The organism is Stenotrophomonas sp. STEN240 (assembly GCF_056756175.1).
Genome location: NZ_JBRRBO010000010.1, coordinates 57,672 through 115,342, shown reverse-complemented (window position 1 = coordinate 115,342; position 57,671 = coordinate 57,672). Strand labels below are relative to the sequence as shown.

The window sequence follows — 57,671 nt, the reverse complement described above, 5'->3', positions numbered from 1 at the left end:
AAGATCAGCTCCGGCGCCGAGCAGCACGTATTGCGCCGCTGGAAGCACAAACACCCGCAGACCTTCATGGATACCGCCGGCAGCCTGGCCAGCATTGGCGGCGATGAGGTGATCAGCGCCGAGCGGCTGCCGTTCGAGTACATGCTCAACCTGCTGCGCCTGCACGAGGGTTTCAGCCTGCGCGATTTTGAATCGCGTACCGGTTTGGCACGAAGCGTGCTTCTATCATCCCTGACCGTGGCAGCGGAACGTGGCTGGATAACCAACAGCGGCGACCAATGGGTCCCCACCGAGCTTGGCCGCCGCTTCACCAACGATGTTGTGGAGTTGTTCCTGGCCTGAAACGTGCCGTAAGTGACACTTACATCACATAAATGATAGAAAACCCCCATTCAGGGGAAGGAAAACCGGATGTCAGGCACCGCACCACGCTCGTCCAGCCAGGCCATGGCACGGATCGCCGCCACGCAGGCACCTGCCCGCGTACGTCACTTGTTGGAAATTTCCTTCCTGGCCACGGATGAAGTCCTGCGCACGCCGCTGCAGCTGACCGCCATCGACCTGGAGCGCGCCCTGTTCAAGCAGGCGGAAATGGCCCACAACAGCCAGATCCAGTCCGACATCTACGCCCAGCTGCGGGTCCTGCGTGAACACACCGAGCAGCTCCCGGACTTTTTCCTGGACGCGCTTGCCGCACAGGTAGCGGCGTTCAAAGACCCGCCCAAAGCCAGCCCGGAAGCGCATGCAGCGGCATTCAAGGCGATGACGCTGGTTGAAGACACCGACATCGACCGCGACATCGTGCTGCACGAAATGGCCCGACGCGAGGCCTTCCGTGCAACCAGCCCGCTGCTGCTGTTGGGCCAGCGCTTTGCGGTACTGGCGGCGCAGCCGGCGTTTGATCCCGAGCGGCTGCCAGTTGGCCCGTACGCCCTGTGCCGCGCATTGCGCGACTGCGGCGAGCAGATGCAGCTCAACCTCGACACCCAGCTGGTGCTGTACCAGGTATTCGACCGCATGGTGATGCCGCGCCATGGCGAACTGGTGGACAGGCTCAACATCCTGCTGGAGCGCGAGGGCGTGCTGCCTGGGCTGGTGTATCGCCCGCACCTCCCCCGCCCCTCCGCACCGCGTGGCAGCGGTGCTGTCAGCGGCCAAGCCGATGCCGCCAGTGCCGGTCCGCGCGCGGCAGGCAATGCCCCGCTGACCAGCTGGCAAGGCCAGGCGCCGGCGGCATCGTGGGCCAGTATTTCCAATGAACTGCAGACCAGTGCAGCGGCTGCACCGCTTCATGCCACCGGCGCCCCGACGCATTCGCCGGGTGCCGCAGCTGCCATGGCACCAATGGAAAGCCTGCACAGCCTGCTGGATGCCGCCCGCCAAGCACTTACGATGAGCGCTGGCGCTGCTGGCGCTGCTGGCGGTTCTGGTGGTGCCGGTGGTGCTGGCAGCGCTGCGCCGGCAGGCGGCAGCGCAATGCCCGCAGGCCGCGCCGGCGGCACCAGCGCAGGCATGGGCGCCATGCCCGACTTCGCCGCCCTGCAGGCAGCACAGGCCCAGCACGGCGGCGCAGCTGGCGCGCCACTGGCCGCACAGCCTGCAGGCAACCCTGCCGCCCAACCGGTCTCCACCCAGACCGCGATGGACGTGTTGGGCAAGCTGCAGGCCGCCGCAGCATCCTCCGGCAGCCGTCACAGCATGGCGGACATCCGCACTGCACTGCTCGCCCAGGTCAAGGCCGAACACGGCGCGGCCGCAACGCTGTCGGTACAGGACGGCGACACCATGGACCTGCTCGGCATGCTCTATTCCGAGCTGCACCGGGAAGTCCGCAGCGAAGGACCGGCCGCCGACCTGCTGCGGCGCCTGCAGGTGCCCTTGGCGCGTGCCGCCATCAGCGACCAGGAATTCTTCCTGCGTGACCAGCACCCGGCCCGCGAACTGCTCAATGCGGTGGCCGAGTCCGGCGCGGTCTGGCTCAGCGATGACGACAGCGATCCAGTGCTGCTGCTCAAGCTCAAGGACGCGGTCAACAAGGTCGTCACCGATTACCAGGGCGACGAGACGGTCTTCGTCGAAGCAAACAACATCATCCAGGGCCACCTGCGCTCGGCAGCCCGTCGCGCGGAGATGGCCGAGCGCCGCCAGGTCGACGCCGCGCGTGGCAAGGAACGCCTGGAGGCCGCCAAGCAGCTGGCCAACCGCACCATCGACACGCTGTGCCAGAACAGCGAACCGCCGAAGTTCGTGCAGACCCTGCTGCGCAAAGCCTGGGCCGACGTGCTGACGCTCACCCTGCTGCGCCAGGGCGAAGGTTCGGACGAATGGCAGCAGCGCGAGCAGGCTACCCGGCGCATCGGCGAGATCACCGGGCTGGCACCCGGCGGCGCGGCCGATACCAGCTTCGGCGAGGAAATCGAACAATCGCTGCTGCAGGTGGGTTACCACCAGGACGAAGCGGCCGCCATCTCACGCCGGCTGTCCACGCCAGGCGGCGAAGACGACATCACCTCACGCACCGAGCTGGCCGCCAAACTCAAGATGCGCGCGCGCCTGGGCGAGTCCGGCGAGCCGGAAGAAGAAGAACGTCGCAAGAAAGTCGAGCCAGCACGCACCGAACAGGAAGAGGCGCATTACCGCCAGCTGCGCACGCTGCCGTTCGGCACCTGGTTCGAATTCACCGTCAACCAGCAGGGCGACAACCGCCGCCAGCGCCTGTCCTGGTACAGCCTGATCACCGGCAATGCCTTGTTCGTTAACCAGCGTGGCCAGAAGGTATCGGAACATTCGCTGGACACGATGTCGCGGCTGATGGCCAAAGGCCAGCTGCGCATCGTCACCGAAGACCGCGGCCGCCTGATCGACCGCGCCTGGCAGGCCACCGTGCGCGCACTGCGCTCGATTGCCGGCCAGCCCACCAATACCGGGGAGTCCGCATGATCACCAATACCCGCCGCGCACCGCGCCTGCAGGTACCCGAGCTGGTGCCGGTACGCGACCAGATGACCGGTGCCCAGATCGGCCGGCTTGGCAACATATCCGAAACCGGCATGTTGCTGATCGCCTCCGTGGCATTGCAGGACGACGCCCTGTACCAGCTGCAGTTCCCCATTGCCGATGGCCGTGGCGGGCAGTTGCAGATCGACGTCGGCGCGCACCTGCTGTGGTTCGAGCCCACCCACGCACCCGAGCAGTCGTGGGCCGGGTTCCGCTTCCTGACCCTGGACAAGGGCCAGCAGGCGCACCTGCAGCGCTGGATCGAGGACCGACTTCCCCCAGCCTGAGTGCCGAAAACGGCACAGCAGCGTTCAGCCGATTGCGGCAAAATTGGGGCCTGCAACTCCGCATGCCCCAGCGAGCCACCGCGATGAACCAATACGATCCAGCCAGCCTGTACGCCCAACACCTTGGCGAAATGATCCGCCGTGCCGATGCGGCACTGGCGCGCGGTGGTTTCGATCACCTGGTGGTTCCCAGTGGCACCCAGCACTACCAGGTATTTGACGACCGCGATTACCCGTACGCGGTCAACCCGCAGTTCAAGACCTGGCTGCCGCTGACCAAGCTGCCCTACAGCTGGCTGATCCACACCCCGGGCAGCCGCCCGACCCTGGTGTTCTACCAGCCTTTCGACTATTGGCACGTGGTACCGGACGCGCCGAGCGGCTGGTGGGTGGAGCACTTCAACATCCACATCATCCGCAAGCCTGAAGAAGCGCTGGCGCTGTTGCCGGCAGACCCGAGCCGCTGCGCCATCCTCGGTGAAGCGCAGAGCGCGCTGGGCGGCTTCGCCCCCAACAACCCGGCTAAGGTGATCAATCATCTTGAATGGCACCGCGGCTACAAGACGCCTTACGAGATCGCGCTGATGCGGCAGGCGCAGGTACTGGCCGTACGCGGCCACCGCGCCGCCGAAGCTGCGTTCCGCACCGGCGCCAGCGAGTTCGAGATCCACATGGCCTATTGCAGCGCCGTGGGCCAGGACGCCAATGAGCTGCCCTACGGCAACATCATCGGTTTGAACGAACACGCTGCCGTGCTGCATTACACCGATCTCGGCAAGCAGGCACCGCAGCCGCTGCGCAGCTTCCTGATCGACGCCGGCGCTTCGGCATACGGTTATGCCAGCGACATTACCCGTACCTATGCGGCGGCTGGTCACAGTGAATTCCAGTCCTTCATTGAAGCGGTGGATGCAGCGCAGCTCAAGATGTGCACTGCGGTGCGTGCAGGCTTCGATTACAAGCAGTTGCATGTGGATGCCCACCTGTCGCTGATGGGCATCCTCAAGGACTTCGGGGTGATCAATGTCTCCCCGGAAGCTGCGTTGGCCACGGGTGTGAGCGCTGCATTCTTCCCGCACGGCATCGGCCATCTGATCGGCGCACAGGTGCACGATGTGGCCGGCTTTGCCGCTGGCGAAGACGGCGGCCGCATCGAGCGCCCGGCCGGTCATCCGTATCTGCGCATGACCCGCGTATTGGAGCCGGGCATGGTGGTGACCATTGAACCGGGCCTGTACTTCATCGACATGTTGCTGGACGAAGTAAAGAAGGCCGGCAACGCCGCCAGCGTGAACTGGGACCGCGTGGACTTCTTCCGTCCTTATGGCGGCGTACGCATCGAAGACGAAGTGCTGTGCACTGACGGCGAAGCGGACAACCTGACCCGCCCGGAATTTGCCGCACAAGCATGATCGTTTGCCTGGGTGGCAGGTAGCTGTCGCCCGGGCTGTTGGCGTGCGCATCGGATGTTTTGTGGTCGGGCGAAAGCCGGGCAGCATTCGGCTGCGCTGCGTCCCCTGCCCCGTTTGACGTCCAGGGCTTCCCGGGTGCGCTGACGCTTACCCGGGCTACGTGATCTCGCCAGCCCTTCACTTCCGCTGACCTCGGCTCAGCAAACAAGGCATTCCCCATTACCAAGGTAATGACTGCCGGAGCTGCCTCTGCAGTTACTAGGCTGTGCACTGGCCATTGCCCTCCCTTGCGCGCAGCGCAGGGGAGGGTATGGGAGGGGTGCTCTGCAGTTGCCCTTGCAGTTGCCCTTGCAGTTGCCCTTGCAGTTGCCCTTGCAGTTGCCTTTGCAGTTGCCTTTGCAGTTGCTTTTGCAGTTGCCTTTGCAGTTGCTTTTGCAGTTGCCTTTGCAGTTGCTTTTGCAGTTGCTTTTGCAGTTGCCTTTGCAGTTGCCTTTGCAGTTGCCTTTGCAGTGCCTTTGCAGTGCCTTTGCAGTTGCTTTTGCAGTTGCCTTTGCAGTTGCTCCAACGCTTTTGATCCACCGGGTCCCCTTCCGCAGCGACGGAGCTGGCAGACAAGACCCCGCACGGGGCGACGCACACGGATGTGCGTCGTTTTTCGACGATACAAGGATGTATCGTCGAAAAATCCTGCCAGCGGAGTGGACCCGCGTCGCATAGCGACGTGGGCGCGCAGGCAGGGTGTGCTTTCTTTGGGCCACCTTTCTTTGCACAAGCAAAGAAAGGTGTGCTCGCACGCCGCAGGCGGGCGAAAGCCCTTGATCTTGATTGCGGTTGCGGTTGCGGTTGGAGCGAAAGTCGAAAGCAAAGGCAAAGGCTTTCACTCCCCTTCGGGGAGCGAGTCACTTTTCTTTGCTTGTGCAAAGAAAAAGTAACCAAAAGAAAGCACACCCTGCCTCCGCGCCCACGCCGCTGCGCGACGCGGGTCCACTCCGCCGCCGGGATTTTTCGACGATACATCCTTGTATCGTCGAAAAACGACGTGCGTCCTGCACGTCGCCCCTTTCGGGGTCTTATCCGTCGGCTGCGTCGCTGCGGAAGGGGACCCGGTGGATCAAAAGCGTTGGAGCAACTGCAAAGGCACATGCAACTGCAACTGCCGGAGCCAAAGCAGAGCACCCCTCCCATACCCTCCCCTACGCTTTGCGTAAGGGAGGGCAAGTGCAGGAGCAACGGCAACAACAGCAACAGCAACAGCAACAGCAAGTGCAAGTGCGAGTGCGAGTGCGGGTGCGGATGCGGATGCGGGTGCGGGTGCGAGTTCGCACACTACCGCCAAACACCTCGCGCCTCAGCGCTTGGCCATGAAAGCCTCGATCTCGTCGGCACTGCGCTCCAGCGCAGCCGTCAGCACCCGGTGACCATCCTCGGTGATCAACACATCGTCCTCGATGCGGATGCCGATACCGCGCCAACGCGCCTCCACACCCCGATCTTCCGGCGAGATGTACAGACCCGGCTCGATCGTGAATACCATCCCCGGCTCCAGCAGACGCGACTCACCCGCCACCCGGTAATCACCGACATCGTGCACGTCCAGGCCCAGCCAATGCCCGGTCTTGTGCCGGTAGAAACGCTGGTAATGGCCCTCGATGATGTTCTCTTCCAGGTCCCCCTTCAGCAGCCCGAGTCGCAGCAGACCCTCGGTCAAGACCTCGACCGCCGCAAGATGACCCTCTTCATAGGCGATGCCCGGCTGCGCCTGCTCCAGCGCGGCCGCCTGCGCCGCCAGCACAAGATCGTGCAAGGCACGCTGTTCCGGGCTGAACCGACCGTTCACCGGAAAAGTCCGGGTGATGTCACTGGCATAGCCGCGATATTCGGCGCCGGCATCAATCAACACCAGGTCACCATCGGCACTGCCATGGTTGTTGTCGCGGTAATGCAGCACACAGGCATTGGCGCCAGCGCCAACAATGCTGTTGTACGCCGGCCAACCATCCGCCGCGCGGAACTCGCATTCCAACGCCGCCTGCAATTCGTATTCGTGGATACCCGGCCGCGCCGCACGCATCGCCGCGCGGTGCGCACGCACGCTGATATCGGCCGCCACCTGCATCAGCGCGATCTCGTCGGCGCTCTTGTACAGCCGCTGCTCATGCAGCAGATGTCCCAGCTCAAGGAATTCGTGTGGCGACTGCGCACCTTCGCGCACCTGCGAACGGACCCGGTTCACCCAGCCGATCAGCTTCAGATCGAAGTCCGCATCGCGGCCGAAGTGGTAGTACACCCGCGACCGCCCTTCCAGCAGCCCGGGCAGGATTTCATCCAGATCATCGATCGGATACGCATCGTCCATGCCATAGCGCGACACCGCGCCATCCTGACCTTCGCGCGGACCATCCCAGGCTTCCCGCTCAGGATCACGCTCACGGCAGAACAGGATGACCTCGCCGTGCTTGCGCCCCGGGATCAGCACCAGCACCGCTTCCGGCTCCTGAAAACCGCTCAGGTACCAGAAGTCCGAATCCTGCCGGTAGGGGTAGAACGTGTCGTTGCTGCGCACCCGCTCAGGGGCGGCGGGCAGCACCAGGATGGCGTCATCGCCAGCCGCTTCCATCAACTGGCGGCGGCGGCGGGCGTACTCGGCAGGGGTTATCCCGGACAGACGCTTCATCGCCAACCTCAGTTCAGGCTTTGCCGATGGCGCGAGCCCATCACGCAGTCGCCGTGCAACAGCAGCGCCGCAACCCGCACGAACTCTTCGATTTCCGACAAGGCGTCCTCGTCTTCATCGGCGCTGTCGAACTCATCGCTCGATGCCTGCGCCAGACGCGCCAGGTCCTGCAGCGCCTCTTCGCCCTCCTCGCTCAGCGCCGGGCGCTTGCCCGAGGCCAAGCCGAAACCGCCGAGGAAGGCGCGGCACCACTCGAACAGCGCATCGGTACGCGCCTGCAGTGGCTCGGCAGCGTCCACCAACACCAGCTCGAAGGCGAAGTCGCGGTCTTCCAGCTGCGCAACCGTGGCCTGCCGCAGCAGGTCCAGGGCAGAGCCCGGCTCGGGGGTTGGCAGGCCGTCATCGGCCAATACCTTGGCCGGCCACGCGGGCACATCGGCGCCACCGGCGGCCAACCAGCCGCACAGTCCGCCGTGGAGTTCGGCCGGGGAAGCACCCAGGCCCAGCGACTGGCTGGCCTGGAGGATGTCGTTGACGGCAGGAAGATCGGTCATGTCACTGGTCTGTAAAGCGGAGAGGATCACCGGCACACTGATATGACGGCGGCCGTACAGTGTATCAACCGCGCCGCAAACTCCTTCTTGACCGGCCCTCATCGCCATGCCTATCGTGCCGCCCATGGACTCCTTCGACCCCGCTGGCCAGCTGCAGGCCCTTGTCTCCCGCATCGAGCTGCTGCTCGAGCGCAACCAGCGGCTGAGCGATGAAAACCGCAGCCTGCGCCAACAGCAGGAACAGCTGATCAGCGAGCGCTCGCAGCTGCTGACCAAGAACGAACAGGCCCGCTCCCGGGTGGAAGCCATGATCACCCGCCTCAAGTCGCTGGAGCAGCACACGTGAGCCAAACCGAACCGGTCAGCGTCCACATCCTCGACCGCGAGTACACCGTTGGCGTGGAGCCGGCCGAGCGCGAAAGCCTCACCGCCGCCGCCCGTGTGCTCGACGGCAAGATGCGCGAAATCCGCGGCAGCAACCGGATGGCGGCGGTGGACCGCATCGCAGTGCTGGCCGCGCTCAATCTGGCGCACGAGCTGCAGCAGCTGCGCGATGAGCAGGTCGCCCAGCAGCAGCGTTTTCAAGCGGCCATGAACGAATTGAACCGGCGCCTGGACCTGGCCATCGACAACGCGCGTTGATCCAGCTGAGCAGCTCAGACAGATGAATCCGCAATTAGTGAAATACGGCTGCACGCAGCCGTGCAACCTCGCTATACTGGCGACGCGTTCTCTGCTGTGAACGACGGCGTGTGCAAACATTCGCCTTGTCCCTTAATTACGACCACGGGGGCGCGACGGAGCCGGGTGTGCAAGTCCGCCTTGTAGCGGGAAGCCCGATGGCCCCCCAGCGTTCCCACTTGAACCCCGGGTTCAAGGTCGTTTCGCACGCATCGTCACCGCGGAGAATGCAATATTCCAGAACGGCGCCCAACGGGCGCCGTTCTTTTTTTATCCTTCTCCCTGCGGGAGAAGGTGCCCCGAAGGGGCGGATGAGGGTAAGCGCGAAGCACAATGAGACTTGGCTGCACGAGTGCTCCGCACTTACCCTCACCCCAACCCCTCTCCCGCAGGAGAGGGGCTTCCAAGCCTCGACGTACACATATGACCGATCCCCGCCAACTCCTCCGCCAGCAACTGCGCCAGCGCCGCCGCGATATCCCTGCCGCCGAGCGCATTGCCGCCGCCGAGACACTTGCGGCACATCTGCTGTCCCTGCCCTTCGCCGGTATCAGCGGCCATGTCGCCGGCTACTGGGCAATGGACGGCGAGATCGCCTTGCACCGTTGGCAGATGCAGCTGCCCGCGCAGCAGACCTATTGCCTGCCAGTGCTGCACGGCAAGCTGCTGCGTTTTGCGCCATGGCGGCCCGGGCAGGCGCTGGTCAGCAACCGTTATGGCATTCCCGAGCCGGACGTGGACCCGGCGCAGGCGCTGCGCCCGGAAGAAATGGCGCTGGTGGTCGCCCCGCTGGTCGGTTTTGATGGCGGCGGCCGGCGGCTGGGCATGGGGGGCGGCTGGTATGATCGCAGCTTCGCATTTCGGCAGCGCCAGGCCGCGCCGCCGTGGCTGGTGGGAGTAGGTTTTTCCGCCCAGCAGGTACCGTCATTGCCGGTCGAGGACTGGGATGTGGCGGTGGATGCCATCTGTACCGAGCAGGCCACTCTCTACCCGGAACCGTTGAACGCATGACCGCCCGCAAGCGCTACTGGCTGATGAAGTCCGAACCGGACGCCTTTTCCATCGACGACCTGCAGCGCGTAGGCACCGAACCGTGGAACGGCGTGCGCAACTACCAGGCGCGCAATTTCATGCGCGATGGCATGAAGGTTGGCGACGGCATCCTGTTCTACCACTCCAACACCAAGGTCCCGGGCATCGTCGGCATTGCCACGGTGGCCAGCCAGGCCTACCCGGACGACACCCAGTTCGATCCCAAATCCGATTACTACGACCCCAAAAGCACGCGCGAGCAACCGCGCTGGATGCTGGTGGACGTGGGTTTCGAGCGCAAGCTGGCGCAGGTGATCGCGCTGGACGAGATCAAGCTGCATGCGGAGGAGCTGGGCGAAGGATTTCCGCTGACCGCCAAGGGCAATCGGCTCTCGGTGTTCCCGGTCACCGCCGCCCAGTGGAAGCTGCTGCTGTCGCTGGAAAAGAAGCCTAGATAAGCATTTCCTGTTGTGGGAGCGGCGTAAGCCGCGAAGCTGGTTATCTGAGACAACGTCAGCTTCGCGGCTTACGCCGCTCCTACAAAAACATGTTTTCCAACCTGATTGAGCCCACCATGTCTGAAGCCAAGCGCCTGGCCGCCGAAAAAGCCATCGAGTACGTGCAGAAGGGAATGATCGTCGGTGTCGGCACCGGTTCCACCGTTGCCTATTTCATCGAAGCCCTGGCGCGCATCAAGGACCAGATCGAAGGCGCGGTTTCCAGTTCCGACCAGAGCACCGCCCTGCTCAAGAGCCACGGCATCGAGGTGCTGGACCTGAACCACACCGGCGGCCTGTCGCTGTATGTGGACGGCGCCGATGAATGCGATGGCAACAAGAACCTGATCAAGGGCGGCGGCGCCGCACTGACCCGCGAGAAGATCATTGCCGAGGCCAGCAAGCAGTTCGTCTGCATTGTTGACCCCAGCAAGCAGGTCAAGGTGCTGGGCAAGTTCCCGCTGCCGGTGGAAGTGATCCCGATGGCGCGTAGCCTGGTGGCCCGCGAAATCCTGGCACTGACTGGCGGCCAGCCGGTATGGCGCGATGGCGTGACCACCGACAACGGAAATCTGATCCTGGACGTGCACAACCTGGCCATCACCGACCCGGTCAAGCTTGAGCAGCAGCTCAACCAGATTCCGGGCGTAGTGACCGTTGGCCTGTTCGCACGCCGCCCGGCCGACGTGGTCATCATCGGCGGCGAGCCGCCGCAGGTGCTGTAAGCCAAAGCAGCACGGCTTTGGAGGCTTTGGCTTGAGGCTTTGGCTTGGAGCTTTGGCTTGATGCTCTGGCTTGATGCTCTGGCTTGATGCTCTGGCTTGATGCTCTGGCTTGATGCTCTGGCTTGATGCTCTGGCTTGATGCTCTGGCTTGGAGCTTTGGCTTGATGCTCTGGCTCTGGCTGTCGCTCCAGCCTTGGCTTGATGTTTTTCCCTTCTCCCGTTCACGGGAGAAGGTGCCCAACGGGCGGATGAGGGGAAGCTTTTGACTTCCACCGAATCTGCCAGAAGGCCCCCTATAGGAACCAGGTCCCAACCCATGCCCAAATCCTTCCTGCGTACGATCTTCACCCTTTCCCTGCTGGCCCTCGCCGGCTGCGCCAGCGCCGACGGCAAGCACTGGGTGGAACTGGCCGGCACCCGTTACAACGTGGAACTGGCGCAGAACGATGAAACCCGCGCCCGCGGCCTGATGTTCCGCGACCAGATGGACGCCGACCACGGCATGTTGTTTGTCCACGACCGCGAAGAACCGCAGGCCTACTGGATGAAGAACACCAAGATTCCGTTGGACATCCTGTACTTCGACAGCCAGCGCCGCCTGGTCGGCCAGCAGCGCGACGTACCGCCGTGCTCGGCTGGCGACATGTGCCCGCCCTACCCCAGCTTCAACCCAGCCCTTTACGTGCTGGAGCTCAACGCCGGCCAGGCCGCCAAGCTCAAGCTCGAAGACGGCGCCGTGCTGACCTTCGGCCCGGGCATTGCCACCGGCAACTGACTCGGACCCACAGATTGAACCGCGGCGCCCTTGAACCGGCGCCGCTTTGCCGCCAGTCTTGGGGCATGTCTGAAACACGCATTACCCTGCCGCAGTGGGAAGAACTGGCCGCCTTGCCCGACGAGGCGCTGCCGCTGCTGCCCACTGCCCTGCTGATCGCCCGCGACGAGTACCCGCAGCTGGACCCGGCCGCCTACGATCGCGTGCTGCAGGCCCATGCCGATCACCTGCGGGTGGAAGTGGAAGCCATCGGTGAATGGCCGCTCAAGGTTGCCGCCATCAACAACCACCTGTTCAACGAGGTGGGCTACAGCGGCGACAACGACGAGTACTACGATCCGCGCAACAGCTATCTCAACGAAGTGTTCGAGCGGCGTCTGGGCAACCCGATCTCGCTGGCGCTGGTGCAGATCGAGGTTTCGCGCCGGCTGGGCCTGCCGCTGGAGGGTATTTCCTTCCCCGGCCATTTCCTGGTGCGGCTGCCGGTGGAAGACGGCGTACTGATCATGGACCCGTTCAATGGCGGCCGGCCGCTGGGCGTGGACGAACTGCGTGAACGCGCGCGCAGCAACCTCGGCGGCGAGACCCCGGACGACAGCGTGCTCGCCCAGATCCTGGACCCCGCGCCGCACCGCGCCATCCTGATGCGCATGCTGCGCAACCTGCATGGCGTGTACGCCGAACGCGGCGAATGGGACCGCGCCGCGCGCAGCGCCGACCGCATCCTCAAGCTGGCGCCCGACCAGGCCGATGCCGTGCGCGACCGCGGCCTGGCCTATCTGCAGCTGGAACATCTGGCAGGTGCCCGCAATGACCTGGCGCGCTACCTGAAGATGGAACCCGGCGCGGCGGACGCCATCAACATCCGCGAGCGCCTGATCGAGTTGAGTGGCGGAAAACCGAGGCTGCATTGAGCCGCGCGAGGCCAATCCCACCTCTTGTGGGAGCGGCGTAAGCCGCGAAGCCATTGCGGCATCCGAAGCCATTGATCAACGCAGCACTTCGGCAGAAGCGGCGTTGCGCAGTGCGCGCCAAGACGCCTCTTCGGCAGGCGAATGCTCTTGGCTGGGTTCGGATGCGGCAGTGGCTTCGCGGCTGACACCGCTCCTACAGCCCGCGCGTTGCGCGGCTCAATCCAGTTCGACCATCTCGAAATCGTCCTTGGTCACGCCGCAGTCCGGGCAGGTCCAGGTCTCGGGCACATCTTCCCAGCGCGTGCCCGGGGCGATGCCTTCTTCCGGCAAGCCGTCGGCCTCACGGTAGATGAAGCCGCAGACGACGCACATCCAGTTGCGCAGGGTAGAGGCCGTAGCGTCGGACATCGGGGATAATCACCGGACAGAGAAACGGCGTTGATTGTCACACTCCCGCCGCCGTACCGGTAGCCATCCATGACCCAGCTTGCCGACGCCCGAGGCGTCTACCTGATTACCCCCGACGAAACCGACAGCGCGCGCCTGCTCGAACGGGTGCGCCCGCTGCTGGCTGGCACCACCTGGCTGCAATACCGCAACAAGGCCGTCGATGCCCCCACCCGCCTGGCCCAGGCCACCGCCCTGCAGGCGCTGTGCGCCGCCGCTGGCGTGCCGCTGATCATCAACGACGATGCTGCCCTGGCCCAGCAGGTCGGTGCTGCCGGCGTGCATCTGGGCGAGGACGACGGCGACATCGCCGCAGCCCGCGCCCTGCTCGGCCCGCAGGCCATCATTGGCGCCTCCTGCTATGACGAACTGGCCTTGGCCCAGCGCGCGGTCGCTGCCGGTGCCAGCTACGTGGCGTTCGGCGCGTTCTTCCCCAGTCGCAGCAAGGTCACGCCGCGCCGCGCCAACCCGGAGCTGCTGCGACAAAGCGCCGCACTGGGCGTGCCACGGGTGGCGATTGGCGGTTTGACCCCGGACAATAGTCGGCCTGTGGTGGAAGCTGGTGCGGACCTGATCGCGGTGATCAGTGGCGTGTTCAGCGAGCCGGACCCGGTAGCTGCGTTGGAGGCTTATCGGCGTTGTTTCCAGCACCAATGATGTTCCTTCTCCCTTTGGGAGAAGGTGGCCCGAAGGGTCGGATGAGGGTAGGTTTCGGCGTTCGCTTGCTAGAAGCTTCCCCTCACCCCAACCCCTCTCCCGCACGCGGGAGAAGGGCTAACGCCCTGCTCCGCTCAGCAACTCGATCCAGCGCTCTTTCAAAGGACTCACAATGAACCACGCCCAATCCCACGCCCTGTTCGAGCGCGCCCAGACGCTGCTGCCCGGTGGCGTCAATTCGCCGGTGCGCGCGTTCAAGTCGGTCGGCGGTGAACCGTTCTTCGTGCAGCGCGCCGACGGTGCTTACCTGCATGACGTGGATGGCAACGCCTATATCGACTACGTCGGCTCCTGGGGCCCGATGATCGTTGGCCACAACCACCCGACGGTACGCGAGGCGGTGCAGAATGCGATCGGCAATGGCCTGTCGTTCGGCGCGCCGTGTGCGGCTGAAGTCACCATGGCTGAAACCATCACCCAGCTGGTGCCGTCCTGCGAGATGGTGCGCATGGTCAACTCCGGCACCGAGGCCACGCTGTCGGCGATCCGCCTGGCACGCGGCGCCACCGGCCGCAACAAGATCATCAAGTTCGAAGGCTGCTACCACGGCCACGGCGACTCGTTCCTGGTCAAGGCCGGCAGCGGCATGCTGACCCTGGGCGTGCCCACCTCACCCGGCGTGCCGGCCGGCCTGAGCGAACTCACTCTCACCCTGCCCTACAACGACTTCGACGCCGCCACTGCGCTGTTCGAGCAACAGGGCAAGGAAATCGCCGGCCTGATCATCGAACCGGTGGTCGGCAACGCCAACTGCATCCCGCCCCGCGAAGGCTATCTGCAGCACCTGCGCGCGCTGTGCACGCAGTACGGCGCACTGCTGATCTTCGACGAAGTGATGACCGGTTTCCGCGTCGCGCTGGGTGGCGCGCAGGCCTATTACGGCATCACCCCGGACCTGAGCACCTTCGGCAAGATCATCGGCGGCGGCATGCCGGTGGGCGCCTATGGCGGTCGCCGCGAACTGATGTCGCAGATCGCCCCGGCCGGCCCGATCTACCAGGCCGGCACGCTGAGCGGCAACCCGGTGGCAATGGCCGCCGGTCTGGCAATGCTGCAGCTGGTGCAGGCACCGGGCTTCCATGAGCGCTTGACCGCAGCTACCAACACGTTGTGCGATGGCCTGGAAGCGGCCGCACGCGAGGCCGGCGTTGCCGTGACCACCAACCGCGTCGGCGGCATGTTCGGCCTGTTCTTCACCAACGAGAAAGTGGAGACCTACGCCCAGGCTACCGCCTGCGACATCAAGGCCTTCAACGTGTTCTTCCACGCCATGCTGGAACGCGGTGTGTTCCTGGCACCATCGGCCTACGAGGCCGGCTTCCTGTCCAGCGCGCACGACGATGCCGTGATTGAAGCCACGCTGGCAGCAGCGCGCGAGGCGTTCAAGGTGGTTGCTGCAGGTTGATCCTGCAGCGGATAACGCTGTTCGCCCTCGCGAAGCAGCGTTACCCGAAACGAGGAGCGGATGGTGCAATCGTTTGTAGGAGCGGCGTAAGCCGCGAAGCTGAGGTTGCTGCGCCCCTTGGCCCGCGTGCAATCTGATGATGTCGCGTGCTTCGCGGCTTACGCCGCTCCTACAAACACCCGCCTACGAACCGCCAATGCACCCCGGGTAAGCGCAGCGCACCCGGGAACCTCGAAACGCATCAATCACCCAAAAACCAGCTTGCCCTTCATCATTCCCCAATGGCCCGGGAACGAGCAGAAGAAGGTGTAGTCGCCACCACGCGTCAGCTTGCTGGTTGCAAAGCGCACCTGCGTGGTCTGGCCACCACCGATCACCGGAGTGAACGCGATCACCCGTGCATCGTTCTTCGGCAGATAGCTTTCAGCCAGCGTCGAACGCATGCCCACCGTGGCCACTGGTTGGAAATCCGGCGTGCGCGTCAGCACCCAGTTATGCCCCATCGCGGTGGCCGGCATCCTGCCGGTGTGCTTCAAGGTCAAGTCCACCTGCGTGCAATCAGCGGCAACCCGGATCTGCGGCAGCGAGAACTGCATCCGGTCGTTGCTTTCAATGGTGACCGCGCAGGTGCGCGCCATCGCCGGTGCGGCAGGCAACAGGCCGGCAAGGGCCAACAACAGCAGACTGGAACGCTTCAAGGTGAACTCCGTGCAAGTGACAACTACAGTGTCTGAATTCTAGGCAAGCCCAGCAGATTTCACCTGTGACGCGATGTCGCAGGCTGCACTGAGGCGCAGCGCCAGCGATACTGCAGCCCCACGTCTGCCTTGCCACCCATGCAACAACCGCACGCCTTACTGCTGGATTTCGACGGCCTGCTGGCCGATTACGACCATCGCACCCATCTGAGCGAGCTGGCCGAGGTCGCGCACTGCACCTGCGCAGATGTCGATGCGGCACTACGCGAGGAAGGATTGGAACTGGCGCATGCGCGTGGCGAACTGGGTGGCCCGCAGTTGCTGGCCGCACTGAACCTGCGCTTGGGCAGCCGCTTGCAGGCGCAGGACTGGCACCGTGCACGCCGTGCCGCTACCGTCGTGCGGCGCGACAGCGTGAGCCTGCTCCACCACCTGCGACCGGGTGTGCAGGTGGCCATCCTCACCAACAATGGCCTGCTCACCCAACCGGTGATCGAACAGCTGCTACCCGGCATCCAGGTGCTGTGCAGCGCGACGCTGGGCGTGCGCAAACCCGATCCGGGCGTCTATCGCGCCGCCTGCGCGACCCTGCACTGCGAACCGGCGCGCACACTGTTTGTCGATCATCTGTTCCGCAATGTGCAAGGTGCACGCGCCGCAGGCCTGCTGGCCGATACCGCCCACCACACTCAATCGCTGCGCAAGCTGCTCAAGCGCTACCAGCTGCGCTGAGCAAGCCGGTCCGTCAGCGCTGCGCTGTTGGCTGCGATGAAACAACAACGCCGGCTTTCGCCGGCGTTGTTGTTGATCACCTGGGCTGAGCACCCGATGGGGCGCTACAGCGCATGGAAGAAACGCGACAGGGACGCGAAGAACCGCCGGCCTGTTGCACGCCCCCTTCATCGCTGTACATCGGCACATCTGCACCCTGCTGCCCAAAGCGCACCTGCAAGCCGATGCTGTTGCTGCGCATCGCATTGCGACCCTGCTCGTGGCCCAGCAGCAACGAGAACATCCAGCCGCTGTCCAGTTGCAGGTCCATACCTGCCCCCAGCGCCAGCATGTCGTCGTTGTAGCTGCGCATCGCCAGCACGTAGTCCGTGCTCTGCGGGCGCTGCAGGTAGTTCATGGCGACATCACTGCGGTTTTCCAGTGCGCTGCGGTATTCGATGCGCCAGTGCGGGCGCCAGTTCAAACGCTCGCGCTTGAACGCCAGGCTGCCTTCCAGGCCCACTGCCAGCGCGCTGTTGTCCACCTTCTGCCGGCCATAGGCCAGGTCATAGATGCCCAACCCCTGCTCCCGATAGCCATCGAGCGTGGCGCGGTGGCCGTCATAGCGCCCATAACCGGTCAGGGTCATGCCCGCGGCGTTGCGGTGTTCATAGCCGAGCGTCAGCGAACCGAACCACTGGTCGCCGTTGCGCGATGCCTGCGCGCTGGCGTTGGCCGGTTCGCTCCAGCGGGTCAGATCGAAGTCCAGCTGGCCGTTGGCCAGCAGGCCATCCACAAACAGGTGCTCGCCCAGCCGCCACAGGCCGTAGGCGGCCAGCGAACGCTGGTCTGCATCAACCTTGGACGGGGTGCCATCGAAGTCGGTGCCCTGCTTGCCCCAACTGCCGGCCATGCCAAGCAACAGGTCTTCACCCACCGCGCGGTCGGCGCCGAGCGTGATACCGCCGGTGTTGAAGTCGAAACCACCGCCGCTGCGGCCATTGCGACCGGCCTTGCCGAAGGTCGCCGTACCAGCCAGCCACAATCCCCAACCCTCGGGCAGGGCCGGCAGCGCCGTCTCGGCCACACGGCCAACCGGCACCGACAACCCTGGGACGCCCCGGCTGCCGGCATAGGCCAGCGCGAAGTTGACGTTGCTGGCGTTGTGGCCACTGCGCACCTGGCGCAGACGGTCACGGATGTTGTCGCCCTGCACCTGCGCAAAGCGCACGCTGGCATCAACCTGCGCCTGGATACCGCCGCTGACCTGCGCATCCAGCGTCGGGTCGGGACGTGGGCTGACCACCAGCGTCAGCATCACCGCGCCGGTGAGGAAGTTGGGGGTAGCCGCCTGGGTGGCGGTCAGCGTGGCGCTGCCTTCGCCGACCAGGCTGACGGTGCGGCCGTTGACCGTAGCCACCGCCGGGTTGCTGCTGGTGAAGGTGAACGCACCAGAGCTGTTGCTCTGCGGCAGGGGCAGCTCGAAATCGGCCTCGCCGTATACCTTCTGCAGGTCGCCGATCCAGCTCAGGGCCGGTGCGGCCAGCAGTTCCTGCGCGCTGTCCGACTCACCTTCGCCGGCCGTGTTGTAGGCCGCCACGGTGAACACATAGCTCACGCCGTCGGCCAGCCCCTGCACCAGGATCGGCGAGCCGCTGCCGGTGGTCGTGACCACGCCCGGTGTGCCGGCCGCACGCAGGCTCATCGCGCGGATGGCCGGTGCCGCCGTGCCCTGCGGCGTGGCAGTGACGCGGTAGCCGTCGATGATCGCGCCACCGCTGAACGTCGGCGGCGCGAACGCCACACTGACCCGCCCCGATCCCTGCGGCGTCAGCGTCTGGATGGCGGGCATGCCTGGCGGCACCGCTTCAATCCGGAACGTGCGCGAAGCCGAGGCCGGGCGATGGCTGGCATCGCCGGCCTGCTCAACAACCAAGGTGCAGTCACCTGCCAGCACAAAGGCCAGCTGACCCTCGGCCGTGACCGTGCACACCGCCGGCGTCTGCGAACTGAACGTCAACGGCAAGCCGGAGTCGGTGCGGGCGGACAACACCGGCAGCTTGTCGAAAGGCTGTGTGCCCACCGCGTCGAAGGTCACTTCCTGCAACACCTGCGGCACCACCGGAGCCGACGGCGCCGACGTCGTGCTGTCGCCGGCCTGGCCGGTGGCGCTGACGGTGAAGGTATAGCTCACCCCATCGGTCAGACCGGTCACCTTGATCGGCGAGCTCGTGCCGCTGGCGGTGATGCCGCCCGGCTGTGCGGTCACCACGTAGGTGATGGTTTCGCCGGTGGCGGCCGAGGGCGTGAAGGCAACTTCCACTGCGCCCGAACCAACCACGGTCACTGCCCCCGGTACCGGGGTCGCCGGCACCACTGCGGTCACGTTGAACGTCTGCGTCACTGATGCCGCCTGGTGGCTGGCATCGCCGTCCTGATGGGCCGTTACCGTGCAGCTGCCGGCACTGCTGAAGCTCAACAGGCCATCAGCGGTGACCGCGCATACTGCCGGCGTCGAGGCGACAAAGCGCAGCAGCAGCCCCGAATCCACCGAGGCCACCAGCGTCGGCGTGGTGCCGAAAACCTGTGCACCCGGGTTGGCGAAAGCGATGAGCTGGGGTGCCATCGTGGTGACGGTGTTGGAGGCCGCCGACGACGCGCCGGTGCCCGTGCTGTTGGTCGCGGTCACGCTGAAGGTGTAGCTCTTGCCCGTACCCAGGCCGCTGATGGTGATCGGCGAGCTCGTACCGCTGCCGGTCACCCCGTCCGGATTGGAAGTGACCGTGTAATCGGTGATTGCCGCGCCGCCGTCGCTGGCCGGCGCGGTGAACGCCACTGCCACCTGCCCTACGCCGGTCACCGTGACCGTGCCGACTATCGGTGCGCCAGGTAACACCGCGTTGACGGTGAAGGACTGGCTGACCTGGCTCGCTGCAAGATGACTGCCACTACCGGCCTGGTCGGCGTTGATGGTGCAGGTGCCGGCGGTGACAAAGGTCAGCGCACCGCCGCTGGTGATCGTGCACACCCCGGTTGTGGACGAGGTGAACGTCGGGGTCAGCCCCGAATCGGAGCTCGCGCTCAGCGTCGGCGTGGTGCCGAAGTTCTGCGCACCGGGGTTGTTGAAGGTGATCGTCTGGGTCGCTGCCGGGATGACACTGTTGGACGCGTTTGACGAAGGCCCGGTGCCGGCGCTGTTGGTCGCGGTGACGGTGAACGTGTAGGCCTGCCCGTTGGTCAGGCCGGTGACCACGATCGGCGAGGCCGCACCGTTTACCGGCGCCACGTCCGCCGGGCTGACGGTCACCGTGTAGCCGGTGATGAGGGTGCCGCCGCTATTGGCCGGTGCGGCAAAGGCTACGCTGACCTGGGTGCCGCCCGGGGTGGCCGTACCGATGGTCGGCGCGCCGGGAACGATCGCGTTGACGGGGAACGACTGGCTGACCTGGGGCGCCGCCAGATAGCTGCCGTTGCCGATCTGGTTGGCATTGATGGTGCAGCTGCCGGCGCTGATGAAGGTCAGCGCGCCGCCGCCGGTAATCGTGCACACGCCGGTGCTGGCCGAGGAGAACGATGGGGTCAGCCCCGAATCGGAGGTCGCGCTCAGCACAGGCGTGGTGCCGAAGTTCTGCGCACCGGGGTTGCTGAAGGTGATCTTCTGGGCCGCTGCCGGGATGACACTGTTGGACGCGCTTGACGAAGCACCGTTGCCGGCGCTGTTGGTCGCGGCGACGGTGAAGGTATAGCTGACCCCGTTGGTCAGGCCGGTAACGGTGATTGGCGAACTGGAGCCGGTGCCGGTAGCGCCGCCCGGATTGGCAGTGACGGTGTAGCCGTTGGGGCTGATGGCCGCCCCCCCGGTGGAGGCCGGCGCGCTGAAGGTCACCGTGGCCTGGGTGTCCCCGGCCGTTGCGGTGCCGATGGTCGGCGCATCGGGGGCGATGGCGCTGACGGTGAAGCTGTGGGTGACCGTGGTGGCGGCATTGGTGAAACTGTTGCCGGCCTGGTCGGCGTCGATGGTGCAGGTGCCAGCGGTGACGAAAGTCAGCGCGCCGCCGGAGGTGGTCGTGCACACGCCGGTCGTGGACGAGCTGAAGACAACCGCGAGCCCGGAGCTGGCCGAAGCACTCAGGGTCGGCGTGGCGCCGAAGTTGTAGCTGGTGGGTTGCGCAAAGGTGATGGTCTGGTTGCCCTTGGGCGTGGCCGCGTTCGACGCGGCCGAAGCCACGCTGGTGCCGGTGGCATTGGTGGCCGTCACGGTGAACGTATAGCCGGTGCCGTTGCTGAGACCGGTAATGGTGGCGGTGCACGCCGCCGGCCCGGCGCAGGTGCCAAACGCGCCACCGGGGCTGGCGGTAGCGGTGTAGGTGGTGATGGCCGAGCCGCCGTTGCTGCCCGGCGCGGTGAAGGTCACCGTGGCCTGGCCGTCGCCAGCCGTCGCCGTGCCGATGGTCGGCGCGCCCGGCGCGGTAGCAAAGGCAACGGTATGGGCGGCGCCGGAGGTGAACGCGGCCACGCCGGTGTTGCCGACCGGGTCGGCAATGTTGGTGGAAGCTTTGAGGTCAAGCTTGAGCGTGCCGTTGCCACTGATCGAGGCGACGGTGACGTCGTACATCGTGCCGCTCGAGGCCGACACGACGGCGATGCTGCCGGATGCGGTCCCGGTAGCCGTCAGGGTGAAGTCGTCCATGGAGACGCCGCTCACCGGCTCGCTGAAGGCCACAGTGAAGGCTATCGAGCTGTCGGTGCTGGCGGGCGAACCGCTGATCGTGATGCCGGTGACACTGGGTGCCACGCCGTCGATGACAAGGTTCTTGTTCGCGCCCAGCGAACCGGCCGTGGCGGGCGAAGGCAGGATGAGCACCGCATTGTTAACTGCCGCGTCCTTGATGCTGCCGCCGTTCAAGGACAGCGAGTTGCTGGCCACGTAATCCAGGTCGGGGGTGCTGTCACCGGCCTGCACGGTGTAGCTGAAGGTCAGCGTGCTGGTGCCACTGCCGCTGGCGTAGTTGATCACCCGGTCGATCGCACCGGTTTCCAGAATCAGCTGCGGCGTTCCGGTGACCGTCACCGCGTCGCTGAAATTGACCTGGACGGAAACAACATCGCCGATTTTGTAGCTGCCGTTGGCGGTGCTGGAAGTGACGTTGGTGACGGTGGGCGCGGTGGTGTCAGCAGCGGTGGCGAACACGAACTGGTCGAAAATAACGTCAAAACCGCCCGGACCGGACGTAATGACGACCTTGTCGACATTGCCGAAGACGGACGGATCCAAGCTCACGGTGTACTTGCCGACAAATGCCCCGAACCCTGGCCCCGTGGACTGGGCACCGACCGGCACACCATCCTTGTAGCCCACGATATTCATGATCCCCCCCGCGAGGGAGTCAATTAATTCGACGTAGAACCCCGTGAAGCTGAATTCGTTTCCGGACACCGTCTCGACGCTGACGGTCGCGTCGAGACCTAACCACTGCGCATACAAAGCGGGAGACCCGTCCTTGCCAGAAACAGATAGCTGCAACCAGTTGCTGGCGCTATGAGTGATCCTGAAATCGCCCTGGTTGAACTCGGTTGAGCCATGATCCTTAAGCTCCGCGAAGCCTGAGGAGTTGAAGTCGATTGTCACCGGCGCGGGAATCGACGCCGCCTGTGCACCGGATGCAAGGCAAGCGGACAAGAGCAAGGCCACGGGTACTCGGCACAAGCGCCGGAAGGCCTTTCCGAACGGGAAAAAAGTTAGCTTCGACACGTGGTCCCCTGGGTGACGCAATATGGAGTGGCGCGCACTGGCGCCTTGATGTGGCGGTTCAGTTTCATTTCCGGCCGGCGTGCCATCAGCGACGCCTTCCTGGAAGCCTGCTCATACATGGAATAGCGGCGCGCAAAGCCGCCTCTGAAGGCCGCGACCCGCAGAAAATGCAATGCGAAATTCATACGCTGACGTCTACACAAGTACCCGCCAGCCACGGGCAAGCAGCGAAGTTCAGATCCGCTGCATCCCAAGACACCAGCCCCTGTTTGATATTTACAAGACAACACGGAAAGTCACCGATGTGGCTTCCCGCCCTAGCCCTGCCCCTCTGCTGAAAGCACACGCCCATGCCCGCTAGGGCACTGCGCATCCGATCTGACGACGGCATCCGGCGCAGGCATATCAAACCTCGACAGCAGCCAGCCTGGGCAGCACAGAACAGTTGAAACGGACAGCAATCAGCCGACGGCGATGCCTGGCCGCATTCTAGAATGCAAACGTAAGAGCGGCTGTTCCCCCAGCGACACATGCCGACGACGGAGCGCCCAGCCCAGACTGAGCGCCCCCATTGGACAACCCCTCTCCCCGCCGGAGAAGCCAAGCTGCAGCAGGCCGCTCACCCGGCCTGCGCGAGCTGTGCAAGCCTGACTCAGCGCGACGCCATATACGCCGCAATCGCTTCACGCACGCGCTTGATGCCTTCTGCGAGTTCTTCATCGCTGATGTTCAGCGCCGGCACGAAGCGCAGCACGCTGGTGCCGGCCTGCAGGATAAGCACCTGCTTTTCAGCGGCCAGATCCAACAGCACGCCGATATCAGCCACGTACTCGGGCTTGAGCACCGCGCCCAACATCAGGCCCATGCCACGCACTTGTTCGAATACACCGAACTCTTCGCCGATGGCTTCCAGCCCCGCTTTCAGCGCAGCCGACTGGCGAACCACGTTGGCCTTGATCTCGTCGGAAGCCAGCTTGCGCAGCGCCACGCGGGCCACCGCCGCCGCCAGCGGATTGCCACCGAAGGTGCTGCCGTGCGCGCCCACGCCCATGATGTCGGCAACCTTGGGGCCGGCCAGCATCGCGCCGATCGGGAAACCGCCGCCCAGTGCCTTGGCCAGGGTGACGATGTCCGGGGTCACGCCCCAGTGCCAATGCGCGAACAGCTCGCCGGTGCGGCCCATGCCGACCTGGATTTCATCCAGCACCAGCAGCGCGTCGTGCTGGTCGCACAGCTCACGGGCGCGACGCATGAACTCGGCCGAGGCAGGCATCACCCCGCCTTCGCCCTGCACCGGTTCGAACATCACTGCGGCCACGTCGCCGCCGGCCATCGCTTCTTCAAGCTGGGCCACGTCGTTGAAATCGACATAACGGAAGCCACCGGGCAGCGGCTCGTAGCCTTCCTGGTACTTCGGCTGTGCGGTAGCGGTCACCGTCGCCAGGGTGCGGCCGTGGAAACTGCCGCGGAAGGTCACGATGAAACGCTTGTCCGGGCCACGGTCCTGCGCACTGGCCCACTTGCGCACCAGCTTGATCGCCACTTCGTTGGCTTCGGCGCCGGAGTTGCACAGGAACACGCGCTTGGCGAAACGCGAGGCCTCCACCAGCTCCTGCGCCAGGTGCAGCGGCGGCTCGCTGTAGAACATGTTGCTGGTGTGCCACAGCTTGTTGGCCTGTTCGAACAACGCGGCCTTCAGGTCCGGGTTGTTGTGACCCAGGCTGCACACGGCGATGCCGGCGGCCAGGTCGATGAACTCACGGCCCTGCGTATCCCACAGTCGCGCGCCCTGGCCTCGCTCCAGCACCAGCTGGCGCGGGCGATAGACCGGCAGGTAGTAATTGGACAGGGACAACAGCGGCTCGACGACAGCGGTCATGGCGTTCCAGATCAGTGGGTATGAATGTGCCATTGTCCTCCATTCCACGGGGCTGCGGCACAATGGGCACATGCGACTGTTCTCTGCCCCCCAACTGAACCCGGCCAGCGACAGCGGTTGGCGCCGCCGCTGGTTCGACATCATCCACCGTACCGATACCCCGCCCTCGCGGCGTTTCGACCTGCTGCTGGTCTGGGCCATCCTCATCAGCGTGCTGGTGGTGATGTTCGACAGCGTGCAACGCATCCACGTGGCCTGGGCCACCGGCTTCTATGTCGTCGAATGGGGCTTCACCCTGCTGTTCACCGCCGAGTACGTGCTGCGCCTGCTGGTGGTGCGGCGGCCCCTGCGTTATGCGTTCAGCATCTGGGGCATCATCGACCTGCTGGCGATCCTGCCCTCCTATATTTCCTTCTTCATCCCCGGCACGCAGAGCCTGCTGGTGGTGCGTGTGCTGCGCCTGCTGCGGGTATTCCGCATCCTCAAGCTGACCCGCTACATCGAGGAAAGCGGCGTGCTGATGGCGGCACTGTGGCGCAGCCGGCGCAAGATCCTGCTGTTCCTGTCGATGGTGGTGACCATCGCCATCATCGCCGGCGCCTTGATGTATGTGATCGAAGGCCCGCAATACGGCTTCAGCAACATCCCGACCAGCATGTACTGGGCGGTGGTGACGATGGCCACGGTCGGCTTTGGCGACATCGTCCCGCATACCACGCTGGGCCGCTTCATCACCTCGGCGCTGATCCTGATCGGCTACAGCATCCTGGCCGTGCCCACCGGCATCTACACCGCCGAGCTGGCCGGCAACATGCTGCGCGAAAGCCGCCACGACAACCGTGGCTGCACGGTCTGCGGGCATGAAGGCCATGAGTTCAAAGCGCAGTACTGCAACCGCTGCGGGCATGAACTGCCGGAGCACATCGAGCACTGAGCCGCTCCGCGCAGGCTGTAGGAGCGGCGTAAGCCGCGAAGCTGCTGATGCTGGAACTGGCCTGAAAACCAACCCCTCCCCAACCCTCCCCTACGCCTACGGCGCAAGGGAGGGAGCGTAGTGCCGAGCATGGCTCGGCATTACAGGGCTCCCCCCTTGTGCCTTCAGCGCAAGGGGGCGAGGCAATCAGAGAAACAGGTCCGGCATCAATGGACGCGACGGGTCCATCGCATAACCTGACAAATCGGTGATGCCTGCTTCGGCCAGCACCTCGTCGTCCAGCAGGAACTGCCCACTGAAACCGGCCGCGGTCCGGGTCAACACCGCATGCGCGGCATCGGCCATGATCTCCGGCTTGCGGCAGCCGCTCACATCCACGCCGGGAATCATGTTGATCGCGTCAGTGGCGATCACCGTGCGCGGCCACAATGCATTCACCGCCACGCCCTGCGGGCCGAACTCCGCAGCCAAGCCCAAGGTGACGAAACTCATGCCCATCTTGGCCAGGGTGTAACCCGTATGCGGCGCCCACCATTTCGGGTCCAGGCTGGGCGGCGGTGCCAAGGTGAGGATATGCGGGTTCGGCGCCTGCAGCAGGTGCGGCAGGCAGGCCTGTGCGCACAGGAAACTGCCGCGTGCGTTGACCTGCTGCATCAGGTCGAAACGCTTCATCGGCGTCTGCAGGGTGCCGCGCAACCAGATTGCCGAAGCATTGTTGACCAGGATGTCGATGCCACCGAAGGTATCCACGGTGGCCGCCACCGCTGCATTGACCTGTTCTTCTTCGCGGATGTCGCACTTCAATGCCAGGCCCTGCCCACCGGCGGCATTGACCGCTGCGGCAGCGCTGTGGATGGTGCCCGGCAACTTCGGATTGGGGACCGCCGACTTGGCCGCGATGGCGACATTGGCACCGTCGCGCGCCGCGCGCAGGGCAATGGCCAGGCCGATACCGCGTGAAGCGCCGGTGATGAAAAGGGTCTTGCCTTGCAAGCTGCTCATACGCACTCCAGAACCGGTAAGAAAGCAATCGGCATTATGCCGATACCGGCCTTCCCGCACAGTCCCGCCAGGCGTTTCATCAGCGACATTTTGCGTTCATGCGCGATGTCGATACTGGTGCGATATCGCGCAGGGATTCCCGATGAAAACGCTGCTTCAAGCTTCACCCTTACTGCTGGTGCTGGCCCTGGCCGCCTGCCAGAAACCGCAGCCAGCCGCGCAGACACCGCCGCCAGCCAAGGATGTCACCGCGCAGACCACCGGGCTGGGCGAGGCGGCGGCCCGCATCGGCCCCAACGCGGTCTGGCAGGGCTCGGTGGAAGCCTGTCGCAACAGCAGTACCGCCGCTGACAACTGCCTGCTGCAGACAATGCGCGATGGCGGCGCCACACCGGCTGCACTGGCCGCTGCCAGCACTTTGTCCGCGCAGGGCAAGCCCGGTTATGTCACGGCGTGGCAGAACGTCGACGGCATCGGCGTTGCCACGCTGGAGTTCCCGTTCCGCGCCAATACCAACCAGGGCACCTGGTTGGTGGATGCCAACGGCCAGGCCATCGACGTGGATGAAGATGTGCTCGACGATGCAGCGCGCGCCTCCACTGCCTACAAGGCGTTCAGCGCCAAGCATCCGGACTCCGGCCCGTTCGCCCCGGCCGTTGCCAGCGGCACCAAGCCCCTGCCCGAAGGCGGCGTGCGCCTGCTGTACAGCACGCCGCTGCGCAGCTGCCATGCCTGTGCCGACGATGGCCAGGTGACCATTGCTTACGACTTCGACAGCAAGCGCAGCTTCACAGGCAAGCAGTTGCTCGAGCTGCGCTGAGTTGCAGCCGGTCATTGGACAGGGCTTTCGGTCGCTGCCAGCCAGAACCGGCAGTGGGCCCTCAGCCGCGTGCTGGCGCTGACAACCGCCGCGCGTAAGTTTCCAGCAGACGCGGCACGATGCGCCGGTGCAACGGTGCCACCGGCAACATGTATAACCGGCCGAAGGGTCGGTGCAGATGCACCACGGTGCTCAGTTGCAGCTCGCAGCCCTCATCTGCCGGCTGCAGCTCCAGCGATAGATCCACCCGCAGGTGGCGGTCGCTGTCACCCAGCACTACGCCATCGGCCCGCAACGCCTGCAGCGTGAATATTCCCAGCCGATCCCCGCTCGCGAGCTGGGGCGGCACGTGTGTCGGCACGCTGCGTATGGCGCCCAGGTCCTTCATTCCCAGCCGCCGCATGCCCGCATTGCGCATGCGCATCAAACCGTCAAACCAGGCAGGCACCTGCCGGGCGATGTCCAGATAGGCCTGCACGGCGCTGTCGGGCCCGCGAACCAGACTGATCCGCGCGGCATGCGCGAAATGACTGCCCGGCAAAAGCGGATGCAGCAACGCGCCCGGCGAGATCTCGACCTCGTGCGCCCGCACATCACTGCTCAAGGCTTGGGCCCCTGCCCCTCGTTGTCTTCCCAATGCAGGATGCGACGGGTGACGAAACGGTAGACCGGTTTGCCGGTGGCAAACCACAGCTCACGTACCCACGAATGCCGCTTGAGCAGGCGCAACTCCACCGGGGTCAACGCCTGCCGGCAATACATGCGCTTGTGCTTGAGCAGGTGGCGCAGGTCCTCGCGCGCCAGCAGCCGCATCCAGCGCGAGCGCGGATTGCCGCACACCGCCAGCTGGAAATCGATCAAGGCCGGTGAGCCATCCTCGCGTACCAGCCAGTTGGCTTCCTTGGCCAGGTCGTTATGGGCGATGCCATGCCGGTGCACGCGTTGCAGCAGCCGGCGCGCGGCACGGAAATACGCCAGGTCACCGTGCGGCGGACGCTGGTACATGGCCGCCCCTTCCATATAACTGCGGTCCAGCCAATGCCCGTCCCAGGCCAATAGACGCGGTGTAGCCTCCATGCCATCGAGCTTGGCCAACGCCCGCGCCTCGCGCCGCGCCAGCCACCAGGCCGGCAGCCGCAGCCACAGCGGGGTCGCGCCCAGGTCGCGACGCACGAATTGCCCGTGCGGGCCCTGCATCAGCAGGATCTGCCCGAAGCTGTCAGCTTTCAGGGCAACGGGGGTAGCCGGTGAAGATTCAGTCATTGCGACATTCTAGTGCCCGCGGTGGCATTCATTGACCGGCATCGCAAGTGAACGAGAACCCTGCCGATCCACTGAACCTCCGTCGCTGCCATCGGTCTGACTGGGGCTTCCCTTTATAATCGGCAGATGAATTCTTCCTGGATCGATGCCACGCTCGCGTGGATCGCAGCCCATCCCGTCCTCGCTGGCCTGGCGATCTTCGCCATTGCCTTCTGTGATGCCGTGATCATCCTCGGTGCCATCGTGCCGGCGCTGCCGCTGATGATCGCGGTGGGTGTACTGATTGGCATGGGCGAGCTGTCCGGCCCGTATGCCGTGGTCTGCGCAACCTTGGGCGCCTTTGCCGGCGATGGCCTGAGCTATTGGGTGGGCCGTCGCTGGGGCGATCGACTGCGCGGCGTGTGGCCGTTCAGCCGCTACCCGCAGCTGCTGGACCGCGGCGAAGTCATGTTCCGCCGCAATGCCTTCAAGAGCATTCTGATCGCACGCTATGTGGGCGCGATCCGGCCGTTCGTGCCGGCCATTGCGGGCATGGCCAACATGCGTTTCAGCAGCTACCTCAAGGCCAGCGGCCTTGCCTGCCTGTCCTGGGCGGTGTTGTTCCTGCTGCCCGGCTGGGCTTTGGGGCAGGCCTACGATGCAGTGGCGGCGGTGGCCGGGCGCCTGTTCGTGGTGCTGGCACTGCTGGGCACCTTGCTGGGTCTGGTATGGGCCATCGTGCTGTACAGCTACCGCTGGTCGGCGGCGCGCATGGACGGTTGGCTGGCGCGCCTGCTGGCCTGGTCGCACCGTCACCCGCATTTCCTCGGCCACTCGCTGACCGATGTATTCGATCCCAAGCGTCGCGAGTCGGTGCCGCTGGCAATGCTGGCGCTGATGTTGCTGGTGCTGGGTTGGGGCTGGTTCGTGCTGTTGATGGTGGTGGTGGGGCACGGTGAACCGCTGGCCCTGGATCTGGCCGTACACCGGCTCATGTTGGCCTTGCGCAACCCGCTGGCCGACTACCCGATGGCGGCACTGGCGTCGCTGGGTGACTGGCAGGTGCTGTTGCCGGCAATCGCAGCCGGCATGGGTTACCTGGCCTGGCGGCGGCGCTGGATGGCGGTATTCCATTGGCTGGCGGCACTGGCCTTCGGCCTTGCGCTGACCAAGCTGCTGGGTGCCACGGTGGATGTGGTGCGGCCGCCCGCCGCCAGCAGCGGCTTTGGCTTTCCGTCGGTGGCGGTGACCATGGCCACCATCACCTTTGGTTTCTTTGCGGTGTTGATCGGCCGCGAGCTGCCCGGCCGTACCCGCGTGTGGCCGTATCTGCTGTCCGGTGCGGTGGTCACGGTGATTGGCTTTGCCCGCATCTATCTTGGCGCGCACTGGCTCAGTGATGTCATCGGCGGCATGTTGTTCGGCCTGTTCTGGCTGCTGGTGCTGGGCATCGCCTACCGCCGCCGCTTCAACCGTTCGTTCTGGGTCAAGCCGGTTGCCTGGCTGTTCTATGGCGTGTTCCTGATTGCCGGGCTCTGGTATGCACCGCGCAATGTGCCGGCCAAGCTGGCCAAATTCGAACCGGCGGCGGAGGCTCCGGCCTTGATGGATGCCTCGCACTGGTGGCAACAGGGCTGGCGCGAGCTGCCGGCACGGCGCAATGATTTCGATGACGACCAGCGTTGGCCGCTGGACGTGCAGGTGGCAGGGCCGCTGCCCGCCCTGCAGCAGCAACTCGAGCGCAACGGTTGGCACCGGCAGACGCAGGCGGGCTGGCAGGAAGCGCTGATGATGCTGGACATGAAGGCCACCCCGCAGCAGGTGCCGGTACTGCCGGCCACGCTGGACACCAATGTCGAAGCATTGCTGATGCTGCACCCCGGCGAACGCCCGGATGAAGTCTACGCACTGCGGTTATGGCCGTCCTCGGCGCGCCTGCAACCGGGGCAAACCACGGTATGGCTGGGCAGCGCACAGACCCTGCGTTACCAGCGGCACCTGAAGCTGTTTGGCATGTGGCGGCCACTGCGCGGCGTTGATCCGGCCTTGGACGCGCTCAAGCAATCGCTGGACGGACTGGAAACCCAGCAGCAGGTGCAGCCGGAGACCGGCCTGCCATTGTTGATGATCCGCGAAAAACCGTAATGCCGAGCCATGCTCGGCAGGGGCTTTCCCTGCAATCCATCACCGCACGGTGGCAGCAGCGTAAGCCGCGAAGCGCGCACCGCGCGAAGCCTCAAAAGCCACCCCTCCCCAACCCTCCCCTACGCCTTCGGCGCAAGGGAGGGAGCGTAGTGCCGAGCCATGCTCGGCAGGGGCTTTCCCAGCAATCCGGTAGTGCCGAGCCATGCTCGGCAGGGGCTTTCCCAGCAATCCATCACAACACTGTAGGAGCGGCGTAAGCCGCGAAGCGCGCACCGCGCGAAGGCTTCAAAAACTACCCATCCCCAACCCTCCCCTACGCCTTCGGCGCAAGGGAGGGAGCGTAGTGCCGAGCCGTGCTCGGTGGGGAACTGCCCAGCAATCCGGTAGTGCCGAGCCATGCTCGGCAATGGCTTTCACAGCAATCCATCACAACACTGTGGGAGCGGCGTAAGCCGCGAAGCTGGCAAGATCTGACCCCGCGCCCAGCCCGTCCGCCGGCGATATCCCGGCTTCGCGGCTTACGCCGCTCCCACAAGCTGCAATTACAAACAGCAACCGCAAACGGCGCCCAGCAACGCTCGCCCTACAAATCTTCTTCGATGGGCACATCGAGTTCGGGGATCCATTCCAGCAGGCGATTCAAGCGCTCGCGTGGATCGTTCTCCTGCACCAGCTGCAGGCGCTGGGTCTCGCGCAGCGGCAGCAACTCGGCCAGCCGCCAACCCACCCATGCGGCCTGATCCAACTGCGCCGGACCAGCAGCGGCATACGCACCGCCGACCTGTTCAAGGATGTGTTCCAACAAGGTGCCCAGCAAACCGTGCTCGGGCTGCAGCTCGTCGTCGCTGTCGCGCTCGCACCACTCCACCTCGGCCATCACCTGGCCGCTGTCACGCACGTGGGTTGCCACCACATGGAAGCGACGCGCACCGCGCAGCCGCAATACCAGCACGCCGTCGGCACCTACATCGAAATCCTCGACCACGGCCTCAACGCCCCAGGCCGCCGGGGTCGCCGGCGCGCCGACTTCCTCTCCCTCAAGTATCAGACAGACACCGAAGGTGCTGCCGTTGCGGCCGCATTCGCGCACCAGGTCCAGGTAGCGCGGTTCGAATACGCGCAGGCCCAAAGCCGCACCGGGCAACAACACCGCGTGCAGGGGAAACAAAGCAAGAGTTGACGATTGCATCATCCGGGCAACTACAGATATTCGGCAGACAGTAGCGATGGTACTCCACCGCACTGTGGCGACAATTCATCGCCCACTTCACTGCACTCAGTGCAGCGCCGGGTTGCACGCAACCCGGCTGCAATCACACCGCATCAGCCGCCTTGCAACTGCGCAAGGTAGCGCCGCGGTGCGCCATCAAAACCACCGTTGGACATGAACACCACGTGGTCGCCTGCACGCGCGACATCACCAAGTTTGACCAGCAATGCATCGGTATCGGCAACGGCCAGTGCATCACCACGCACCGCCTCGATCACCTTGGCAGCATCCCAGGGCAGCTCCGGACGGGCCAGAAACACCACTGCATCGGCGATATCCAATGACGGCGCCAAGGCCTGCGAATGCGCGCCCAGCCGCATCGAATTGCTGCGCGGCTCCATCGCCACCACGATGCGCGCAGCGCCCACCTTGGCGCGCAAGCCTTCCAGCGTGGTGTGGATGGCGGTGGGGTGATGGGCAAAGTCGTCATAGATGGTGACGCCCTGCGCCTGGCCGATGACCTCCATGCGCCGCTTGACACTATGGAAGCCCGCCAACGCAGGCGCGACGCTGGCCACATCAACGCCGACCGCGTGCGCTGCGGCCAACGCCGCCAGACCATTGAGCACGTTGTGCCGGCCCAGCAGCGACCACTCCACCGTCGCCACTTCGGTACCCCGATGCAGCACCGCGAAGACGCTGCCATCGGCATTGATCAGCCGAGCGCTCCATTCCAGCGAGTGATCGAAGCCGAAGCGTTCCACCGGCGTCCAGCAGCCCATCGCCAGCACTTCGGCCAGGTGCTTGTCTTCGCCGTTGACGATCAGGCGGCCACGGCCCGGCACGGTACGCACCAGATGATGGAACTGGCGCTGGATCGCGGCCACGTCCGGGAAGATATCGGCGTGGTCGAATTCCAGATTATTGAGGATGGCAACCAGCGGCCGGTAGTGGACGAACTTGCTGCGCTTGTCGAAGAACGCGGTGTCGTATTCGTCGGCTTCAACAACAAATTCGCGCCCCGTTCCCAACCGCGCCGACACCCCGAAATCCTCGGCCACACCGCCAATGAGGAAACCCGGCTCGCGCCCGGCCGCCTGCAGCAGATAGGCCAGGATGGTGGTGGTGGTGGTCTTGCCATGGGTACCGGCGACGGCCAGCGTGTCACGGCCGGGCAGTACCTGCTCGGACAGCCACTGCGCGCCGGAGGTATAACGACGCCCCGAGTCCAGCACCGCCTCCACCGCCGGGTTGCCGCGCGAAAGCGCGTTGCCGACCACCACTTCGTCGCAATCCGGGCTGATATTGCCGGGTAGATACCCTTGCGCCAACTTGATCCCCAGCGTTTCCAGCTGGGTGGACATGGGCGGATACACCGCCTGATCGCTGCCTTCGACCTGATGGCCAAGTTCGCGGGCCAAGGCGGCCACACCGCCCATGAAAGTACCGGCAATGCCGAGAATATGGATCTTGCTCATCCGCAGATTGTCGCCGATGCGCGCCGCCAAGGGGTAAGCCTGAAGCCGTGTAGGTGTACCCCTAACGTCTGTAGGGGATTCCCCGATACCGTCACACACGCTTCACAGTGAGAATACGTGACGCCAGCCTCAGTATCCCTCAGGTCCTACTCCCCAAGAGGCCATCCCCAGGGAGCTCATGCTGATGGGGCCGTGAGCACGCCCTTAGCTGGCTTTTACAAACGAAACGCCCGGATCCAGCTCATGGATCCGGGCGTTTCAGTATGTGCGGCGTCCTGAGCGGCCAGGCCGCTGTGCGCTGCGACGGTCACCCGCCACAGCGCGGCATCCTCAGCGCTTGATCGCCGCCAGGATGCGGGCCAGCACTTCGTCCAGCGCGCCAACACCGTCAACGCGCGCCAAGGTGCCCTTGGCAGCGTAGAAATCGATCACCGGTGCGGTGGAATCGTTGTAGACCTGCAGACGCTGACGCACCGATTCCGGATTGTCATCGGCACGGCCCTGCTCCTGGGCGCGGCCAGCGATGCGCTCGACCAGCAGTTCGGTCGGCACATCCAGCTGCACGATGGCGTCCAGCGGCTGGTTCAGCTTGGCCAGCAGCTCGCCCAGCGCATTGGCCTGGGCCACGTTGCGCGGGTAGCCGTCCAGGATGAAGCCCTTGGAGGTATCGGCCTGCGACAGGCGCGATTCCAGCATGCCCAGCAGAATATCGTCGGACACCAGGTTGCCGGCATCCATCACCGCCTTAGCCTGCTTGCCCAGTTCGGTGCCGGCGGCCACTTCGGCGCGCAGCAGGTCACCGGTGGAAATGTGCGGAACCTGCAGTTGTTCCTTCAGGCTCGTTGCCTGCGTGCCCTTGCCCGAACCGGGCGGTCCCAACAGAACCAATCGCATTCCTGACTCCCATATGTTTTGAGGAAACGGGACGGACAGCGGCGTTAGACTCATGGGCCGATTCACGCTGCACCGCAATATGTGCAGCTTACCGCATCCGGCCAATGTCCCGGAATGTCCCCCAGTCTGGAGAGTATTGCCCATGTCCAAAGGCACCCTGCTGTATGCGCAGTCCGGCGGCGTCACCGCCGTCATCAATGCCACCGCCTCGGCCGTCATCGCTGAAGCAAGATCGAAGAAAATCAAGGTGTTGGCCGCGCGCAACGGTATTCTCGGCGCGCTGCGCGAGGACTTGATCGACACCTCCAAGGAGTCGGCAGCCAACATAGCGGCGCTCGCCCACACCCCGGGCGGGGCCTTCGGCTCGTGCCGCTACAAGCTCAAGTCGCTGGATGCCGACCGCGCCAAATATGAGCGGCTGCTGGAGGTCTTCAAGGCGCATGACGTGCGCTGGTTCCTCTACAACGGCGGCAACGATTCGGCCGATACCGCACTGAAGGTTTCGCAGCTGGCCAAGGAATACGGCTACCCGCTGACCTGCGTGGGCGTGCCCAAGACCATCGACAACGACCTGGCGGTGACCGACACCTGCCCCGGCTTCGGCTCAGCCGCCAAGTACACCGCCGTGTCGGTGCGCGAAGCGGCGCTGGATGTGGCGGCAATGGCCGAAACCTCCACCCGCGTGTTCATCTACGAAGCGATGGGCCGCCACGCCGGCTGGCTGGCGGCGGCCGCCGGCCTGGCTGGCGAGAACCCCGACGATGCACCGCAGATCATCCTGCTGCCGGAGCGCGCCTATGACGAGCCGGTATTCCTGGCCAAGGTGAAGCAGGTCGTCGAGAAGGTTGGCTTCTGCGTGGTGGTGGCCAGCGAAGGCATCCACACCGCCGACGGCCAGTTCGTTGCCGACGCCGGTGGGGTCAAGGACTCCTTCGGCCATACCCAGCTCGGCGGCGTGGCCTCCTACCTGGCCGGCAAGGTCAAGGCCGAACTCGGCTACAAGGTGCATTGGACCCTGCCCGACTATCTGCAGCGCTCGGCCCGCCATATCGCCTCGAAGACCGACTGGGAACAGGCGCAGGCCGTGGGCAAGGCAGCGGTGCAGTTCGCGCTGAAGGGGCACAATTCGGTGATGCCGGTGATCGTGCGCAGCTCGGATGTGCCTTACCGCTGGAAGATCGAGGCAGCGCCGCTGTCCAAGGTTGCCAACCACGAGAAGAAGATGCCGGCCGGCTTCATCCGCAAGGATGGTTTCGGCATCACCGAGAAAGCGCGCCGCTACCTGCAGCCGCTGATCCGCGGCGAAGCGCCGCTGCCCTATGGCCGCGATGGTTTGCCCAAGTACGTGACGTTGAAGAATGTGGCAGTAGCCAAGAAGCTGGTGGGCTGGGAAGGCTAAGCAGAAAATGTAGTGCCGAGCCATGCTCGGCAGAGGCGGCTGCACTGTAGTGCCGAGCCATGCTCGGCAGAGGCTTTCCCGATAGAGCCCCAGCCGAGCATGGCTCGGCTCTACAGGTGAGGCGCTTTAGCCGAGCATGGTTCGGCGCTCCCGCTCCGGGCGCAGGCCATGACTTCAGACAGGTGTGCCGCCGCAGTCGGCGGCGCATCCTCCGCCCAGGGTCTCCACACAGGCGGTGCACCATGTTCCGCAAGATACTGATCGGGATGCTTGGTTTTTTTGCCGTCTGTGTCCTGGCCGCTGCGGGCTACCGCGTCGGCCAGCAGATCGCACAGCACGACGGCGATATCGCCCCCGCACGACAACACTGAGCTCGCAACACAGCAAGCGTCATCGGCAGGCGGCACCCTGCATTGCCAGTTTCGCGGAGTACGCCGGCAACGCCGCCAGACGACCCGCCGCAGCCTCCGCCTTGGCGTCTTCAAGATAGACACGGTTCTGGCCCTGTCCGTCCAGCGCCACCTGCTGGCCCGCCGGTTTGCGCCACACTTCAATCAGCGCCTGCTGTGAACTACAGGCCGCCGACGGTACGCGCACCACTTCGTTTAGTTTCCAACCGCTCGCCTCGCTTGGATTGACCTTGCTGGCATCCAGAAACAAGGCGCGCGGCTGGCACTGCGCGCTGGTGCGCACCAGCTGCATGTCATACGGCTGCGCCGCCGTATCCGTAAAGCGCCCTTCGATGCGGGTACAGGCTTCGGGAATCTGCCGCACGGTGTGCACTGCACCGATGGCCTGCGCTGTGGCTGCCGGGCGCTCGATCTCGGGTTTGGTGGGGGCCGCCAGCAATGGCAGCGGCAACAACACCGTCGCGGCAAGGGTAAGCAGGGCTTTCATCGGCAGCAGTTCCACAAGGACAGGCGCCGACGTTGCCACCCCTTGACTGAACCGAGCAGCAAGAAGCGGCCGCTGGCGGTGGAGACAGCTGCCAGTCATACTCGGGCGGCCTCAGAGTGTTTGAACACAGCGACACGTACCACAGCCGCATGCGGCCCGGGTCTGTTCCAGTGCTTCGATCTACCCGGCGTGTCCCCGCTTCATCCACAGCTGGATGGCATCCACCAACGCTGGAGGGGTCATGCTCGAACAGTACGGTCTTGTGCTTTCGCTTGTCTGCGCCGCTGTCGCCATCGTCTACGGCATCATCTCGGCCCAATGGGTCCTACGCCAACCTGCCGGCAATGCCCGCATGCAGGAAATCGCCGCCGCCATCCAGGAAGGCGCGCGGGCCTATCTCAACCGCCAATACCTGACCATCGCCATCGTCGGCGTGGTGCTGTTCGTCTTGGTAGGTTTCTTCCTCAGCTGGTATACGGCGATTGGGTTTGCGATCGGCGCGGTGCTGTCCGGCGCTGCCGGCTACATCGGCATGAACGTATCGGTACGCGCCAATGTGCGCACTGCCGAAGCCGCACGCAATGGCATGAGTGCAGCCATGGATGTGGCGTTCCGTGGCGGCGCGATCACCGGCATGCTGGTGGTCGGCCTGGGCCTGCTTGGCGTGGCCGGTTATTACCTGATTCTGCAACGCATGGGCCTGAGCCAGGCCGACAACCTGCACGCGCTGGTTGGGCTGGCCTTTGGCAGCTCGTTGATTTCGATCTTCGCGCGACTGGGCGGCGGCATCTTCACCAAGGGTGCGGACGTCGGTGCGGATCTGGTCGGCAAGGTCGAAGCCGGCATTCCCGAAGACGACCCGCGCAACCCGGCGGTGATCGCCGACAACGTCGGTGACAACGTCGGCGACTGCGCCGGCATGGCCGCCGATCTGTTCGAGACTTATGCGGTGACGGTGATCGCCACCATGCTGCTCGGCGGCATGATGATGGCGGAGGTTGGCCGCAATGCGGTGCTGTATCCGCTGGTGCTTGGCGGGGTATCGATCATCGCCTCGATCATCGGTGCGTTCTTCGTCAAGGTGAAGGCCGGTGGCTCGATCATGGGCGCGCTGTACAAGGGCGTGATTGTCTCCGGCGTGTTGGCGGCCATCGCCTTCTGGCCGGTAACCACGCAGCTGATGGCCGACAACAGCCACGGCGCCACCAACCTGTACATCTGCGCGCTGATCGGGCTGGTGTTGACCGGTTTGATCGTGTGGATCACCGAGTACTACACCGGCACCCAGTACAAGCCGGTGCAGCACGTGGCGCAGGCATCAACCACCGGTCACGGCACCAACATCATCGCCGGCCTCGGTGTGTCGATGAAATCCACCGCTTTGCCGGTGATTGCGGTGTGTGCGGCAATCTGGTCGGCGTTCCACTTTGGTGGCCTGTACGGTATTGCCATCGCCGCAACCGCAATGTTGTCGATGGCCGGCATGATCGTCGCGCTTGATGCCTATGGACCCATCACCGACAACGCAGGTGGCATCGCCGAAATGGCCGATCTACCGCCGGAAATCCGCAACATCACCGATCCGCTGGACGCGGTAGGCAACACCACCAAGGCGGTGACCAAGGGCTATGCGATTGGTTCGGCAGCATTGGCAGCATTGGTGCTGTTTGCCGACTACACGCACAACCTGCAGATGGCGCATCCGGGCGAAACCTTTGCCTTCGATCTGTCCGACCACACGGTGATCATCGGCCTGCTGATCGGCGGTTTGATTCCCTACCTGTTTGGCGCGATGGCGATGGAAGCCGTGGGCCGCGCGGCGGGTGCGGTGGTGGAAGAGGTACGCCGCCAGTTCCGCGAGATTCCCGGCATCATGCAAGGCACCGCCAAGCCGCAATATCACAAGGCAGTGGACATGCTGACCCGCTCGGCGATCAAGGAAATGATCGTGCCTTCGCTATTACCGGTCGCAGTACCGGTGGTGGTTGGCCTGCTGCTTGGGCCGAAGGCGCTGGGCGGTTTGTTGATCGGCACCATCGTGACCGGCCTGTTCGTGGCGATCTCGATGACCACTGGCGGCGGCGCCTGGGACAACGCCAAGAAGTACATCGAAGATGGTCACTTCGGTGGCAAGGGCAGTGAAGCCCACAAGGCTGCGGTAACTGGCGATACGGTTGGCGATCCGTACAAGGACACCGCTGGGCCGGCGATCAATCCATTGATCAAGATCATCAATATTGTCGCGTTGCTATTGGTGCCGCTGCTCTGATCGAAGCCGACTGCGCACGGCACCTTCGCCCTTCCCCCGCTCGCGGGGGAAGGGAACGGGATGGGGGCGCCGCAGGCGCAGATAAAGATCATCAATATTTTCGCGTTGCTGCTTGTGCCATTGCTGTAATCCACGCTGGCAGCGAAAAGCTGCCCTCACCCCAACCCCTCTCCCGCATGCGGGAGAGGGGCTCTCGTATCCAGCGATTGGAAGGTTGGTAGGTGTGCGGAGTGCTTCGGCAACCAGCAGCACTTGTGGGAGCGGCGTAAGCCGCGAAGCTGACATCACATCAGCTACCCGTAAAAGCACGACAACACCACTCAACGCGGCCGCTTCACCGCATACACCCGGCCGTCATCACCACCACCGCAATAGAACAACCCGCCGCCATCGGCTTCCAGCCCACTGACGCTGATGTTGTCCGGCATCTGCAGACGCTCCAGCACCTCGCCGGTATCGGCCTGCAAGCGGCGGATGTCGCTTTGCCCGCCTTCGCCGGTCGCATGCCAAAGCGCGCCATCCACCCAGGTCACGCCGGTGACGAAACGGTCCGATTCGATGGTGCGCAGGATCGCGCCATTGGCCGGATCGATCTGGTGGATTCTGCGCTGCCGGTACTGCCCTACCCATAGACTGCCTTCGGCCCAGGCCATGCCGGAATCCGTCCCTGCGCCCGGCGCGGGAATCGAAGCCAGCACCTCGCCACTACGCGGGTCAATCTTGTCGATACGTGCTTCGGCGATCTGCCAAAGATAGGTACCGTCGAATGCCGTGCCGGCGTCACAGGGCACGGCCAACGTGTGTACCGGTTCACCATTGCGCGGGTCGAACGCGACCAGCGCCGCGCCGGTCGCCGCCCAGACATTCTGTCCATCGAAGCTGACGCCATTGATGGGGTCCGAGCCGGCAAATGGCCCGTACTCGCGCACCACCTCGGCGGCATGCACACTCGCCACGGTCCTGGCCGGGCTCAGGGTTTCACTGTTCATCGCTGCAATCTCCTGGCATGTCCGCGATTGGCTGCCTGCCACCGACACTAGTCAATCGGCAGCGCAGCAGGGAGTAACAAGATGGTCGTGAATCCGTTCAAGGGCATCGACCGCCAGCGCTGCGCCCGGCCGCGCCCGCTGGAGCGCGCCTGCCCTGCAAACTCCAGCGCCACCAGCGCCCGCTGCACATTGCGCTGGCCAGCGCCCAACGCCAGTGCCAAGGCCGACGTGGACCACGCTGCGCCATCGCCCAGCAGCGCCACCAACGCGGCTTGTTCGCCCTCGATGGGCGGAACCAGTACCCGCACCGGCGTTGCAGTACACGGCGACAGCCGGAAGCCCGCCGAGGTGGCTTCGATGCGCGCATGACTGGCGATCAGCGCGCGCAGGCGACCGATCTCCACCCGCAGCCTCGCGCGCAGGGTCTCGTCGCTGTCGCGCCTGCCAAACACGCGCAGGATCAGGACATCGCGATCGACGTCGCCTGGCCACGCCTCCGCCAAGGCGCGAACCAGCGCGAACAGCACCGGGCGCCTTGCCAGCGATTGCCAACGGCTGCCCACTTTCAGCCCGCGCCGGCAGGCATCCACCACCCACGCCCCCGAAGCCAGCAGCGCCTGCGCCTGATCAATGCGCAGCAGCGCATCGGCACCGCCGCCCAGACAGCGTGCAGCCGGCTGATCCAGCTTGAGCAGTGCCTCGTCGACTTCCGCCTGCAGCGCGGCAATACCGGCCTGCGCGGCCGCGACCCGGGCACGCTCAAGCGCCGTGCGTGCCTGTTCGGTCTGCAACGTGCGCAACGCCAGCGTCGCCGCCGTCAACGCGCTCATCGCCGCCAAGGCCGCAGGCATGGGCCGGTTTTCCAGCAGCCTCAGCACGCGGGCGGCTTCCTGCAGCTTGCCCAGCAGTAGCAAACGCCGCGCCAGGATCAACCATGCCTGCAATGCATTTGCCGTATCGCCACGGGAATCCAGCTGGGCGGCAATAGCCGCCAGCGGCTCGGACGAACCACCGAGTTCGCGCAACGCCAGCGCCACCTCGGCCTCGGCCAGTCCACAGCGCGCACGCGCCACGACCTCATGCGCGCCAAAACCCCGCTGCGCACGCCGCAGCAACTCGCGCGCAAGCGGCAGCTCGCCCAGCTGCGCCATCGCGATGCCGCGCAGGGCCAATGCAGGGGGATCGTCACGCAGGGCAACATGCTTCAGCGCGGTAAGGACATCACCGCTGGCCAGGGCGCGGGCAGAGGCCGCAATCAGGGAATCCATTGCTGCAGGCTACCTGCCGGCATCGGCGGATGCACTTTGACGCAGGCGCACAGACTTCGATGCCTGCGCGACGCGCGTGCTCATTGGCTGGAGCGAATGCCTGGTGGCAATGCCTGATCACCGCTACGCGCTGCGGGCGAATGGCGCAGCCCGCCTGCAGTCCTGCTCCCACGCCATATCGGACGGCCGCCCCGGCACCTGCTCCCTACCCACGATTTATGAACAGTGGCGCCGCCCCGTCACGCCCTGGCCTGCCTGCCGCCGATGCCTGGGCCCCTGCCCCCGGTGCCCCGCCCGAAGCTGGTTCTGGCGGCCTGGCTCGCCCTGCGCTGTCGGCTGGCCCGGTGCGGCCGGCTTAGGACACTGTTTCAAACCGCCTCGCACCGCCAAAACCGCGAGTTAATGACAATTGTTCTCAATTACGACATCGACTGTAATCCCCGCTACCCCGCCCACCCCCGCGGTTTGGTGCGCCGCAATAGCCGTGGGCGTAGAATGGAGCTCTTTTTCAACCAACAACGATTCGGAGTCAGCGCAATGGGCCTGAAACTGGTCTCGCCGGGCAAGAACCCGCCGGAAGAAATCAACGTCATCGTCGAGATCCCGAAGGATTCGGAGCCGGTGAAGTACGAAATGGACAAGGAAAGCGGCGCGATGTTCGTCGACCGCATCCTGTCCACCCCGATGCGCTACCCCTGCAACTACGGCTTCGTGCCGCAGACCCTGTGCGGCGACGGCGACCCGGCCGACGTGCTGGTGGTGCTGCCGCTGCCGCTGGTCCCGGGCTCGGTGGTGCGCTGCCGTCCGGTCGGCGTGCTGAAGATGAGCGACGAGGCCGGTAGCGACGAGAAGATCCTGGCCGTGCCGGTCGCCAAGATCTTCAGCGGCTACGCCCATGTCGAAGACATCGCCCAGGTGTCCAGCCACTGGCTGGAGCGTATTGGCCACTTCTTCGAGCATTACAAGGATCTGGAAAAGGGCAAGTGGGTCAAGATCGAAGGCTGGGGCGACGCTGCTGAAGCCAAGCGCATCCTGGTCGAAGCTCACAAGAGCTACCTCGCCACCCAGGAACAGGACGTCTGATTTGCCCTGCGTGCGGTCGTAATACCTGGCCCCGCGCAGCGACAACCATCACGTTTTCCTTGCAGAGGGCATGACCCTTTGCCAGCGAGCAGCTACATTGACAGGCCGGTTTCCGGCCTGTTTTTTGTTCGGATTTTGCGTTTTGTCCAAGGGGAAGTGTCTTGCGAATCCTGTTAGTCGGCGGCGAAGCCAGCCTGTCGGCCGAGCTGCTTGAGTACATCGGCGATCTCGGCGACGAGTGGGAAGTAGAGTCGGTTCCGGACGGCAGCGCCGCCATCGTTGCGGTGTCCTCCGCCACGATCGACGCGGTCATCGTCGCCCCGGTGCTGCCCGACCTGGCCCCGGCCACCCTGCTCGGCCAGATCCGGACACTGCGCCCGGAAACCATCCGCATCGCCCTGATCGATGGCGACAACAGCCAGCGCGTGCCTTCGGCGCGGATCATTGGCGTGGCCCATCGCTTCCTGCCCCTGCCGCTGCCGCCGGAAGTCCTGCTTGAGGCGCTGACCAGCCTGGAAGAACTGCGCGAGCTGCTGGACAGCCCGCGTCTGCGCCAAGCCATCGGCCGCATCGAGAAGCTGCCCTCGCCGCCGCATCTCTACCTGAGCCTGATGCACGCGCTGGAAGACGACGAGGACAGCAACGCCGCGGAAGTCGCCAAGCTGGTAGCCGCCGACCCGGCCATCGCCGCCAAGGTGCTGCAGCTGTCCAACTCGGCGTTCTTCAACAATGGCCGCGCGATCTCCGACCTGCGCGGCGCGGTGACCCGGCTGGGCATGGCGACGCTGCGCGACCTGGTGCTGGCCAGCGAAGTCTTCGCCCTGCCGGGCATGTCCGGCCCTGATCGCAACGCCATGCAGTCACGCGCGCTGCTGGCCTCGCGCCTGGCCGCCAAGATGCTGCCAGCCGCCAGCGCCGAGCTGGGCTCCACGGCGGCGCTGCTGGCCGATATCGGCCTGTTGCTGCCCGGCGTGCGCGACGAGCGCCAGCCTGCCGATGCTGAAGAAACCCGGCCCGGTCACGCCGAAGCCGGTGCCTATCTGATGGGCCTGTGGGGCCTGCCGATGCCGATCATCGAAGCCGTCGCCTTCCAGCTGCAGCCAGGCCGCTCCAATGTCCGTAGCTTCTGGGTGGCCGGTGCCGTCCACGTGGCTAGCGCGCTGGCCTCCGGCAGCGAGGTGGATGAGCAGTACCTGGCCCGCGTCGGCGTGCTGCCGAAGCTGGAGCAATGGCGCGCGATAGCCGATGAAATGATGGGCTTGAGCGTCGACGCCTGAGCCTGATCCGCAGCAACTGCGGGACAGCGATTGAATGACAACGGCCGCAGATGCGGCCGTTGTTGTTTGTGTGGATCGAACGCGGCAAGCATTGCCAAGACTGCTGCCTTGGGTGGTTCTGCCAGGTGCCGGCTGCGCTGCGCTTACCCGGGCTAATTGCCCGAGCTACGAATGCTTCATGTGACTCTGCTGCCCTAGCTGCGCTGTGCATACCCCGGCTACGGACTTGAGCGCGTTGCAGCAGCTTGCATGACTTCCGTGATGCGACCGCAGTCTTCGCTGATCCGCGCAAAGAAAAAGGGTGGGCCTTTCGGCCCACCCTTTGTCATGCATCACAGAGCTTCGATGGATCAGAAGCGCTGGGTGTACTTCATGTACACGTAACGACCGATGTCGAAGCCGCCGTAGTAGGCGTAATCGCTGTTCGGTGCCGAGTACTGCAGCGCACCGCGGTGGTTGAACAGGTTGTTCGCACCCAGAGCGATGGTCGCATCCCACGGCGCCTTGTAGCTCACCTGCAGATCGTGGAAGGTGTTGGAACCGGTGCTGCGCAGCGGAGCCTTCTCACCGTTCTGGTAACGGTTCGGCTGGTCGCACCAGCCATCAGCCAGGGAGACGCACTTCTCGTTCATGCCCGAGTAGTAGCGCGCGGTGTAGTTGACACCCCAATCGCCCAGTTCCCAGTTGACGCCAAGGTTGGAACGCACGCGGAAGATACCCGGGCTGCCAACGAAGCCGCTGGTGATGGTCTCACCGGCCGCATTCTGACCCTGCTCGTCATACTTGGCGACGTAGGTGGTCTGCCAATCCAGGCTGATCTGACCGATGGCCAGTTCCGGCAGACGGTACTTCACACCCAGGTCGTAACCTTCGGTTTCCATCTGACCCAGGTTGGCCAGGCCATAGAACAGCTGGGTGATGTGACCGTCGGCAGCACGCACGATGCCGTTGCAACGCGCTGCATCGCCCAGCACGTAGCAATCACGCAGGATGCGATCGACGCTGTCGGTGATGATCATGTCGTTGATCTGGTAGTTGTACCAGTCAAGCGAGATGTCCAGACCCTGCACCCAACGCGGGCTCCACACCATACCTACCGTCTTGCTCTTGGAGGTTTCCGGCATCAGGTTCGGGTTGGAGCCCGAGATGAACTGGTCCGGGGTGGCGCACGGCCAGGTGGTGCACGGCTCCAGGCCCTGACCCAGCTGGACGTAGTTCGGAGCAACACCTGCGGTGGTGCAGGCAGGGCTGCCAGCGATCGAGCCGGCAACGCCGACAGAGCACGGATCGGTGTACTTCTCGAAGCTCGAGCCGGTGCCGCCGTACATGTTGTCGACCGACGGAGCGCGGAAGCCTTCAGCGTAGGTACCGCGGACCAGCAGTTCGTCCAGCGGACGCCAGGTCACGCCGAACTTGCCGTTGACGGTGTCACCGAAGTTGCTGTAGTCCGAGTAACGGCCAGCAACGTTGATGGTCAGTTCCTTGGCGAAGGCCATGTCGGCCAGCACCGGGATGTTCAGTTCGAGGTAGACCTCGTCCAGATCATACTTACCATTGGTGGTGGTCTGTGCCAGACCGGTGTACTCGCCCGACTGCATGAATGCGTCCGGGACGAAACGACCTTCTTCTTCACGGTGCTCAACGCCAATGGCGAAGCCCAGATCACCAGCCGGCAGGGCCACGATCGAGCCAGCCAGGTCAGCGGTGAACGAGGTGGTCTTGGTCACGCCGGTGGTGGTGAAGGTCGGGAACAGGAACGTCTGCAGATCCTTGTTGTCCAACGAACCCGGGCCAGCAACGCCGGCCGGCAACAGCGGGTTCCACGCCAGGCAGCCATCGATCGGCTTGGCCGAGGTGCCGCAACGGGCAACGCCGTCAGCATCGATGAACGACTGGCCCAGGGCCTGACGTGCAGCGATCAGGCTCATGTCGCCGTGGTTGGTCTTGGTCGACTCGTTGCGGTTGAACAGCGCGCCGACGTTCCAATCGAACGACTTGCCGGCGAACTCGAAGAAGCCGCTGACGGTCGGCGCGAAGCGCAGGGTCTTCAGCTTGCTTTCGGTGGTGCGCGGCATTTCCCACAGGCGGCGACGGAACTCGACGTCCTGGCCGATCGGGTTGAATGCGCTACCTGCGGTCAGCGGGGTGTCGAACGCCTGCGACTGGTACGGATAGCCGGCAATCTGCTGGTCCGTGGTGCGCTCGTTGTACAGGATGTCGGCGTTGAACGACACGTTGTCGGTGAAGTCGTAGTTAGCGTTCACATAGACCGACTTACGCTCGATACCGGTCTGCAGCATCATCTGCTGGTTCGAGTTTGCGAACTCGGCGCCGGTGATCGGGTGGTAGTCGTTCGGGTTCTTCGGATCGCCACCCGGGTTCAGCGTCTGCCAAACCGGGTTTACTTCGCCTTCCTGCTTGATGCAGTCGTTGAACACGCGCGGGTCGCACCACGTGCCGTTCTGGCTCAGTGCGCTCCAGTCAGCGGTGGTCGAATTCGGGCCCTTGGCGCCGCCCTTCGAGAACCAGCGATCCTTGGCCATCACCGGATCCTGCTTCGAATACTCGGCAGACAGGGTGATGCCACCACGCTCGCCTTCCGAGCCCATGGTGAAGGAGTACTGGTTGGTCTCGCCGTCGCCTTCGCCGAACTGGCCGAGATAGACCTGGGCTTCAGCACCGTCGAAACGCTTGCGGGTGATCACGTTGACCACGCCGGCGATGGCGTCCGAACCGTAGATGGCCGAGGCGCCGTCCTTCAGCACTTCAATACGCTCGATGGCCGACATCGGGATCTGGCTCAGATCCTGGTAACCGCCCGAGGTAGCGCCAAGACGCTTGCCGTTCATCAGCACCAGGGTGCGGGTAGCGCCCAGGTTACGGATGTCGATGTAGTAACCACCCACGTTCTCGCCCGAAGCCAGGGCTTCCGAACGCGAGATTGCCGGGGAACCGGCCGAGGTCATGTTCTGCAGTACGTCTGCGACCGAGGTGAAGCCCTGCTTTTCCAGGTTCTCACGGCTCAGGGTCAGGATCGGCTGCTGGGTTTCCATGTTCGCGCCACGAATGCGCGAGCCGGTGACTTCCAGGCGATCAAGAGTGGTGGCACCGGCAGCAGCTTCCTGCGCCGACGCAAAAGAGGGGGTCAAGGCAATAGCAATGCCGGCCGGGAGCAAGCCCAACCGCACTGCAGAATTACGAAGCTTCATCAATCTCTCCAAAGAGCTAAAACAAACGACAAAGTTAGCGGTGTGTTAAACACCCCTGAACGTTACGTTCGTACTGCCGCCTTGGTTTTGCTCAAGCCATCCTTAAACTTTGCCGAATCTGGCCTCAACGCAATTGGCATCTCCCGGTACTGCGTTGCGGATGCACCGAAACGTGCACGAAAAGCACGCGCAAAGCTGCAACAGTTATCAAATCCGCTGGCAGAGGCCACTTCACCGATCATCATGTCGGTATCGCGCAACAGCATCGCTGCACGTTCCAGTCGCAGGCGCGCCGACAGTGATTGCGGGCTTTCTTCATACAGTGCCTGGAAGGTCTTGGACAGATACCAGCTGGAGAAGTTGGTCAGCTCGGCCAGCTCACCAATGCGCACGACGCGGTGGCTGTTGCCTTCCAGATACATGCGCGCACGCTGCATGCGGCCAAATACCTGACGCTTGCGGATGCGCGAGCGGCCCGGGCAGCGCTGCACGGTGCCGGCCAGGTCACGCTGCAGGGAGGCAAGATGCAGCAGCAAGGGCCGCAGCTGATGGATGGTGGCGCCCGGCGCCTGTGCTTCGCGCCACAGGCGCAGCGCCAGCCGCGCCTCACCCAGGCTCATGCGGCCACGTCCGGTATAGACGCTGCTGTCGGCCAAGGTGCCCAACATGCGCAGCGCATCGGCATCCAGGCTGATACCAATGCACATGCCATCACGGCCCGCCTGGATCAGCGGGCGCGATTCCTTTTCAAAGGCAATCCATTCGCGCTGACGCAGGCGGAACTTGCCCTCCTTGGATTCCACCCAGGCGGTGCCACGCAGCTGCAGCCATACCGTGAATACCGTGCCGGAGGTCTGCAGGCTGCCCAGCCGGGCCACGCCGACACAGGCCGGACGCGGTCCATCCTCTGCCTGCTTTTCGAACGAAACCGACTGACCACGATCCACCCACGAAACCTGCCGCATGTCGCACACCATCGTTTGCCTTCATTGGGCGAACGTTTTGCCAACTTTGGCGGCGTTGGTCAGGAAAGTCCGGCGAGAATGCTCCGAATTCTTCCCGATAGAGCGTACGAAAAACTTCCGAAGGAAAATTTCCTTACGGCGACAACCACTTAGCCAAGCCCATCACCCGTCGAGGTGCGCGCAGGGGAATGCGCATCATCCCAATATCGGCGCTGTCGGTGAGTGCCAAGGCAATGAAAACCGCACTGCCATCCGGCGCCAGGCTCAGCCCATTGCCGGCACTGAAGCGCTTTGCGTCCAGGCACTGGCTGGTCCCGTCGCCGGCAATGGCGGTGAGCCTGCTGCTGCACTCGCGGCTGATGTCCTGGTACTCCACCGCACCATGGGCAGCGACTGCCCAGGTGCGGTAACGCCAGCGGCTGGGCAGCTCGGCATGCACTGGTTCAACGCTGTCCGCCGCCAGGTCCGGCGCCGCCTGCCACAGCCCACCGCTGGCCAGACGCGTGAACAGGATGCGTTGCCCGGCACGGTCATAGCGCACCTGCGATACCCCTTCCAGCGAAGCTAGCCGCTTCCACGGTTGTTGGCTGCGATCAAACAGGGTCAACGTCATGCGCTCCTCATCGCCCCGCTCCACCACCAGCAGAGTATCGGGCGCTGCGCCGTAGACCGCCTGCAGCGGCTCAGCCGCCGGTACGGCCAGCTTCACCCAATGCCCTTCCTCCGGTGCCACCTCATAGATGCCGGGGGCGCCGTCGGCATCACGCCCGGTCACCAGCAGATGCCGTCCATCGGCGGCCCAGTCCATTGGCTGGCGCGCCTCCGGCCGCACGCCTTCCAGCACCTGCAACGAAGCCGGCTCATTCAAACGTGCCCACCACAGTGCGAACGTGCCCGAGCGGTCGGACGTGAACGCCAGCTGCGCGCCATCGGGCGACACCATGGGTTGCCCATCACGCGCCGAGGAGGCAAACAGCCGTTGCGGCGGCCCACCATTCGCGCCCAGCGGAATGCGGAACAGGCCGGACTGGAACTGGCTGCGCATGAAGGCCAGGTTGCCACCGCCGCGCGATACCGCCGGGCTCTGCGCGTTATCGATACCCATGTCGCGCAACAGCCGGGTAGCCACATCCAGCCTGTACAGGCGCGATTCGCTGTCGATGCGCCGGCCGAACACCATCTCGTCCGAACCCAGCCAACTCCAGCCGCGGATCTCCGCTGCGTCGTCGGTCAAGCGCTGCGCGTTGCTGCCATCGGCATCCATCATCCACATATCGCCTACCTGTGGATTGCGCACAAAGCCGATCTTCTTGCCATCGGGCGAATAGCGCGGTGCATAGTCGAAATCGTCGGCGCCCATCGCGTACTGCAACGAGGACCAGCGCCCGGATGCCAGGTCCAGGCTGCGGATACCACGGCTGGCATAACGCCCGGTCATCGAGCCGAACAGCAGGCTGCCGCCATCTGGCGCCCAGTCAAAGCTGAGCATGTCGGTGCCATCGCAACGGGTGACACGGCGCAGGCCGGTACCGGTAGCCGATACCACCAACACCTCGCAATCACCCTGCGGCAGGAACCGGGCGAATGCGACGCTGCGGCCATTGGGCGACCACACCGGGAAGCGGTCCGAGGCGCCCGTCGGCGTGGCCAGCAGCGGTGTTGCGGTGGCATTGCCGACGCTTTGTATCCAAAGGCTGGAGCGGTTGTCGCGCTCGCGTGCGAACACCACCAAGGCACCGTCGGGTGAAAGCGATGGGTTGACCTCCACATCCTCGGTGGCGGTGATCAGCCGATACGGACGCGCAGGGCTGCCCAATACGCGATTGCCTTCGGCAACCGTCGTGTCCTGCGCTGCCGGCGCAGCACGACCCCACAGCAACCAGGCCATCACCACGGTGCTGAGCAGCAGGACGATACCGAGCACCAGCAATACATGACGACGCAGCCGGCGGTGCTTGCCGCGTACACCAGGCTGCACGGGTGCAACGGCGGCCTCCGCTACGGAAACTCCGCCTGCCGTGGGCGCATCGATCGTTGCCGCGTCAGTACTCGCTTCCCACGCCACCGGCGCCAGCAGGCGATAGCCGGTCTTGGCGATGGTTTCGATATAACCTGCGCCCTCCTCCGCACCGGTTGCGGCAAAGGCCTTGCGCAACTGGGTAACGGCTTGGGTAAGCACGTCGTTGGTCGGCATGGTGTCCGGCCAGACCTCGGCGAACAACTCCTCGCGCGTGACGACCTGCCCGGGATTACGCGCAAGCGCCAGCAACACGCCTACCGATTTGGGAGTGAGCCGTGGGGTTTTGCGTGTCCCTGGCAGATGCACCTCACGTGAGGAGAGCACCACCAGACACTCACCGACGCGCAGTCGGTCAGAGCTATTTTTTTCTGTGAGATTCAGTGCCATCGCGGTCAATCAAGTCGCTGGCGGACACTCATCCTGTGTCCAGCTCGCCGGGCTCAAGCCCTATAAGCCGCCAAGTTCCGCAAAAGGCATCAACGCAAAGAGCAAATGTTTCGTCTGAAATGGATATTACTCTACTGGCGTTCCCCGCGTGCCTGCACGTGGATGACATCAGGCTCTCTCTCGCCGACGTAATTACATAATCAGCTACATGATTCGCGCCGTATGGCGCGATTTTTTTATCTAGCGTTCAGTTTTCTCGGCCTTGTAAATGGTCAGGCCTACCAGCCTGGAAACCACCAAAGCTACGTACATAACGCCTGCAAACTGCTCCAGCATCACCAACCCGCGTGCCTGCGGATGTACCGGCACGACGTCGCTCAGGCCTACCCCTGACAACAAGCTGAAGCTCAGATAAAGCAGCTCTACCCAGCTCCTGAAATCACCCTCGCTGGTGGCGACAAAACTGCCTGGGTAGAAGTGCTGACAGACCGAATAAGCAAACGCGAAAGCCCAGGCCAACAAGGTGAAGGTGGCACCCGCCGCGAACAGCTCATCGCGCGTGACCTTGTGGTCCTGCAGCATGTAGGCGATCAGGCTGCACGAGGTGTAGAAGTACAGCAGGCACTCGAACACCTGCGACACGGCAATCAGCGAGTGCCGTTCCAGCAATGCCCCGGCGATGGAGAACACCACCGCCGGAACGGCCAGCGTCAACGCCATCCAGATGCCCAGCGGGCTGCGCCGCACCACCCACACCGCCAGGCCCAGCACCACCATGCCAAACACGCCGAACAAGGCGCGCCCGGCCGGGGTATGTTCCATGGCCGGGTACAGCAGCACGCCCAGCAACTGCACCGCCAGCAGCCAGGCCGAGGGATGCTTGCGCGCCATGACGATCCATCTCAAGCGCGAATACATACGCTTCCTTCTCGCTCACTGGCCAATGCTGCGGTGGGTTGCGGGCGTGTTGCCGGCCGAAGCCGGTGTCAGGGCGTCGACTTGGCCGACATCCCGGCACGGTACGGGTAGTCGGCGAAGATCGCCGCCACCGCCGCATCAATCCGCTCGCCCCGCTGCTCAGGCTTCATCCGCCCTACCGTGCCGACCGCGACGCCTTCCCAGACCAGACGCTTCTGCCGCGCATCGACCACATCGACATTCAAGGTGCCTTCGGTGTACTGGCGCACATCGGTACGATCACGCCAATAGGGCACGGCGACATAGCTGCGCGCGCGGTAGCTGTAGTAATAGTCGTAATCCACTTCCGGCATGGTGGTGACCTGGGTCTTGTCCTGCAGATAGGCGTTGAGGTTCACCCAAAGATCCGGATTTGCTTCATCAAACACATAGCCGCGGGCCTCCATCTGCGTGCGCACCGACGCACGGATGCGGTTGCTGGTGATGGTGGTATAGCCGTGCTGTTCAAGCGCCAGCGGGCTGAAGAACGCAAAACTGCGGTAGCGCGAGAAGTCGGCGCTGGGATCGGCCTGGCTGGCGACACGCGGGGTGCTGGCGCAGGCGGCCAGCAGAAGCAGCAACGAGACGACGAAAAACCGTGCAATGACGCGAGTTTTCATGGCAGACCCCTGGTGTGGACGGCTGCAAGCTAGCACGTCCGTACCCGTCCCGGCGTCAAGTGGCCAGCAGGGCACCCGACAGGATGCCCTGCTACCGGTTGCCGCCTTACTCGACGCGGTAAACCTGCGCGCCCTGCTCACGGAACTGCGCCGACTTTTCAGCCATGCCTGTCGCCAGCGCCTGCGCTTCCTCCACACCCTGCTCGGCCGCGTACTCGCGCACGTCCTGGGTGATTTTCATCGAGCAGAAGTGCGGGCCGCACATCGAGCAGAAATGGGCCAGTTTGTGCGCGTCCTTGGGCAGGGTTTCGTCGTGGAATTCCTTGGCCTTCTCCGGATCCAGCCCGAGGTGGAACTGGTCTTCCCAGCGGAACTCGAAACGCGCCTTGCTCAATGCATTGTCGCGGACCTGCGCGCCGGGATGGCCCTTGGCCAGATCGGCGGCGTGCGCTGCGATCTTGTAAGCCATGATGCCGTCGCGCACGTCCTGTCGGTTGGGCAGGCCCAAGTGCTCCTTCGGCGTCACGTAGCAGAGCATCGCCGTGCCGTACCAGCCGATCATCGCCGCACCGATCGCACTGGTGATGTGGTCGTAGCCTGGCGCGATATCGGTGGTCAGCGGCCCCAGCGTATAGAACGGTGCTTCGCCACACTCCTGCAGCTGCTTGTCCATGTTCTGCTTGATCAGCTGCATCGGCACGTGACCTGGGCCTTCGATGATGGTCTGCACATCGTGCTTCCATGCAATCTTGGTCAACTCGCCAAGTGCTTCCAGTTCGCCGAACTGCGCCGCATCGTTGGCATCGGCAATGCAGCCTGGGCGCAGCCCGTCACCGAGGCTGAAGGACACGTCGTAGGCCTTCATGATGTCGCAGATGTCCTCGAAGTGGGTGTAGAGAAAGTTCTCCTTGTGGTGCGCCAAGCACCACTTGGCCATGATCGAACCACCACGCGAAACGATGCCGGTAACGCGTTTGGCAGTCAGCGGCACATGCCGCAGCAGCACGCCGGCATGGATGGTGAAGTAGTCCACGCCCTGCTCGGCCTGCTCGATGAGCGTGTCACGGAAGATTTCCCAACTGAGTTCTTCAGCGCGGCCATCCACTTTCTCCAAGGCCTGGTAGATCGGCACCGTGCCGATCGGCACCGGCGAATTGCGCACGATCCACTCGCGGGTTTCATGGATGTGTTTGCCGGTGGACAGATCCATCACCGTATCGCCGCCCCAGCGGATGGCCCACACCAGTTTTTCCACTTCCTCGGCGATACCGGAAGACACCGCGCTGTTGCCGATGTTGGCGTTGATCTTGGTGAGGAAGTTGCGGCCGATGATCATCGGCTCGCTTTCCGGGTGGTTGATATTGTTCGGCAGCACCGCACGACCCCTTGCGATCTCGTCACGTACGAATTCGGGCGTGATGATCTGCTGGATATTGGCGCCAAAGCTCTGCCCCGGATGCTGTGCAAGCAGGCCGGCATCGCGCACGGCATCCAGCCGCTGGTTCTCGCGGATGGCGACATATTCCATCTCCGGGGTAACGATGCCGCGGCGCGCGTAGTGCATCTGGGTGACATTGGCGCCGCCGATGGCGCGGCGCGGCAGCATGCGCCCCGGGAAGCGCACCGCATCGAGCCTGGCATCGTGTTGGCGGGCACGGCCGAAGTCGGAACTCAAACCCGCAAGCTGCTCTGTATCACCACGTTCCTCGATCCAGCGTGCACGCACCGCTGCCAGTCCGGCGGCAAGATCGATATTGGCCTGCGGATCGGTATACGGGCCGGAGGTGTCATATACGGTGACCGGCGGGTTCTCCTCCCCGCCAAACAAGGTGGGCGTGCGAGTCTGCGCGATCTCGCGCATCGGTACCTGCAGGTCCGGGCGCGAACCACTGACGAAGACCTTGCACGAGCCGGGAATCGGCCGGGTCACGGATTCGGAGAGTTGCTGGGCCTGTTGCTGCAGGCTGGGCTGTGCATTCATTGGCATTCGTCCTGGTCGATCCGCACACGGGGTGCGAAGGCCACGCGAGGGATTCGCATGGCGGAACGAAGCGAAGGCGCACGCTACCCGCACACGGCCCATTACGGGCGCAGCGGCTGGCAGCACACGAAGCTTCCCTACGCCGGTATGAGCCGGATCAGGTTCGAAGGGTATGTCTCAACCGCGACCCAATGGCCGCGGTACCCCCGCTTCGGGCGCCATTAGACCTGCAATCGGCGGGAAAGCCAACCCGGCAAAAAGCCGGCTGTGGCGTGCATGCACGTGTTTAACCGCAGTGCGACAGACCGCAGCAGCTGGCCCTGCATTAACCCAGCGCTGCGTGGGCCACACCCGCGCAGACGGCGCGCTAACGCAGTCGTGACGCCAGATTACATAGCATTCGCTCATGGGCCCTTCCAACGCCGCCCGCGCGGCAATTGCCGGCCCGCCCTCCTGACCCCTGCTGGGGCGCCCGCCGGCTGCCCTGCCGGCCCGGGCGAGTTCCTCTCGCCCACCTGATCGGAGAAGCTCCTCGATGGTGTTCCGTGTCTCCATTGCGCTGGTCGCACTGCTGGTGCTGATTGCCGGCTTCGCCCCCGGGCCCTTCAACGACGTGGTCCAGGCCATGCTGGGCCAGGTTGTGCGCGGAGCAGGGTGGATGTACCTGCTGATCGTGTTCCTGACCCTGATCTTTCTGATGTATCTGGCGTTTGGCCGCTTTGGCAGCCTGCGCATCGGCGGTGAAGATGCCGAACCGGATTTCTCCCGCGCCAGCTGGTTGTCGATGCTGTTTGCCGCCGGCATGGGCATCGGGCTGGTGTTCTGGGGCGCCGCCGAACCCATATCGCACTTCGTCAGCCCACCGGAAGGGTTGCCGCCGCAGAGCATGGACGCCGCGCGCGCCTCCATGCGCTATGCGTTTTTCCACTGGGGCCTTCATCCCTGGGCGATCTATGCACTGATCGGGCTGGCGATGGCGTGGTTCCAGTACAACCGCAACGGACGCGGTTTGATCAGCGACATGTTGCAACCCATCATCGGCCGCCATCATCGCGGCTGGTTCGGCCAGCTGGTCAACATCGCCGCAGTGGTCGCCACGGCCATCGGTGTGGCCACGACACTTGGGTTCGGCACCATCCAGATCGCCGCCGGCCTGCAGCGCGTGTTTGGCGTCAAGGCAGGGGTTCCCCTGCAGATGACGGTCATCGCGGTGGCCTTCGTCCTGTACATGCTTTCAACTACCAGCGGCGTTGATCGCGGCATCAAGTGGCTGTCCAACTTCAACCTGGCACTGGCTGCACTGCTGCTTGCCGCACTGCTGGTGCTTGGCCCCACCGGTTTCATCTTCGACACCTTCACCACCACGCTCGGTTCCTATCTCAACCAGTTGGTGACGATGAGTCTGCGCATGTCGCCTTTCTCCGGCAGCACCTGGGTCGCGGACTGGACCATCTTCTACTGGGCCTGGTGGATTGCCTGGGCACCGTTCGTCGGCGCGTTCATCGCACGTGTGTCGCGCGGCCGCAGCGTGCGTGAGTTCGTGGTGGGCGTCGTGCTTGCCCCCACCCTGCTGGGCTTCCTGTGGTTCTCCGTGTTCGGCGGCACCGCGTTGTGGTCGCAGCTGTTCGGCCATGCGGACCTGGTGCAGGCGCTCGGCAATGGCTATGAAACCGTGTTGTTCACGCTGTTCGACAGTCTGCCCGCCTCGCTCTGGCTGTCTGGGCTGGCGCTGGTACTGCTGGTGATCTTCTTCGTGACATCGGCCGACTCGGCGGTGCTGGTCCTCGCCAGCATGTCCACCGACGAAGCCGGCGACCCGCCGTTGTCACGCAAACTGGTCTGGGGCGTCGCCGTTGCGCTTATTGCCGCCGTGTTGCTGCTCGCCGGCGGACTGGAGGCGTTGCAGGGCATGATCACCATCGCCGCGCTGCCATTCGCGTTGCTGATGGTACTGGTGATGGTGTCGCTGTACCGGGTGCTTGATGCCGAACACAACCGCCAGCGCCGGCTTGCGCTGCGCACGCGGCACATTGTCGAGGCCTGGATCGAGCGTGAGCAGGCTGCGCAGGAAGAAGCACGTGCGGCGGGTGAGCATTCGTCAGGCTTGGACAAGTAGACGGAAGCTGCGTTGGGTTGTGAATCAACGCGGTGCGTGCAGCTGGCCAGGCGTCCAGTTGCGTAGTGCTTCTGAACAATTGGGTGACAAGGACGGCAGCGAAGCGCTACCCCTCCCCAACCCTCCCCTTCGCTGCGCGAAAGGGAGGGGGTAGAAGCGGCTCCGTCGCCATCTTGTAGATCGCCAAGAACGGCCCCTCCCCTTCGCTACGCGAAAGGGAGGGAGTAGAAGCGGCTCCGCCGCAACCTTGCAGATCGCCAAGAACAGCCCCCTCCCTTTCGCGCAGCGAAGGGGAGGGTTGGGGAGGGGTGCTCTGGCTCTGGCTCTGGCTCTGCCCCCGCCACAACCCCAAGCAGCAAGGCTCAATACCCCGCCGCCTGCCCATCCTTGCGGCTTTCCGAAGCACCGTAGTAAACGCCGCTGTCCGGATCACGCATGATCGCCTGGTAGCCGCCGTAGGGCCCATCGGCAAACACCACGCGGTGACCTTTGCGCATCAGGCTGCGTACCGTTTCATAGGCAAACCCGGTTTCCAGATTGACCTCGCCACCATCGCTCATCGCGGTGGCCTGCCCGGTCGGTTCGGTTGAGCCCTCGTGCTGGATGCGCGGCGCATCACCGGCCTCCTGCAGGTTCATGCCGAAGTCGACCAGGTTCATCACAATCTGCGCATGCCCTTGCGGCTGCATTGCACCGCCCATCACGCCGAAGCTGGCGAACGGCTTGCCGTCCTTGGTGATGAAGGCAGGAATGATGGTCTGGAACGGCCGCTTGCCCGGCGCGTAGCCATTGGGATGATCTTTCTGCAGCACGAACATCTCGCCGCGATCCTGCAGGATGAAGCCCAGGCCGGGCGGAGCCATGCCGCTGCCCATGCCGCGGTAGTTGGACTGGATCAGCGACACCATCATGCCGTCGGCATCGGCCACGGTCATGTAGATGGTATCGCCCTCTTCCAACTGCTTTGGCGTGCCCGGCTGCGCTTCTTTCAAGGCCTTGTCCATCGAGATCAGCGCACGTCGCTGCGCGGCATAATCCTTGGAAATCAGCCGCTGTACCGGTGCCGGTGAGAACGCGGGATCGGCATAGAAGCGGGCGCGGTCGGCGAATGCCAGTTTCTTGGCTTCGACAAACAAGTGGATGTGCTCAGGCGAGCCAAACGGAATCTTCGAGAAATCGTAGCCTTCCAGCACATTGAGAATCTGCAGTGCGGCGATGCCCTGGCTGTTCGGTGGCAGCTCCCACACGTCGTAACCACGGTAGTTGCTGCTGACCGGCTCCACCCACTCGCCCTGGTGTGCAGCCATATCCTCGTAACTCAGGTAGCCGCCATTGGCTTTGAAGTAGTCACCAATGTTGCGGGCGATAGCACCCTTGTAGAACGCATCGCGTCCACCATCGGCGATCTGCTGCAGGGTATTGGCCAGATTCGGGTTGCGCCACATCTGCCCCTTGCGCGGTGCGTGGCCGTCAATGGTGAACTGTTCTTTGAAACCCGGATACGGCGACAGCCTGGGCACCGAGCGGTCCCAGTAGTACGCAATCACCTCGGACACCGGGTGACCGTTGCGCGCATAGGCGATGGCCGGTGCAAGATTGTCGGCCATTGGCTTGCGGCCAAAACGCTCATGCAGAGCGAACCAACCATCGACCGCGCCAGGCACCGATACCGGCAACGGCCCAGTCGCGGGGATTTCCTTCAAGCCACGACGCTGGAATTCGGCCAGGCTCAACGAACGCGGTGAGCGGCCCGAGCCGTTGTAGCCATAGAGCTTGCTTGTCCTGGGATCCCAGACAATGGCGAAAAGATCGCCACCAATGCCATTGCCGGTGGGCTCCATCAATCCCAGTGCGGCATTGGCGGCGATGGCCGCATCCACCGCCGAGCCGCCGCCTTTCATCACGTCCAGGGCGATCTGTGTGGCCAGGGGCTGCGAGGTAGCAGCCATCGCATGCGGCGCGATGACTTCCGAACGGGTGGCAAATTCGTGACCGGTGACACGGTCTGCAGCCAGCACCGTCGCCGGCATCGTGGATAGAGCGAGCAACAGCGCAGTACGCAGCATGGCAGTGGCCAACGTGGAGGTGTTTCGACGATAGCCCAGGCACCGCTCTTACGCACGTCTTACGCCGGCCTCGTATCTAGTCCGCTGAAACAAATCCGTCGCCGCTACACATCCGCGCCGGGTACTCAGGTTCTTCCACAAGGGGCTCTTCAATGCAAATGCGATCCAAGCGCCGCCAGGGCGGCTTCACTCTGGTCGAAATGGCCGTGGTGCTGGTCATCATCGGCGTGATCATCGGTGCGGTGATGATCGGCCGCGATGTCCAGCGCAACGCCGAGTACACGCG

The 57,671-nt window shown here is 64.4% G+C and carries 47 protein-coding genes, 1 other RNA gene and 1 riboswitch (2 of these 49 cut by a window edge); of the genes, 26 read left to right on the top strand and 22 right to left on the bottom strand.

The features are described from left to right. The 5 genes from hemW to ACVOKO_RS06885 all read left to right on the top strand — a co-directional run. Window positions 1–342, top strand: the end of a protein-coding gene (gene hemW, locus ACVOKO_RS06905) for a radical SAM family heme chaperone HemW (protein WP_346498200.1). Its footprint begins 885 nt before the window's first position; 342 of the gene's 1,227 nt are visible here — the last part of the coding sequence; its start codon lies off the left edge, out of view; it ends in the stop codon at window positions 340–342. Between the two features lie 69 nt (window positions 343–411). Further along, the gene (locus ACVOKO_RS06900) at window positions 412–2,940 is read left to right on the top strand and encodes a DUF1631 domain-containing protein (protein ID WP_346498199.1); all 2,529 of its coding nucleotides are present in this window, start codon (window positions 412–414) and stop codon (window positions 2,938–2,940) included. Further along, window positions 2,937–3,284 (top strand): PilZ domain-containing protein, encoded by a 348-nt coding sequence (locus ACVOKO_RS06895; RefSeq protein ID WP_346498198.1) that lies wholly within the window; start codon window positions 2,937–2,939, stop codon window positions 3,282–3,284. The genes ACVOKO_RS06900 and ACVOKO_RS06895 overlap by 4 nt, the downstream gene beginning before the upstream one ends. An 83-nt stretch (window positions 3,285–3,367) precedes the next feature. Further along, window positions 3,368–4,696, top strand: coding sequence for a Xaa-Pro dipeptidase (gene pepQ, locus ACVOKO_RS06890; protein WP_346498212.1), 1,329 nt, complete (start codon window positions 3,368–3,370; stop codon window positions 4,694–4,696). A gap of 336 nt (window positions 4,697–5,032) precedes the next feature. Further along, window positions 5,033–5,413 (top strand): hypothetical protein, encoded by a 381-nt coding sequence (locus tag ACVOKO_RS06885; RefSeq protein WP_346498197.1) that lies wholly within the window; start codon window positions 5,033–5,035, stop codon window positions 5,411–5,413. Between the two features lie 631 nt (window positions 5,414–6,044). On the opposite strand, the gene pepP is transcribed toward ACVOKO_RS06885, so the two are convergent. Both pepP and ACVOKO_RS06875 read right to left on the bottom strand, forming a co-directional pair. Next, window positions 6,045–7,370, bottom strand: a complete 1,326-nt coding sequence (gene pepP / locus ACVOKO_RS06880) for a Xaa-Pro aminopeptidase (RefSeq protein WP_346498196.1) — start codon at window positions 7,368–7,370, stop codon at window positions 6,045–6,047. Window positions 7,371–7,378: 8 nt separating this feature from the next. Next, window positions 7,379–7,924 carry a YecA/YgfB family protein gene (locus ACVOKO_RS06875; RefSeq protein ID WP_346498195.1) on the bottom strand — a complete coding sequence of 182 codons (546 nt, stop codon included), beginning with the start codon at window positions 7,922–7,924 and terminating at the stop codon, window positions 7,379–7,381. A gap of 124 nt (window positions 7,925–8,048) precedes the next feature. Here ACVOKO_RS06875 and ACVOKO_RS06870 point away from each other — a divergent pair, with 124 nt between their 5' ends. From ACVOKO_RS06870 to ACVOKO_RS06835, 8 genes are all read left to right on the top strand, one after another. Beyond that, window positions 8,049–8,270, top strand: a complete 222-nt coding sequence (locus ACVOKO_RS06870) for a TIGR02449 family protein (protein ID WP_346498194.1) — start codon at window positions 8,049–8,051, stop codon at window positions 8,268–8,270. Next, the gene (locus tag ACVOKO_RS06865; RefSeq protein WP_346498193.1) at window positions 8,267–8,566 is read left to right on the top strand and encodes a cell division protein ZapA; all 300 of its coding nucleotides are present in this window, start codon (window positions 8,267–8,269) and stop codon (window positions 8,564–8,566) included. Before ACVOKO_RS06870 ends, ACVOKO_RS06865 begins: the two co-directional genes overlap by 4 nt. 85 nt (window positions 8,567–8,651) lie before the next feature. After that, window positions 8,652–8,836: non-coding RNA, 6S RNA (gene ssrS, locus ACVOKO_RS06860), on the top strand. A gap of 192 nt (window positions 8,837–9,028) precedes the next feature. After that, window positions 9,029–9,616, top strand: coding sequence for a 5-formyltetrahydrofolate cyclo-ligase (locus ACVOKO_RS06855; protein WP_346498192.1), 588 nt, complete (start codon window positions 9,029–9,031; stop codon window positions 9,614–9,616). Further along, window positions 9,613–10,095 carry an EVE domain-containing protein gene (locus ACVOKO_RS06850; protein ID WP_346498191.1) on the top strand — a complete coding sequence of 161 codons (483 nt, stop codon included), beginning with the start codon at window positions 9,613–9,615 and terminating at the stop codon, window positions 10,093–10,095. The genes ACVOKO_RS06855 and ACVOKO_RS06850 overlap by 4 nt, the downstream gene beginning before the upstream one ends. A 116-nt stretch (window positions 10,096–10,211) precedes the next feature. Beyond that, window positions 10,212–10,859: a ribose-5-phosphate isomerase RpiA gene (gene rpiA, locus ACVOKO_RS06845; RefSeq protein ID WP_346498190.1), complete on the top strand. Its 648-nt coding sequence runs from the start codon at window positions 10,212–10,214 to the stop codon at window positions 10,857–10,859. 316 nt (window positions 10,860–11,175) lie between these two features. Continuing rightward, window positions 11,176–11,634: a DUF192 domain-containing protein gene (locus ACVOKO_RS06840; protein ID WP_346498189.1), complete on the top strand. Its 459-nt coding sequence runs from the start codon at window positions 11,176–11,178 to the stop codon at window positions 11,632–11,634. Window positions 11,635–11,699: 65 nt separating this feature from the next. Next, window positions 11,700–12,548 carry a SirB1 family protein gene (locus ACVOKO_RS06835; RefSeq protein ID WP_346498188.1) on the top strand — a complete coding sequence of 283 codons (849 nt, stop codon included), beginning with the start codon at window positions 11,700–11,702 and terminating at the stop codon, window positions 12,546–12,548. A gap of 216 nt (window positions 12,549–12,764) precedes the next feature. On the opposite strand, the gene ACVOKO_RS06830 is transcribed toward ACVOKO_RS06835, so the two are convergent. Continuing rightward, window positions 12,765–12,956, bottom strand: coding sequence for a rubredoxin (locus ACVOKO_RS06830; protein ID WP_346498187.1), 192 nt, complete (start codon window positions 12,954–12,956; stop codon window positions 12,765–12,767). Between the two features lie 69 nt (window positions 12,957–13,025). Here ACVOKO_RS06830 and thiE point away from each other — a divergent pair, with 69 nt between their 5' ends. Both thiE and hemL read left to right on the top strand, forming a co-directional pair. Beyond that, complete coding sequence (thiE, locus tag ACVOKO_RS06825; RefSeq protein WP_346498186.1) at window positions 13,026–13,652, top strand: thiamine phosphate synthase; 627 nt, start codon at window positions 13,026–13,028, stop codon at window positions 13,650–13,652. A gap of 172 nt (window positions 13,653–13,824) precedes the next feature. Further along, a complete protein-coding gene (hemL, locus tag ACVOKO_RS06820; protein ID WP_346498185.1) occupies window positions 13,825–15,117 on the top strand; it encodes a glutamate-1-semialdehyde 2,1-aminomutase in 1,293 nt (430 codons plus the stop codon). A 245-nt stretch (window positions 15,118–15,362) separates the two neighbouring features. On the opposite strand, the gene azu is transcribed toward hemL, so the two are convergent. Next, a complete protein-coding gene (gene azu / locus ACVOKO_RS06815; RefSeq protein WP_430980726.1) occupies window positions 15,363–15,755 on the bottom strand; it encodes an azurin in 393 nt (130 codons plus the stop codon). A gap of 198 nt (window positions 15,756–15,953) precedes the next feature. Here azu and ACVOKO_RS06810 point away from each other — a divergent pair, with 198 nt between their 5' ends. Next, window positions 15,954–16,547 carry an HAD-IA family hydrolase gene (locus ACVOKO_RS06810; protein WP_346498183.1) on the top strand — a complete coding sequence of 198 codons (594 nt, stop codon included), beginning with the start codon at window positions 15,954–15,956 and terminating at the stop codon, window positions 16,545–16,547. Window positions 16,548–16,623: 76 nt separating this feature from the next. Here ACVOKO_RS06810 and ACVOKO_RS06805 read toward each other — a convergent pair whose 3' ends face one another. Then, window positions 16,624–21,894 carry a fibronectin type III domain-containing protein gene (locus tag ACVOKO_RS06805; RefSeq protein ID WP_346498182.1) on the bottom strand — a complete coding sequence of 1,757 codons (5,271 nt, stop codon included), beginning with the start codon at window positions 21,892–21,894 and terminating at the stop codon, window positions 16,624–16,626. 1,036 nt (window positions 21,895–22,930) lie between these two features. After that, window positions 22,931–24,157 (bottom strand): acetylornithine transaminase, encoded by a 1,227-nt coding sequence (locus ACVOKO_RS06800; RefSeq protein ID WP_346498211.1) that lies wholly within the window; start codon window positions 24,155–24,157, stop codon window positions 22,931–22,933. Between the two features lie 70 nt (window positions 24,158–24,227). Between ACVOKO_RS06800 and ACVOKO_RS06795 the strand changes: the two genes are divergently transcribed. Beyond that, window positions 24,228–25,091, top strand: coding sequence for an ion transporter (locus tag ACVOKO_RS06795; RefSeq protein WP_346498181.1), 864 nt, complete (start codon window positions 24,228–24,230; stop codon window positions 25,089–25,091). Between the two features lie 186 nt (window positions 25,092–25,277). Here ACVOKO_RS06795 and ACVOKO_RS06790 read toward each other — a convergent pair whose 3' ends face one another. Next, complete coding sequence (locus tag ACVOKO_RS06790) at window positions 25,278–26,093, bottom strand: SDR family oxidoreductase (protein WP_346498180.1); 816 nt, start codon at window positions 26,091–26,093, stop codon at window positions 25,278–25,280. 142 nt (window positions 26,094–26,235) lie between these two features. Here ACVOKO_RS06790 and ACVOKO_RS06785 point away from each other — a divergent pair, with 142 nt between their 5' ends. Further along, window positions 26,236–26,913, top strand: coding sequence for a hypothetical protein (locus ACVOKO_RS06785; RefSeq protein WP_346498179.1), 678 nt, complete (start codon window positions 26,236–26,238; stop codon window positions 26,911–26,913). Between the two features lie 61 nt (window positions 26,914–26,974). On the opposite strand, the gene ACVOKO_RS06780 is transcribed toward ACVOKO_RS06785, so the two are convergent. After that, window positions 26,975–27,517 (bottom strand): DUF2867 domain-containing protein, encoded by a 543-nt coding sequence (locus ACVOKO_RS06780; protein ID WP_346498178.1) that lies wholly within the window; start codon window positions 27,515–27,517, stop codon window positions 26,975–26,977. Further along, complete coding sequence (locus ACVOKO_RS06775; protein ID WP_346498177.1) at window positions 27,514–28,176, bottom strand: protein kinase family protein; 663 nt, start codon at window positions 28,174–28,176, stop codon at window positions 27,514–27,516. The genes ACVOKO_RS06780 and ACVOKO_RS06775 overlap by 4 nt, the downstream gene beginning before the upstream one ends. 126 nt (window positions 28,177–28,302) lie before the next feature. Here ACVOKO_RS06775 and ACVOKO_RS06770 point away from each other — a divergent pair, with 126 nt between their 5' ends. Beyond that, window positions 28,303–30,300 (top strand): bifunctional DedA family/phosphatase PAP2 family protein, encoded by a 1,998-nt coding sequence (locus ACVOKO_RS06770; RefSeq protein WP_346498176.1) that lies wholly within the window; start codon window positions 28,303–28,305, stop codon window positions 30,298–30,300. 583 nt (window positions 30,301–30,883) lie between these two features. On the opposite strand, the gene ACVOKO_RS06765 is transcribed toward ACVOKO_RS06770, so the two are convergent. From ACVOKO_RS06765 to ACVOKO_RS06755, 3 genes are all read right to left on the bottom strand, one after another. Then, entirely contained in the window at window positions 30,884–31,492 is a 609-nt protein-coding gene (locus tag ACVOKO_RS06765) for an LON peptidase substrate-binding domain-containing protein (protein ID WP_346498175.1), read from the bottom strand. A 131-nt stretch (window positions 31,493–31,623) separates the two neighbouring features. Continuing rightward, window positions 31,624–32,988 (bottom strand): UDP-N-acetylmuramate:L-alanyl-gamma-D-glutamyl-meso-diaminopimelate ligase, encoded by a 1,365-nt coding sequence (gene mpl, locus ACVOKO_RS06760; RefSeq protein ID WP_346498210.1) that lies wholly within the window; start codon window positions 32,986–32,988, stop codon window positions 31,624–31,626. A 330-nt stretch (window positions 32,989–33,318) separates the two neighbouring features. Then, entirely contained in the window at window positions 33,319–33,882 is a 564-nt protein-coding gene (locus ACVOKO_RS06755; protein ID WP_346498174.1) for an adenylate kinase, read from the bottom strand. Window positions 33,883–34,024: 142 nt separating this feature from the next. On the opposite strand from ACVOKO_RS06755, the gene ACVOKO_RS06750 reads away from it, so the two are divergent. Next, a complete protein-coding gene (locus ACVOKO_RS06750; protein ID WP_346498173.1) occupies window positions 34,025–35,281 on the top strand; it encodes a 6-phosphofructokinase in 1,257 nt (418 codons plus the stop codon). 242 nt (window positions 35,282–35,523) lie between these two features. Further along, window positions 35,524–35,652 (top strand): hypothetical protein, encoded by a 129-nt coding sequence (locus ACVOKO_RS06745; RefSeq protein ID WP_346498172.1) that lies wholly within the window; start codon window positions 35,524–35,526, stop codon window positions 35,650–35,652. Between the two features lie 19 nt (window positions 35,653–35,671). On the opposite strand, the gene ACVOKO_RS06740 is transcribed toward ACVOKO_RS06745, so the two are convergent. Continuing rightward, complete coding sequence (locus tag ACVOKO_RS06740; RefSeq protein WP_346498171.1) at window positions 35,672–36,178, bottom strand: hypothetical protein; 507 nt, start codon at window positions 36,176–36,178, stop codon at window positions 35,672–35,674. 241 nt (window positions 36,179–36,419) lie between these two features. Between ACVOKO_RS06740 and ACVOKO_RS06735 the strand changes: the two genes are divergently transcribed. Then, window positions 36,420–38,447, top strand: coding sequence for a sodium-translocating pyrophosphatase (locus tag ACVOKO_RS06735; protein WP_346498170.1), 2,028 nt, complete (start codon window positions 36,420–36,422; stop codon window positions 38,445–38,447). Window positions 38,448–38,767: 320 nt separating this feature from the next. Here ACVOKO_RS06735 and ACVOKO_RS06730 read toward each other — a convergent pair whose 3' ends face one another. Together ACVOKO_RS06730 and ACVOKO_RS06725 are read right to left on the bottom strand one after the other, a co-directional pair. Beyond that, the gene (locus ACVOKO_RS06730) at window positions 38,768–39,436 is read right to left on the bottom strand and encodes a glutaminyl-peptide cyclotransferase (RefSeq protein WP_346498169.1); all 669 of its coding nucleotides are present in this window, start codon (window positions 39,434–39,436) and stop codon (window positions 38,768–38,770) included. Window positions 39,437–39,483: 47 nt separating this feature from the next. Beyond that, on the bottom strand, window positions 39,484–40,704 hold the full coding sequence (locus ACVOKO_RS06725; RefSeq protein ID WP_346498168.1) for a helix-turn-helix domain-containing protein: 1,221 nt from the start codon (window positions 40,702–40,704) through the stop codon (window positions 39,484–39,486). Between the two features lie 537 nt (window positions 40,705–41,241). Here ACVOKO_RS06725 and ppa point away from each other — a divergent pair. Continuing rightward, window positions 41,242–41,787 (top strand): inorganic diphosphatase, encoded by a 546-nt coding sequence (ppa, locus tag ACVOKO_RS06720; protein WP_057627806.1) that lies wholly within the window; start codon window positions 41,242–41,244, stop codon window positions 41,785–41,787. Window positions 41,788–41,948: 161 nt separating this feature from the next. After that, window positions 41,949–43,064, top strand: a complete 1,116-nt coding sequence (locus tag ACVOKO_RS06715; protein ID WP_346498167.1) for an HDOD domain-containing protein — start codon at window positions 41,949–41,951, stop codon at window positions 43,062–43,064. 350 nt (window positions 43,065–43,414) lie between these two features. Here the strand turns inward: ACVOKO_RS06715 and ACVOKO_RS06710 are convergent, their stop codons facing one another. The 6 genes from ACVOKO_RS06710 to thiC all read right to left on the bottom strand — a co-directional run bounded on the left by ACVOKO_RS06710 (window position 43,415) and on the right by thiC (window position 53,203). Then, window positions 43,415–46,273, bottom strand: coding sequence for a TonB-dependent receptor (locus tag ACVOKO_RS06710; protein ID WP_346498166.1), 2,859 nt, complete (start codon window positions 46,271–46,273; stop codon window positions 43,415–43,417). Window positions 46,274–46,335: 62 nt separating this feature from the next. Next, window positions 46,336–47,238, bottom strand: a complete 903-nt coding sequence (locus ACVOKO_RS06705; protein ID WP_346498165.1) for a helix-turn-helix transcriptional regulator — start codon at window positions 47,236–47,238, stop codon at window positions 46,336–46,338. Window positions 47,239–47,371: 133 nt separating this feature from the next. Then, window positions 47,372–49,645 (bottom strand): winged helix-turn-helix domain-containing protein, encoded by a 2,274-nt coding sequence (locus tag ACVOKO_RS06700; RefSeq protein ID WP_346498164.1) that lies wholly within the window; start codon window positions 49,643–49,645, stop codon window positions 47,372–47,374. A 240-nt stretch (window positions 49,646–49,885) separates the two neighbouring features. Then, entirely contained in the window at window positions 49,886–50,563 is a 678-nt protein-coding gene (locus tag ACVOKO_RS06695) for an ion channel (protein WP_346498163.1), read from the bottom strand. 68 nt (window positions 50,564–50,631) lie between these two features. After that, window positions 50,632–51,222, bottom strand: coding sequence for a DUF4136 domain-containing protein (locus ACVOKO_RS06690; RefSeq protein WP_346498162.1), 591 nt, complete (start codon window positions 51,220–51,222; stop codon window positions 50,632–50,634). Between the two features lie 106 nt (window positions 51,223–51,328). Next, window positions 51,329–53,203: a phosphomethylpyrimidine synthase ThiC gene (gene thiC / locus ACVOKO_RS06685; protein WP_346498161.1), complete on the bottom strand. Its 1,875-nt coding sequence runs from the start codon at window positions 53,201–53,203 to the stop codon at window positions 51,329–51,331. A gap of 116 nt (window positions 53,204–53,319) precedes the next feature. Then, a riboswitch (TPP riboswitch) is annotated at window positions 53,320–53,421 on the bottom strand. A 317-nt stretch (window positions 53,422–53,738) separates the two neighbouring features. On the opposite strand from thiC, the gene ACVOKO_RS06680 reads away from it, so the two are divergent. Continuing rightward, complete coding sequence (locus tag ACVOKO_RS06680; RefSeq protein WP_346498160.1) at window positions 53,739–55,319, top strand: BCCT family transporter; 1,581 nt, start codon at window positions 53,739–53,741, stop codon at window positions 55,317–55,319. Window positions 55,320–55,681: 362 nt separating this feature from the next. Here the strand turns inward: ACVOKO_RS06680 and ggt are convergent, their stop codons facing one another. Beyond that, complete coding sequence (ggt, locus tag ACVOKO_RS06675) at window positions 55,682–57,385, bottom strand: gamma-glutamyltransferase (protein WP_346498159.1); 1,704 nt, start codon at window positions 57,383–57,385, stop codon at window positions 55,682–55,684. 152 nt (window positions 57,386–57,537) lie between these two features. Here ggt and ACVOKO_RS06670 point away from each other — a divergent pair, with 152 nt between their 5' ends. Continuing rightward, window positions 57,538–57,671 carry the start of a prepilin-type N-terminal cleavage/methylation domain-containing protein gene (locus ACVOKO_RS06670; protein ID WP_346498158.1) on the top strand. The gene runs 685 nt beyond the window's last position, so 134 of the gene's 819 nt are visible here — the first part of the coding sequence; it begins with the start codon at window positions 57,538–57,540; its stop codon lies beyond the right edge, outside the window.

Excerpts from the sequence above, each read along its gene's own strand:
- ACVOKO_RS06900 (WP_346498199.1), top strand. The coding sequence starts at position 412 with ATGTCAGGCACCGCACCACGCTCGTCCAGCCAGGCCATGGCACGGATC.
- ACVOKO_RS06895 (WP_346498198.1), top strand. The coding sequence starts at position 2,937 with ATGATCACCAATACCCGCCGCGCACCGCGCCTGCAGGTACCCGAGCTG.
- pepQ (WP_346498212.1), top strand. The coding sequence starts at position 3,368 with ATGAACCAATACGATCCAGCCAGCCTGTACGCCCAACACCTTGGCGAA.
- pepP (WP_346498196.1), bottom strand. The coding sequence starts at position 7,370 with ATGAAGCGTCTGTCCGGGATAACCCCTGCCGAGTACGCCCGCCGCCGC.
- ACVOKO_RS06875 (WP_346498195.1), bottom strand. The coding sequence starts at position 7,924 with ATGACCGATCTTCCTGCCGTCAACGACATCCTCCAGGCCAGCCAGTCG.
- ACVOKO_RS06870 (WP_346498194.1), top strand. The coding sequence starts at position 8,049 with ATGGACTCCTTCGACCCCGCTGGCCAGCTGCAGGCCCTTGTCTCCCGC.
- ACVOKO_RS06855 (WP_346498192.1), top strand. The coding sequence starts at position 9,029 with ATGACCGATCCCCGCCAACTCCTCCGCCAGCAACTGCGCCAGCGCCGC.
- ACVOKO_RS06850 (WP_346498191.1), top strand. The coding sequence starts at position 9,613 with ATGACCGCCCGCAAGCGCTACTGGCTGATGAAGTCCGAACCGGACGCC.
- rpiA (WP_346498190.1), top strand. The coding sequence starts at position 10,212 with ATGTCTGAAGCCAAGCGCCTGGCCGCCGAAAAAGCCATCGAGTACGTG.
- ACVOKO_RS06840 (WP_346498189.1), top strand. The coding sequence starts at position 11,176 with ATGCCCAAATCCTTCCTGCGTACGATCTTCACCCTTTCCCTGCTGGCC.
- ACVOKO_RS06835 (WP_346498188.1), top strand. The coding sequence starts at position 11,700 with ATGTCTGAAACACGCATTACCCTGCCGCAGTGGGAAGAACTGGCCGCC.
- ACVOKO_RS06830 (WP_346498187.1), bottom strand. The coding sequence starts at position 12,956 with ATGTCCGACGCTACGGCCTCTACCCTGCGCAACTGGATGTGCGTCGTC.
- thiE (WP_346498186.1), top strand. The coding sequence starts at position 13,026 with ATGACCCAGCTTGCCGACGCCCGAGGCGTCTACCTGATTACCCCCGAC.
- hemL (WP_346498185.1), top strand. The coding sequence starts at position 13,825 with ATGAACCACGCCCAATCCCACGCCCTGTTCGAGCGCGCCCAGACGCTG.
- azu (WP_430980726.1), bottom strand. The coding sequence starts at position 15,755 with ATGGCGCGCACCTGCGCGGTCACCATTGAAAGCAACGACCGGATGCAG.
- ACVOKO_RS06810 (WP_346498183.1), top strand. The coding sequence starts at position 15,954 with ATGCAACAACCGCACGCCTTACTGCTGGATTTCGACGGCCTGCTGGCC.
- ACVOKO_RS06805 (WP_346498182.1), bottom strand. The coding sequence starts at position 21,894 with ATGAATATCGTGGGCTACAAGGATGGTGTGCCGGTCGGTGCCCAGTCC.
- ACVOKO_RS06800 (WP_346498211.1), bottom strand. The coding sequence starts at position 24,157 with ATGACCGCTGTCGTCGAGCCGCTGTTGTCCCTGTCCAATTACTACCTG.
- ACVOKO_RS06795 (WP_346498181.1), top strand. The coding sequence starts at position 24,228 with ATGCGACTGTTCTCTGCCCCCCAACTGAACCCGGCCAGCGACAGCGGT.
- ACVOKO_RS06790 (WP_346498180.1), bottom strand. The coding sequence starts at position 26,093 with ATGAGCAGCTTGCAAGGCAAGACCCTTTTCATCACCGGCGCTTCACGC.
- ACVOKO_RS06785 (WP_346498179.1), top strand. The coding sequence starts at position 26,236 with ATGAAAACGCTGCTTCAAGCTTCACCCTTACTGCTGGTGCTGGCCCTG.
- ACVOKO_RS06775 (WP_346498177.1), bottom strand. The coding sequence starts at position 28,176 with ATGACTGAATCTTCACCGGCTACCCCCGTTGCCCTGAAAGCTGACAGC.
- ACVOKO_RS06770 (WP_346498176.1), top strand. The coding sequence starts at position 28,303 with ATGAATTCTTCCTGGATCGATGCCACGCTCGCGTGGATCGCAGCCCAT.
- ACVOKO_RS06765 (WP_346498175.1), bottom strand. The coding sequence starts at position 31,492 with ATGATGCAATCGTCAACTCTTGCTTTGTTTCCCCTGCACGCGGTGTTG.
- mpl (WP_346498210.1), bottom strand. The coding sequence starts at position 32,988 with ATGAGCAAGATCCATATTCTCGGCATTGCCGGTACTTTCATGGGCGGT.
- ACVOKO_RS06755 (WP_346498174.1), bottom strand. The coding sequence starts at position 33,882 with ATGCGATTGGTTCTGTTGGGACCGCCCGGTTCGGGCAAGGGCACGCAG.
- ACVOKO_RS06750 (WP_346498173.1), top strand. The coding sequence starts at position 34,025 with ATGTCCAAAGGCACCCTGCTGTATGCGCAGTCCGGCGGCGTCACCGCC.
- ACVOKO_RS06745 (WP_346498172.1), top strand. The coding sequence starts at position 35,524 with ATGTTCCGCAAGATACTGATCGGGATGCTTGGTTTTTTTGCCGTCTGT.
- ACVOKO_RS06740 (WP_346498171.1), bottom strand. The coding sequence starts at position 36,178 with ATGAAAGCCCTGCTTACCCTTGCCGCGACGGTGTTGTTGCCGCTGCCA.
- ACVOKO_RS06735 (WP_346498170.1), top strand. The coding sequence starts at position 36,420 with ATGCTCGAACAGTACGGTCTTGTGCTTTCGCTTGTCTGCGCCGCTGTC.
- ACVOKO_RS06730 (WP_346498169.1), bottom strand. The coding sequence starts at position 39,436 with ATGAACAGTGAAACCCTGAGCCCGGCCAGGACCGTGGCGAGTGTGCAT.
- ACVOKO_RS06725 (WP_346498168.1), bottom strand. The coding sequence starts at position 40,704 with ATGGATTCCCTGATTGCGGCCTCTGCCCGCGCCCTGGCCAGCGGTGAT.
- ppa (WP_057627806.1), top strand. The coding sequence starts at position 41,242 with ATGGGCCTGAAACTGGTCTCGCCGGGCAAGAACCCGCCGGAAGAAATC.
- ACVOKO_RS06710 (WP_346498166.1), bottom strand. The coding sequence starts at position 46,273 with ATGAAGCTTCGTAATTCTGCAGTGCGGTTGGGCTTGCTCCCGGCCGGC.
- ACVOKO_RS06705 (WP_346498165.1), bottom strand. The coding sequence starts at position 47,238 with ATGCGGCAGGTTTCGTGGGTGGATCGTGGTCAGTCGGTTTCGTTCGAA.
- ACVOKO_RS06700 (WP_346498164.1), bottom strand. The coding sequence starts at position 49,645 with ATGGCACTGAATCTCACAGAAAAAAATAGCTCTGACCGACTGCGCGTC.
- ACVOKO_RS06695 (WP_346498163.1), bottom strand. The coding sequence starts at position 50,563 with ATGTATTCGCGCTTGAGATGGATCGTCATGGCGCGCAAGCATCCCTCG.
- ACVOKO_RS06690 (WP_346498162.1), bottom strand. The coding sequence starts at position 51,222 with ATGAAAACTCGCGTCATTGCACGGTTTTTCGTCGTCTCGTTGCTGCTT.
- thiC (WP_346498161.1), bottom strand. The coding sequence starts at position 53,203 with ATGAATGCACAGCCCAGCCTGCAGCAACAGGCCCAGCAACTCTCCGAA.
- ACVOKO_RS06680 (WP_346498160.1), top strand. The coding sequence starts at position 53,739 with ATGGTGTTCCGTGTCTCCATTGCGCTGGTCGCACTGCTGGTGCTGATT.
- ggt (WP_346498159.1), bottom strand. The coding sequence starts at position 57,385 with ATGCTGCGTACTGCGCTGTTGCTCGCTCTATCCACGATGCCGGCGACG.